Origin of the sequence: Tropicimonas aquimaris, assembly GCF_042676185.1 — a bacterium.
Classification (GTDB): domain Bacteria; phylum Pseudomonadota; class Alphaproteobacteria; order Rhodobacterales; family Rhodobacteraceae; genus Tropicimonas; species Tropicimonas aquimaris.
Window position 1 is genome coordinate 1 of sequence record NZ_JBHTJT010000008.1, and the last position, 55,643, is coordinate 55,643.

Here is a 55,643-nt window from a genome sequence, read left to right on the forward strand (position 1 = left end):
CTCCTGTCGGAAATGTGCCCGAAAACTCGCATTCGGTTCGGATCAGCTTTGCGGGTCAGGACCCGAGGTCGCTCAACTTGCCGACGACGGCTTCACTTGGTCTGCGAAATCAGGGGCTCAGAAGTCCCCGCTACCGGAACAGCGCGGGTAGCCAGAGCGACAGCGCCGGGATGAACGTGACGAGCATCAGCGTGAAGACCGCCGCGATATAGAACGGCCCGATGGAGCGCATGACCTCCCAAATCGAGATCTTGCCCACGGCGCAGCCGACAAAGAGCACCGTTCCGACCGGAGGCGTGCAGAGGCCGATGCCGAGGTTCAGGATCAGGATGATGCCGAAATGGACCGGGTCGACCCCGAAGGCCATCGCCACGGGCAGGAAGATCGGCGTCGTGATGACGATCAGCGGCGACATGTCCATGAAGGTGCCCAGCATCAGCAGCGTGACGTTGATCAGCAGCAGCACGACGATCGGGTTGTCGGAGATGCTCTGCATGAACTCCACGAGTTCGGCGGGGATCTTCAGATAGGCTAGAAGCCAGCCGAAGCCGGCCGCGCAGCCGATCACCAGCAGCACCATCGCGGTCGTCCGGACCGCGCCGAGTGTCGCGCCGACAAAGGCCTCCCAACTCAGCGTGCGATAGGCGATGAAGGTCGCGAACAGCGCGTAGACGACGGCGATGCAGGAGGATTCCGACGCGGTGAAGATGCCGGAACGGACGCCGCCGAAGATGATGGCCACGAGGATCAGGCCGGGCAGGGCGTTGATGAAGAGCCGGCCCACCATGGCCCAGCCTTCGAAGGGCTCGGTCGGGTAGTCGCGGCGGCGCGCCATGATCCAGGCCGCGATCATCAGCGAACTGGCGAGGATGAACCCCGGAATGATGCCGGCGGTGAAGAGATCCGCGATGGAGAGTTTGCCGCCCGCGGCGATCGAATAGATGATCAGGTTGTGCGAGGGCGGCAGCATGAGCGCGATCATCGACGAGGTAACGGTGACAGCCACGGCATAATCGACGTCGTAGCCACGCTTCTCCATCTGGCCGATCATGATGCCGCCGATGGCCGAGGTGTCGGCCGCCGCGGAACCGGAAATCCCGCCGAACATGACGGAGGTCAGGATGTTCACCTGGCCGAGGCCACCCTTGAAGTGGCCCACCATCGCGCCCGCGAGCGCCACGAGCCTTCGGGCGATGTCGCCGCGAACCATGAGTTCGCCGGCATAGATGAAGAAGGGGATCGCCATCAGGGCAAAGACCGAGACGCCCGAGTTCAGCCGCTGGAAGATCACCACAGGGGGCAGGTCGAGATAGACCACGGTCGCGAAGGAGGCTACGCCAAGGCAGAATGCGATGGGCGTGCCGATGAACAGCAGGAAGACGAAGGTGCCGAAGAGGATCCAGTATTCCATCAGCCTTTTTCCTCAATTCGGTTGGCCGGTACGAGGCCGTTCAGTTCGTCTTCGTCGACCGTTTCGCCAAAGCGCGCGGTGGGCATTCCCGCGGCGCGGCGTGCAAGGCGCTCGAGCGAGAAAAGGATCAGAAGGACGCCGCCGCCGACCAGAGGCAGGAAGTCGAACGCGCCCGAGATGCCGAGCGAGGGAATGGTGTTCTTGTAGGTCTTTTCGATGAGCTGGCCGCCGTACCAGATCATGCCGAAGCCGAAGGCGACGACGACCATGTCGGAGATCGAATAGAGCCAGAGCTTCACCCGCATCGGCAGGACCATCAGCAGCACGTCGAAGGAGAGGTGGTAGCCTTCGCGCACGCCCACGGCGGCGCCGAGAAAGATGAACCATCCCATGACCATGACGGAGCCCGGCTCGGTCCAGACGATGCTGTCGTTGAGGACGTAGCGCCAGAAAACCTGGGCAGCGATCATCGCAGTCATGATGACCAGCCCGATTCCGGACAAGTAGAGCGCGATGCGACCGATGAGTCCCGTGACCCTGGCCACGGAGCGCATGAAATCCTGCATTCCAATCTCCCGCAGAAGCAGAGGTGGCGGTCACTGGGACCGCCACCTCGGATCTTGTGTCACTCGACCGCCTGGATGCGGGCAACGAGGTCCTTGAGCTTCTCGTCGGTCACGTATTTCTCGTAGACCGGCGCCATGGCCTCGATGAACGGCGTCTTGTCGATATCGGTGATGATCTCGTTCCCGGCGGCGCGGACCTTTTCCTCGGACTCCGCTTCGCGCTCGGCCCAGAGCTTGCGCTGAACGGCGGTGGATTCCTTGGCGGCTTCCATCACCAGTTTCTGGTCTTCCTCGGACAGCTTGTCCCAGGTCATCTTCGACATCACCAGGACTTCGGGCACCATCAGGTGCTGATCCAGAGTGTAGTAGCCGGCAACCTCGAAGTGGCCGGAGGACTCGTAGGACGGCCAGTTGTTCTCGGCGCCGTCGATAACGCCGGTCTGGATGCCGCTGTAGACCTCGCCATAGGGCATCGGCGTGGCGTTGGCGCCGAGCGCGCCGACCATGTCGACGAAAAGGTCGGACTGCATGACGCGGAACTTCATGCCAGCGAGGTCTTCCAGCGATGTGATCGGCTTCTGGCTGTTGTAGAAGCTGCGCGAGCCGGCGTCATAGGAGGTGAGCGCGATCAGGTCGTGATCCGAGAAGGCGCCGAGTATCTCCCCGCCGATCTCGCCGTCCATCACCTTGTGCATGTGGTCGACGGATCGGAAGATGTAAGGCAGCGAGGGAATCTGGGTCTCGGGGATGATGTTGTTGAACGGCCCGAAGGAGACGCGGTTGAGGTCGATGACGCCGAATTGGGTCTGCTCGATCGTGTCCTTTTCCTCGCCAAGCTGGGCAGAGTGGAACATCTCGATGCAGATGCGGCCGTCGGTCTTCTCCTCGAGCATCTTGCCCATGGCCTTGACGCCTTCGACGGTCGGATAGCCGTCAGGATGGGTGTCGGACGCCTTGAGCGTGATCTCGCACGCAAAGGTCGCCGTTGCCATGGCGGCAGTGGCCAGCAACGTGGCGGTTACGGTATTGAGCATGGTGTGGTTCCTCCCTTTGAAACCTGGTTTGCGCTCGAGGTGCCTCGAGACGCCCATGGACGCGGTCCACTGACCTCTCGAAGCGACCGGGTTTGTCGTTCTGCTCCTGGCTGCGTCGCAGATCAGATCCACCCGAAACTGATCCTCAGACTGTTCTGAGGCCTCGAGATTCCGGGGAACGCCCCCTCCTCAAGGGCTTGGTCGTCAAGATCGCCACTGCCAGAAACCCGAGTTCGGACACGATCCTTCGGCCTGACCGAGTGAACGAACGGATCGGTTTCTGAACGAGTCATCCATCGATCGCCTCCACCCGCCATCGGAGCCAATGGATCCGGTTGCTTGCTGGCATGTTAATATGCTAGTTTGAACACATAGTCAATCTGGCATGCTAGACGGTAGATATCTTGGCGGCGCGGCTGCAAGCCTTGGCGCAAGGAGGAGAAACACCAAACGAGGAACCTCCGCAGCCGCAGGAGTGGCCAGAATTCCTCGAATGGCTTGATGAGGCTTACCCTGACAAGGTCGTTCTCACCCCGGGAGCGCGCCGGATGGTACGCTCCCCCGAGTTCGAAGACGTTTCCCAAGTTGCACGGGCTGTAACTTGGCTGGCGACGGAGCACTTCGATGTCCGGGTAAACGGCGGGGTCTCTTTGCGTGATGCAGTCCTCGAAGAGGGCATTAGAAATGCGCCTTGCGGGGGAGATGCTTACGATACCTTCTGGAAGGGCCGTCGCTGGAATGTCGATTGGCATATCAAGACCGGAGGCAACACCCGCAATCCGAAGAAGTGCCTCCGGATCTACTACTTCTGGGAGGAAGAGACGCGGCAAACGGTGATTGACCACCTGCCATCACACCGGAGGACGAGCGCGTCGTGAAGAATGCAGCAACTATCGATAGGCGGACCGACGAAGCTAGCCGCGCCGCCCGTACCCTTGCCCAGCCCTTGTTCGATCCCTGGCGTGATGAAACCGGCCTCATGGGGCTCATTTTCTTGCATGCGTAGCGGTCCGGTGGATAGGGTCCCAGCGGGCGAGAGTTTGGGCTGAGAATGGCTCCTGGGGCTGTTTTTGAGCTTCACAGCTGGCCGACTGATATGGAACTATGCCGTTTCTGATGATCCCGTCTCAGGGATCTTTCCGAAATACGTGATGACCTTCAGTTGGTCTGAAGGATCAAGATAATCCGCCTAACTAGCTGAACTCCAGACAGGAGATAATCATGTTCCGCCGTACCCGCCAGCAGGCCGAGGACTATCTGAACGAGATGGGGCGCCGGTCAGATGCAAACTCTCTACCGCCGCAGCAGCAGCCGCTGGGAGTATCGTTCCGGCGCGAACGGCAGCCCGGAGACAGCGTATCCAACCCGGCCCTTCGGCAATTATCGCCAGAGCAGTGTCGACGTCTGGTCGAGTTGGCCCGTACCGGCCAGCTAGGTCCGCTGTATGCGCGAGACGGTTCGCTGCGGCCTGAGATACTGCAACGTCTGCGTCAAGAGACTGAGGAGTAGCTGGCGGGAAGGCATTGATCAGCCCCTCGAGGTTGTGTCGCTCCCGCCAGTAAGCTTCTTGATGCGCCGGTCGAGGCGCGCTTCGGTTGCGGCGAAGGTCTCGCCGTCCTCAGAATAGACGCCGTCCACCTGCTTACCGCCCATCGTGATTAAGGCCATGAAGTGGCCCTCGATCGATGAGCCGTCCCGCTGCTGAAAGTAGGTCGTGAAGATGATGACCTCCGGCTCCAGTCCAACCCCGGCCTCGCGCTCGGCCCGCTCCAGCCTCCTCTTGATGCTCATCGCCTGGCCTCAAGTTCTTGCATCCTAGCCTCCAGTTCGGTGGTCTCCAACGTCTTCCTGACGCCCTCCACGAGGGTCATCACCGCGGCGCCTTCGAGAGGGGTGAGTTCCCCCTCTGATACGGAGCGCACGACCGCACGGGCGGCCTCTGCGGCGTCCCTTGCGGACTTCATGGGCGGCAGGTCGAAGGAGACCGGGGCATCCTTCCTGGGGGGCGCAATGCGCTCCAGGCACAGCCTCAACGCCGCGGTGTCGCCGCCCAGGGCCAACTCGACCGCTTTTCGGGTTAGTGCCTCGCTCTCATCGTCCAGGAGCCCCTGCACAGCCTTCGTGGCTCGGTTCCGAGCGCCGCTCGGCTTGCCGGGGTTGCCGGGGGCGAAAGTGCCGTCGGGGTTCCGGCCACCCGTTTTAGCGGCTGCTTTTCGGGTCATTCCTTGTGTTCCCATCTTCGAGAGTTGCCGTTCCAGTGCCGCCCGTTCGGGCTGTTGCGGTCCTGCTCCGACGGTCGGCGGTAGGCGTCCAGCGAGACGACGCGGCCTGTGAGGTTCATCGGGCCGCCGGTGACGGGCGTTCCGTGTGGACGCGCTTCGGTCTGCTCTGAGGGAGTGGGAGCCTGCGTTGTCGGATCTGTCGTCCGGAATTCGGCTTCGTGAGCCATGCGACGTGCGACTTGTGCGACAACGGCGACACCAGACGGGGTGCCGGGGGGCGGTGTCGCACATGTCGCACGTGTCGCCCCCTTGCCACCTGCCGTTCGGAGTTCTGCCAGTATGGCGTAGGCATCAAACTTCATGGCCTGTCCTCACGATACGCCACGCCTCTTTCCGGGATGCTCCGCGGACTTCGGTTCCTTGAGGCAGCGGCACGAGCCAGCCATGCCGCTCGAGGATGTCGATGGACGAGCGGGCGGCCGGACTTTCCCGCAGCGCCCTGATGGGGGCCAGCCTGAGCACATCGCGGACCAATATATCGGGATGTGGCCAGCTCTCCAGGAGCCACTTGCGCAACGCCTCGGCCCTCTGGATTTCCGCCGAGACGGTTGCCGCGTTGGCTAGCCGGGAGGCTTCCGAAAGGTAGAACTTCGCCAGGGTTATCGCGTCCGCCATCGTCTCGGCCGTCACCTCTTTGGCATACAGATCATCCCAGGCTGTCAGCACGCCGGCGATACGGGCAGCCTGTTCGGCAGACTTGGACGCGTATCCTGTGACATGGGCAAACTCCCCGCCGGGCGCCTGCGCCGCCTCCACGTGATCGGCATAGCGTTCCAGCATCGCGCGTGCCTCTTCCGAGAGGGCGATGATGAGAGGCTCCAGTTCCCGCGTCTCCGGGTCCATCGGCAAGGGCGCATTGAGTATCTCGTTTAGTCTCGCCTCGAAGGACGACACGGCGACCGGGTCGTATTGCACGGCCGATTGCATGCGGGTACCGATCGTGCTGGGCGGCTCGCAGATCAGGAAGCGGGGCAGAAAGCCCGTGTCCTGCGCCATTGGGTCGGCCATGAAATCTCGAGCAACGCCCGGCTGTACCATCAGGTGGACGGACAGCCTCCTGCCGAACAAGGTATAGGAGCCGTCGCCCTGTCGGGTCCGTTGGATGGGATCGCCCTGCCAAAGCTTGTTGAGCGCCGCGAGCGTCTTCTGACGGTTGTCCCTGCCCATTGCGAAGCCCCCCAGGAATTGCCCGCCCTCATCCGAGAAGATCCCGAGTGTCGGCATTCCCTCCGCAAACTTGCGGGTCAAGCCCTCATAGGTCGGTTCCGTCACGGTGCGGTCGGTCGATGGCGGGGCCTCCGGTTCTTTGCCCAACGCTCGCAGGTCAGCTTCCGCCTCCGTGCGTTTCTCACCCTTGCCTTTCTTCGCTTCGATCAGGATCTGATCGTGCTCGCCCTTCCAGAGCGCATACTTGTTTTTCCAGGCCGCCATGTCATCGCACCGGGCCTTGGCCTGCTCGTTCTCGAACGCTCGCAGGCCCGCCATCAATGGCGCATCGCAGGAGGACTTCCGCTCTCCGGATTGCGCGATGGTGAGCGCGTAGAGCGACATCGGCCGAGGTCCGCCCAGTGTCTCCACGTCCGCAAACCCCTGCACGGCCAGGGCGGCAATGGAGAGGGCTGACGCGGCAGGAATGGCGACCGGGGCGAGGGTCATTCCCCGCACCGCCTGCACGGCCTCTCTGAGCGGGCCCAACGCCGTCACCGGGTAGGGCTCCCCCGGAGGGATTTCGCGCAGGAGGAGGTGTGGTCCCTCCGACTTGAACGGGATCGCCTGTGGACTGCTCATACAGAAACTTCCTTCGCGCGGATCACGTCGTTCCAGTCGCGGCCCTCCGGCGCCGGCAGGAGGCTTACTGACCAGCCCAGCGCGTGAGCTCTCGACGCCAGTTCCTGCCCAGCCGCTCGGCCGGCAGCATCGCCGTCGCTTGCGACGGTCAGCCGACCGGGGATTTCCGGCAGGTTCAGCGCCTTCATGCCACCGGCCGACAAGGCCGCCCAGATGGTGGCCGGGCCGCGGAGTGGGCCGCAAGCGAGGCTGAGCGCGGTCTCAATGCCCTCGGCCACTACCAGCGGACCATCGCCTTCAGTGAGCCGTACAGCACCGCCCTTGACGCTCCCGAGCATGGCCTTGTTAGGCGTAACGTCCGCCTTCCGGGGGCCCTCGAGATAGGTCCGGTGGATGGCGAACCGCTGCGAACCTTCGACCATCGCGACCATCGCCGAGAACCTCTTGCCGCCAGCGTGCCAGCAGTCAGGGTGAAATCGCAGGGTGTCCGGCAGTTCGAAGGTGATGCCGCGACTACGGAGATAAGCTTCGGCCGGTGTGCCGCTGATCGGCCCCGCCTCCTGCCAGCAGCGATAGGCCTGGTCTGCCCGTTTCACTGCTTCAGCCTCGACCTCAGCCCGATGTTGGCGGATGTCTTCCGGGCTGGGAGGCCGGAAGGCGCCGGTGCCGTCCACAAGACCCATGCCATTCAATGCGGCGAGGATCTCAGAGAACGAGCAGCCTTTGAAGCACCAGAGCAACAGCGAGCCGGTCACGCCGTTTCGAATAGAAAGGGCCGGGTTCTCGCTGTTGGTGTCGCCGCAGGCCGGGCAGCAGGCGCGGCCATAGCTACCGCGCCATCGGCCACCCAGCGTGCGGGCGATGGCAGGAGCGTCACTCATTTCGCCCTCTCCCCATCGATTTCAGCCCCACAGGCATCGTTTTCTTTAGTCCCCGTATCTCCCCCGGGAGCCATACTCGCGGCGTTGGGGGCGAAAACATCCGCCCCAGTGCGCGCCAAAGTGAAGCCCCGCGGTACGGCCCCCATGCGGAGCGGCCAGAGCGGGCAATCAGTTTGGACGCATTTTCGAACTTCGGAGTAATCGCCGCAGCAGCAATCGAGGCATTTGGCCCGGATTGCCTTCATCCCGACCAAAAGCGGGCGACCGGTCCATTCGTTAGGGCCGATCTCGCGTGGATCTCTGCCGATCATTTCGCCGTCGTCGCATGCGAACGGGGAAGCTTGCAGGAACGGGTTCATCTGCGTGCCTCCCTGATGCACCAGGCGACAAGTGCTTCGACTTGGTGATACGTTGGGCGAAGCCGGCAGGTCTGGAAGTCACACCGGGGCGGGACATGGACCGGGAGCGAGCTCATGCCTTGCCCTCCGCGCGCTGCTCGAGGGCGGCGTCGATATCGGCCTCTTTCCAGTAGAGTTTGCCACCGAGCTTGATCGGCCTCGGCAAGCGACCGGCCTCAAGATCCAAATAGATGGCGGAGCGAGAACGCCCGCCGAGTTTGGTACGAAGGTCTGCAAACGAAATGTACCGCATTATTTCCACCCTCAGTCTGCGGATGGCTTGGAGACCATCCAGTATCGCCTAAGATGGTTCCGAAGTATGCGGATACTCCTGTCCTTGTCGTTCAGGAAGAATTCAGAAGCAATTCTTCGCAAACTTTCGAGCGCCAGAACTGGTCCATCTCGAGGATGCTTTTGCCCCGGGAGACAGAGCTCTCCAGCGCTCTCTGCGAGGTGGTTTCAGGCCATTGTAGCGCTGTCTTCGCCAGTTCGATCAGCTGTCGGTTGGTTGCCCTAAGCCCGCGTCGGTTCGATGCCCTAAGGAGCTTGGTGATACGGTCTTGCTTGATGTCGTGGCCCAACTCCCCGGCCTCATAGGACGCCAAGATGTGTCCGTGATACCAACAGGCGAGCGCACGTTGGGCGTCCTTGCCTTCGAAGGGATGTTTTGGCGGCTGACCTGGGCCCCGTTTGAATTGGCGTTTGAACCAGCGGAGAGCCGGCCCCTCCACCTCGGGGTATTCACTTAGGTATCCACGAATGATCAGCCGTTCCATCACCGGGGTATTCCCAAGATCCAAGTCGTTTGGAAGTCCAAGACACTCTCTCAACATACGATGTCGGGTTTCTTTCTTGCTTGCGTAAACGAGGACCTCGGCCACTCGACGAATGCCGTCGTCGCTCATCCAGACACCATCTTAACGACCTGACCCGTTCCGCCTGTCACATGGGCGCCCCATCGCTCCATGAGGGCGCGGCGCTGCTCGAGCAGGTCGCTCCTTTGGTAGGACCGCTCGACCTTATTGCCCACGGTATGGCCTAACGCGGTCTCACAGACCTCGTAGGGGCCTGCCCGACTGTCCTCCGCCCATGTCCTAAAACTGCTGCGAAATCCGTGCGGCCGGAAATCCAGATCCCGATCCCGCATAAACTTCGACATCGTCATGTCGCTCATCGGCCCCTTGCGACCAGGGAACAACAGGCCGCCACGCGCGAACGGCGTCGCCAACTTCGCGACCCTGAACGCCTCGGCAGACAGCGGAACCCGGAAGACGTCGGTCTTCCCCTCGCGACCCTTCATGTGCTCCGCCGGAATAGTCCAGACGCGGGTCTCGAGGTCGAAGTCATCGAGAGCGGCCAAACGGACTGGGGTCGATCGGGCGGCCGTGAGGATCAGCAGGCGAAGGGCCAACTCCGTGATGCCGTCACCCAGGCTGGCATAGAAGTCAGGCACCTCCTGCCACGGCATCGCGGGGATGCTCGTCACCTTGTGGCGCTGGGCGCCGAGAAGGGCGCGGGCCTTGATGGTCGCTTGCAGGTCCACGTCGAGGCCTAGGGCCGCCGCGTGCCTGAGAACAATACCCAGCCGGTCCAACGCTTTCGCGGCCGTCGACGCCTTCTGGTGCCAGATGGGTGCCAGCGTGTCCCTGATATCCAGTTGGTCGAGCTGCGAGACCGGAACACCGCCGAGCTTCGGTAGCACATGAAGCTCGAGCGGCGAAAACCACCGCCCCGCGGTGCCGTCGCCTCTGAGCTCAGCCTTCCGGCTCTCAAAAGCGTCAGCCGCCACGTCACGTAGCAGATGCAGGTTGCGTTGAGCTTCGCGGGCGAGCCTCTGGCGCTCCTTGATAGGGTCAACGCCCCTGGCGGCGAGCGCGCGCCACTTGGCGGCTTCTTCCCTTGCCTGCTTTAGAGGCACGTTCTGGAGGCTTCCCAAGCCCATCTCGCGCCGCCGGCCGTGCACGGTGACCCGTAACACCCACTTTCCTCCGCCATCGTCCTGTTTGTAGAGCCAGAGCCCGCCCCCGTCACAGAATTTGCCCTTTCGGGCGTGTCTGACTTCCGAAGCCGATAATTTGTTGAGCGAGCGCATTCGGATCGGTCCCCCTAACGGTCCCCCTCAATATGCTGTATAGATTTGGACAGTTCAAGGCAGGGTGGAACATGATAAGCATAGAAAAATAGGTATATGACCACAGGTTTGGACAAGATTGGGCGACTATATATAGTAGTTATGTGCTTCTCGACCGCACCAGATCCCCCAGGGGCCGCCGTCCGGCGCCCCGGAATGGCACCCTTCCCAGTTCAAGATGTGCATGTGGAACGGCTGTCGTCCTGTCCGGTTCGGGTCGTTTGCCTCGCGCAGATCTCGCCCGTTCGCGATGCCATTCTGTGCCGATAATCAGGGGGATTGCAGGCGGGACGCGTGACGGTCAGGAGCCAACTGATACACCTCGCGCCCCGCTGCATCGCCGGTATAGCGCCAAATTCGTCACTGTTGCGTAAACGGGCGGACAGCGTTCGGTGGCGGCGGGCTGGATCGCAACGCCGGATGCTTGCGCCTTCGCCCGGTGCCTGCCACGCTCGCCGAATGAAGGAACCCGCGATCCGAAACCGCCTGATGGAACGACTGCAGAGCCTCGACGAGGAGGATGCCGCCTCGGCCGGGGCGCGTTCGGTCGTGGAACTCGACCAGGCCGCCACGGGCCGCCTGTCCCGGATGGACGCGCTGCAACACCAGGCGATGGCGCAGGCACAGGCCCGCCGGCGCGCGGCTGAGCGGGTACGGATCCGTGCGGCGCTCGCGCGCCTCGACGAAGGGGAATACGGCTATTGCACCGATTGCGGCGAGCTGATCCCGGCGGAGCGGCTGGAACTGGACCCGGCCCTTGCCCGGTGCGCGGAATGCACACGCGGCGCCTGACCCCTTGCCGGGCCATGCCCCGGCGCTACCTCCGCCCCAACCGGAGGTGACGATGCCCTTTCTCGTACTTTTGCTGACCACTGGACTGGTCTTTCTCGCGCTCGATGCGGTGATGCTGAGCACGGTGATGCGCCCGCTCTTCGAACGCCATCTGGGCGAGGGGCTGCTCGACGGGTTGCGGCTCGGGCCCGCGATCCTGTTCTACCTGCTCTACATGGGGGGCGTGATGTACTTTGTGTCGCTCCCTGCGTTGCGGGCGGATGCGCCTACCCAGGCGCTGATCAACGGCGCGATCCTCGGCCTCGTCGCCTATGGCACCTATGAGTTGACCAGCTATGCGGTGATGCGGGACTGGCATGTCTCCATGGCGGCGGTGGACATGTGCTGGGGCGCGGTGCTCACCGGGGTCTCGGCCTGGTGCGGGGTTATGGCGGCTCGCGCCATCGCCTGACGCTTGCCGTTCACGGGTCGCCATGCGAAGCGAGGGGGCGACTGGAGCGAACCCGGAGTAGAGCGATGATCCTTTTCGGCATTCCCACCTGCGACACCTGCCGCAAGGCGCGCAAGGCGCTCGAGGCGGCGGGCCATGCGGTGACCTTCCGCGATATCCGGCAGGAGCCGCTGACATCCGATGAGTGGGAGCCGCTCATCACGGCCTTCGGCGATGGCCTGATCAACCGGCGCTCGACCACCTGGCGGGTGCTTTCGGAGGCGGAAAGGGCACGCGGCATCTCCGATCTTCTGGCCGCCCATCCGACGCTGATGAAGCGCCCGGTGGTGCAGGAGGGGGACCGGCTGACGCTGGGTTGGCACGTGGCGGCGCGCGCGGAGTGGAACGTCTAGGGCGGCCGTTCAACAGCGTAGGCTAGGCCGGCGTTTCCAGAAGCTCATGGCGGGCGGCGCGCTGCATCTCGTCCACCAGGTCAGGGTTGTCGGCCTCCCACTGCTTGAAGGCGAGATAGGCGTCGACGTTCTGCCGCGTGCTGGACATCGGATCGCTGTTTCCTGCCTCGGGATCGTCCATGAACTGGGCCTTCACGACTTCGAACACCCCACTGCAGGCGACTGCCTCGTCCGAGGATAGGACCCGCACTTCGGCTGCTGCATTGCACGTGTAAAGAACTGCCAGGATCGCGAGAAATTCGGTCATGGTAACGCCTCCAAGAATGCATGGAGACAGTGGACGCAGAACCTTGTCAGTCGCGCACGGGGAAGCGGAGCGCCACTGCGTCACTGCCTCCCATCAAGATGCGTGCCCTCCGGCAACGCTTGAACAAGTATACCACGAATCGAGCGATCGTTCATCCCGATCCGGTGGCCGCCCGGCGCTTGTGCAGCGGGGCCGGGGATTTGAGCGACGCGAGATCGCGGTTGTCCGATAATCAGGCGTAGCTCGCCCGGTCGAATACCTGGCGTTCGGCTTTCCGGCGGAGCAGGGCGGCGATATCCGGGTTGGCGGCTTCCCAGGCCTGGAAGCGCAGCGCGCCCTTTCGAAGCCGGAGCTGGCGGTCGCACGCCGGCACCTTTGCCAGCGCATCCCGTTCGGCCGGGCTCAGGAATCGGCCCAGCACGATCTCTCGTTCGGGTTGAGCCATCATCGCCGCCTCGTCTGGAAGGGCGCCGCTGACGGCAAACCGGGCGAGGGCTCTGTAGAACGAGAGAATGGCGACGAGATCGGACATGATGCGTGCGTACCTGCAAGTTGTGCAAGGAGACGCGTCGTCATGGCAGGATGCAGCTGACGGTGCCGCGCCTCCCCCCAATTGGCGTTGTTCCGGAAATGATAGCACGGAGCAGCACAAGGGAAACCTTCGATGCTGCAATGCGGAAATGCGTGTGCCGCAAATGACAGCCACGCGACCATAGGTGCGTGGCTGTCGGAAAATGATAATTTTTACAATGCTTTGAGGTCTGTTGCTGAAGACCGCCCGTCACGACCTTCGCGCAGCTCGTATTCGATCTTCATGTTGTCGGCGAGGCCCGTCATTCCAGCGCGCTCAACCGCGCTGATGTGAACGAAAATGTCCTTTCCGCCGTCATCGGGGGCAATGAACCCGTAACCCTTGGTGGTGTTAAACCATTTCACGGTGCCGGTCGGCATATCCCGCGTCTCCTTCGTCTCAACTTGATCCGCCCGCGAGATTGCGGCGGCGTGGTCACGCAGCCGGACTTTCTCTTGGGGGCAGGGCCAGCGAGTCGTAGTGGCGTCGTCACGCCTAGAGGGTGCCTAACTTGTGAAATAAAACAACCCTCTTTGAAAGATCATTGTTTGTGGGGCTGTCCGATGCCGATCAAACGGTCAATCGACAGCGGACCTGCCCCGCGCAGCACCAGCGTGATCAGAAGCAGCATCCAGAATGCCCGCTGGTCCATGATCAGCGAATCCGAGGCGCGGTCGAACCAGGCGCCGATGGTTGTGGCGTCGGCGTGGTGTCCGTGAATGTCCGTCAGGCTCTGGACGATGACGAAACCGATCATGCCGAGCGCGGCGAGGCGGGTGAACAGCCCGATCACGATGAGCAGGGGCAGCAGGAACTCGGCCCAGGTGCCGGCGAGGATCACCAGTTTCTCGAAGATCGAGAACTGGCTCGGGTCGTAGAGAACGGCCTCGGCCTTTTGCGGGAAGATCTGGGCATAGGCGCCGGTGGAGGGCACGAAGATGCCCAAGATCCCATCGCCGAGCTTGGTCATCGCGGACGCCCAGAAATACATCAGTAGCACGGCGGCAAAGGCGAACCGCGCCAGGGTCGGGATGGCCCAGCCGGCGAGGGCGGATTCGGTGGCGGAGAACACCCGGTCGTGGATCGCGACGATACGGTTGAATACGGCGCGCTTCTGCGAGGTTGCGGTGTCTGTCGTGGTGGCGGTCATCGGGTCAGTCCTCCTCGATGGCGATAAGGGCGCCGCCCGAGATCAGGGCGCCAAGGGTCGGCGTCAGGTCGAAACCGGCGTCGATTTCGGACGCGCGAGACAGTGCCTCGCCCAGGCTGCCACCGGCGGCGATGGTGGAAACGAAGGTGCCTGCTGCGGGGGGCAGCGCGGCGATTTCGGGGTCGAACTGCGGCCGGGTGATCAGGGCCGTTTCCGGTACAGGGCGCGGCTTGGGGCCGTCTTCCATGTTGAAGCGCCAGATCGACACGATCGGCCAGTCGGACTCGACAAGCTGCAGCGCGGGCGAAAGGCGGAACCGGGCTTCCGCCAGCGCGTCGGGCGGCAGCGCCTGCAGTTCCGCGGGCGGCAGCGACAGAGTGTCGGCCGCATGATAGGCGCGGCGCAGCGCAAGTTCGAGCCTCGCCACGTCGGGCAGGTAGCCGAGTGAGCGCACCGGTTCGAACTGCTCGAGGAAGCCGGGCAGGGCCTCGCCGTAGAGCGCGATCAGCGGAGAGACGGGCGGATGCGCCCGGACGAAATGCCCGGCAAGGATGCGAAAGTTGTTCTCTCCCAGCAGCTTGCGGATCACCGGGAAGGCCTCGCCGAGGGCGTTCGACAGGCTGACGACCACGTTGTTGCGGTAAACGTCGAAGCGTTTGCCCGCCGCGCGGCCCTCCGGGTCGACCAGCCCCTCCGGGACTGGGCGGATCGGATCGAGGACCGCGGCGCGAAAATCTGTCTGGCTCACGGTCATGACAACAGCGCCTGCCGCGCCGGGGTGAGAATGGCGGCGGCGCGCTCGGCCTCGGCGGCCAGTACCGGCCACTCGGGCACGTCGGTGTCCCATTCGATCAGGCTCGGGCGCGGGCCCATGGCGGCGATGGTCTCGGCATAGAGGGTCCAGACGGGGTCCACGACCTCGGCGCCGTGGCTGTCGATCAGCAAGGGCGCGCCATGCTCGTCCTCCTGTTCGTCGTGTCCGCCCAGGTGCACCTCGCCCACGTGCTCCAGCGGGAACTCGGCGATATAGTCGCGCGGGTCGGTCTTCTGGTTGGTCGCGGAAACGAAGACGTTGTTGACGTCGAGCAACAGGCCGCAGCCGGTGCGGCGGGCAATCTCCCGCAGGAAATCGGTCTCCGACATCTCGCTCTCGACAAAAGCGAGATAGGTCGAGGGGTTCTCCAGCAGCATCCTCCGGCCGAGCGCCTCTTGCACCTGGTCGATATGGGAGGTGACGCGGTCCAGGGTGGTCTCGGTATATGGCAGGGGAAGCAGGTCGTTCAGGAAGGCCGTGTCGTGCGTCGACCAGGCCAGGTGTTCGGAAAAGCTCGCGGGGTTCAGCCAACCCACCAGGTGGGCAAGGCGGGTGAGGTGGTCCCTGTCGAGCGGCGCCTCCCCGCCGATCGAAAGCCCGACGCCGTGCACCGAGATCGGGAAGCGTTCGGCCAGGTGACGCAGCTGCGCCAGCGGGCGGCCACCGTCGCCCATGTAATTCTCGGCGTGGACCTCCAGCCAGCGGACCGGGCCCGGATCCGCCATGATCGCTGCGAAATGCTGCGGCTTGTAACCGACCCCGGGCGCAAGTGGCAGGGTCTCGTGGGCGGTGGTGTCGAGCATGTCAGGTCTCCGGAGCGGTCATGGGCAGGGGGCGTGCCCGGCGGTTCGCGCGCCGGGCACCTGGCAGGGCGGCTTACGCCGGCAGGTCGCGGTCGAGGGCTTCGAGCGAGCCCATACGGCCGTCAGGCAGTTCCATGCTCTCGCAGGTGCCGGCGTCGACGAGCGTCCAGGCGTTGCCCTGGTAATCGACCGTCGAGGTGCCGGCGCAGGTGGTGCCGGGGCCGGCCGCGCAGTCGTTCTGACCGGCGAGCGAAACGCCGAAGCACTTCTCCTTGCCGGCTTCCTGCGCGGTGGCGTGGCCGGCGCTGATGCTGACGAGCGCGGCGGTCATGGCAGAAACGAGAACGGTCTTGTTGGTCGATTTCATATGACTGTATCCTTCGGTTGATCGGCGCCGTCTTGGCGTCCGTGCATACCTGTTCGTCGCTCCGGGCATGGATGTTACGGACCTCACGAACAGGTTACTGAAATCGCCAAAATCGCCGCCCGGCTGTAACGTTTCGCCGTTTTGCGCGAATGGAGGATCAATGACGGATCGCAACGACCGGTGGGGAGATCTCCTTCGGAGGGCGAACAGGGGCGAGGCAAAGGCCTACGCGCAGTTCCTCACCGAAGTCACACCGGCGATACGAACGATCGTTCTCGGGCGTTCCGGAAGGGATGCGGGGAGCGAGGACATCGTGCAGGAGGTGCTGCTGGCGGTTCACGCCAAGCGGCATACTTGGCGAGAGACCGACCCGGTGGCGCCGTGGCTCTATGCCATTGCGCGATACAAGACCGCCGACGCATTCCGCCGCATGAAGCGCGGTGGAAACCAGGTCCCGATCGAGGATCTGGCCGAGCAGTTGCCGGACGATGCGCAGGTCGACCCGACCGCCGCGCGCGACCTTGGACGCCTGCTGGACGGAATAGATGATCGCTCCGCGCAGATCGTGCGCGCCGTCGGTCTGGAAGGACAAAGTGCCGGCGACGTCGCCGGTGGGCTCGGAATGAGCGAAGGGGCTGTGCGCGTTGCCTATCACCGCGCGCTGAACCGGCTACGCCGACTGGCCGCAGGAGACGAGAAAGAGGGCGAGACGAAGAAATGAAGACCGAAGACCTGATAGCCTCGCTGGCCGCGGAGCCTCTGCCGCCCGCCGGACCGTCGCTCGAACGGCGGGCCGCCGGTGGCCTGGCGGCGGGCGCGTTCGTGACGCTGGCGCTCTTTGCCGTCGTCCTGGGCCCTCGGGCCGGGCTGGGCGTTGCCCTGTCGGATCCGGTGACATTGGCCAAGACGGTGCTGCCGCTCCTTCTGGGTGTATTGAGCCTCGGACTGGTGCTGCGTGCGTCGCGCCCGGCCGCGCCGTCGGGGGCCGCTTCCAAGGTCATCTGGGCGGTGCCGGCGACCGTGGCGGCGCTCTTCGCCTGGTCGTTTGCCACGACTGCTGCGGGACAGCGGCTGGCCGACTTCGTCGGGCATTCGATCCATGTCTGCCTACCGTCGATCACGGTGCTGTCGCTCCCGATCCTCGCAGGGCTGCTGACGGGCCTGCGCAAGGGCGCGCCGGTGAACCCGGTTCGCTGCGGCGCCCTGGCGGGTCTGGCGTCGGCCGGCCTCGCAACGGCGATCTATTCGCTGTTCTGCACCGAGGACACGCCGCTCTTCTACGGTATCTGGTACAGTCTCGGCATCCTGATCGTCGCCGGGCTCGGCGCCATCCTCGGGAACCGGTTTCTGCGCTGGTGATCGGTCTCTTCCAAAAGCAAACGGGCGCCCAGGGGCGCCCGTTGCTGTTTCTGAATGCCGTCGACCCGGTCAGCGCAGATCGGGGGGCAGGGCCTCGTCGGCGAGCTGTGCGACGAGTTCGTCGAGCGGCACGGTCGCCGTCTGTTTCTCGCCCAGCCGTCGCACGGTGACGGTGCGGTTCTCCACCTCGCGCTGCCCGATGGCGAGGATCACCGGCACCTTGCCCACAGAGTGCTCCCGCACCTTGTAGTTGATCTTCTCGTTGCGGATATCGGCCTCGGCGCGCAACCCGGCGTCCTGCAGGGTCTTCGTCGCCTCCAGCACGAACTCATCCGCATCCGAGACGATCGAGGCCACCACGACCTGCCGCGGCGCAAGCCACATCGGCATCCGGCCGGCGTAGTTCTCGATCAGGATGCCGATGAACCGTTCGAAGGAGCCGAGGATCGCGCGGTGCAGCATGACCGGGCGGTGCTTCTCGCCATCGGCGCCGATGTAGCTCGCATCCAGCCGTTCCGGCAGGTTGAAGTCGGCCTGGAAGGTGCCGCACTGCCATTCGCGGCCGATCGCATCGGTCAGCTTGAAGTCGAGTTTGGGTCCGTAGAAGGCGCCTTCGCCCGGGTCGATCTCGAAGTCGTTGCGGACGTTGAGGATCGCCTTCTCTAGCGCCGCCTCGGCCTTGTCCCAGACCTCGTCAGAGCCCACCCGCACCTCGGGGCGTGTGCTGAGCTTTATGTCGAACTTCGAGAAGCCGGTGTCGCGGTAGATGTCCGACAGCAGGTCGATGAAGCTCGCGCATTCGGCTTCGATCTGGTCCTCGGTGCAGAAGATATGCGCGTCATCCTGGGTGAAGCCGCGCACCCGCATCAGCCCGTGCAGCGCACCATGCGCCTCGTAGCGGTGACAGGAGCCGAACTCGGCCAGCCGCAGCGGCAGGTCGCGGTAGGACTTGATGCCCTGGTTGAACACCTGCACGTGGCAGGGGCAGTTCATCGGCTTCAGCGCGTTCATCCGCTTTTCGTTGGCATGTTCTTCATCGATCTCGGTGATGAACATGTTCTCGCGGTACTTGTCCCAGTGACCCGAGGCTTCCCAGAGCTTGCGGTCGACAACCTGCGGCGTCTTGATCTCGCGATAGCCCGCGCGGTCGAGCTTGCGCCGCATGTAGTCTTCCATCTCGCGATAGATGGTCCAGCCGTTGGGATGCCAGAACACCATGCCCGGCGCTTCCTCCTGGAAGTGGAACAGCTCCATCTCGCGGCCCAGCCGCCGGTGGTCGCGCTTCTCGGCCTCCTCGAGGAATGTCAGGTAATCCTTGAGCTGCTGGCGGTTCTGGAACGCCACGCCGTAGATCCGCTGCAGCATCGGGCGGTCGCTGTCGCCGCGCCAGTAGGCGCCGGCCACCTTCATCAGCTTGAAGGCGTCGGCGGGCACCTGGCCCGTGTGCTGGAGATGCGGGCCGCGGCAGAGATCCTGCCAATGACCGTGCCAGTACATGCGGATCGGCTCGTTGCCCGGAATGGCCTCGATCAGCTCCACCTTGTAAGGCTCGTTGTTGGCCTCGTAATACTTCACTGCGCGGTCGCGCTCCCAGACCTCGGTGGTCACCGGATCGCGGCGGTTGATGATCTCCTTCATCTTGGCCTCGATGGCGCCGAGGTCCTCCGGCGTGAAGGGCTCCTCGCGGTCGAAATCGTAATACCAGCCATCCTTGATTACCGGGCCGATGGTGACCTTCACCTCGGGCCAGATCTCCTGGACGGCGCGCGCCATGATATGGGCGAGGTCGTGCCGGATCAGCTCCAGGGCAGGGGCCTCGTCCTTCATCGTGTTGATGGCGATGGTGGCGTCGCCCTCGACCGGCCACGCGAGATCCCAGTGCTGGCCGTCCACGGTTGCGGAGATCGCCTTCTTGGCCAGCGAGGGGGAAATGGCGGCGGCAACTTCGGCGGGCGTCACGCCCTGCGGGAAGTCTCGGCTCGCGCCATCGGGGAATGTGAGGGAAATATCGGCCATGTCGGCTCTCCTCGTCGGTTTGGCGCCCACGGAACGCCCGGTTGCAGGATATATGTGCGAGAGGGTGCATCGCGCCGACAGCCGCCGAAGTCAATGCCGCCGACGTGGAAAGCGAGGATTTTGAAGGAGAAGGGGGGGCAGGGTCTTCGGGACCTGGTCCGGCTTAGCCTTTCAGGAAGGCGCGGCGCGCCTCCGGTTCCATGCTGAGCCGCATTTCGGCCTGCGCGATCTCCGCCATCAGGGTGGTCTTCTGCGCCGCGTCCGTCTCGGCGGCATAGCGTTCCTGCAAGGCGATAAGTTCTTTCTTTAGCGTGATTTCCCGGGGCAGCGCCCCGGCTTCCGCCATGATCCGATGGCCCACGGCGGTGCCTGTGTCGACATGCGCCGCCTCGGGCCGTTCGGTCACGGGCGCGCCCTCGCCCGAAAGGTTCTTGAGCGAGCCGTCCGCCTCTGCCTTGCGCGTCCGGTGTTCGACGATGCGGTCCCACCGGTGCACGGCCTCACTCCACCTCGATCTCGGACCAGCCCTCGCCTGGATTGAACAGCTCGATCGCGGCCGCGACGGCGAGCGTGTCCTCGCCGAGATCCGCCTCGTAGATCCGGCCGTTTTCGCCGACCATGAAGGTCATGACTCCGGTTACGCCATATTCTGCCGGGACGGCCAGCAGAGCGTGGCCCGCCACCTGGTTGCCGTTGACGACATAGCTCATCTCGCCGCCGGGCGCGTCCGGACCCTGGCCGCTCAGCAGTTGGAAGACGTAGCCAATATAGGGCTCGGGCTCGATTTCCTCTCCGCCCTCTTCATACCCCTCGAAACTCGCCCGCGCGGCAAGATCGCCGATCGGGCTGTCGTCGCCGGGCCAGTAGAGCCCGTCATGCGTGCCTTCGGTGGAGATGACGTGGGCGGCAAATTCCATCACGCCGTCGCCGTCGTGGTCGACCAGACGGTAGGCGGCCTGGATCTCCACATAGGCTTCGAGCGCGTCGATCACGTCGAGTTCGTTCAGGCCGATCTCGCGCGCTGCGATCTCGTCGAGGCCGGAGGCGACATCGAAGGACCATCCTTCCGCGCCGCGTTCCAGCTCGAACGGGAAGGGCCAGTCGTCGGCACCGAGGACGATCTCGACACGGTCGTCCGCCAACGGCACGAAGCGATAGCCCTCGCCATAGGCCGCCAGAAGCTCGGCCCAGTCCTCCGCCCGCTCGACGTCGTCGTCTGGGCGCATCAGCTCGGTCACGTCGGGGCCGATGGCGTCGACCACCTCGGCGGTCCCGCCCGAGGACAGCGCCGCGAGCAGGGTCTCCAGCGCGTCCTGCGGGGTCTGGTAGACGGGGGCTTCCTGCGCCGAGGCAAAGCTTGCCGCGGCGATCAGGGCCGGGGCGAGAATGGAAACATGACGCGTCATCGTCTCACCTGCGCTTGATTTTCTTTGAGCCCCCACGGGAGGAGGCCTTGCGGACCTTGCTGCCGGAGGCCTTTTTCTTGATCGAGCCACTGGAGGGTTTCTTCGCCACGGTCTTCGGCGCCTTTCGCTGGACGGCCGCCGCGGGCTTCTTCGCTGGCGCCGCGGCCTTTTTCGCCGGTGCGGCGGCCTTCTTGACCTCGGGGCGCGAGCCGCCGCTGGGGCGGGAGATCTGCTTGGGCTTGCTGCCACCGGATTTCTTCATCAGCTCCTTGCCCGCGATTGCGCCTGTGGCACCTGCGGCGCCGGCCGCCGCAGCGCCGAGCCCTCCACCGTCGGCCGCCTCGCGCCGGGCGCCCGCATTCTCGGGCCGCGTGATGTCGCGTGCGCCGGTGCTCGACGAAAGCTTCTTGCGCAGTTCGTCGCCCTGGCTTTTGCCGCCACCGGACTTGCGTTCGATCGGCAGGGTCGTGGCGCCCTTTTCGTCACGCCGCGCGGCGATCTTGTCCTGGGCCTGGGATTTCCGGTCGGGGTCTGGCTTCCAGCCGTCGATCTTGATCTTGTCGCGATCGATGTCGACCCTGTTGCCGTCGAGCTTGATGTCGCCGGCGTTGATCTTGTCCCGGTCTATGTTGATCTTGTCCCGGTCGATGTTGATCTTGTCCCGGTCGATGTTGACCTTGTCTCGGTCAATGTCGAGCCGGTTGCCGATGTTCACGTTGCCGTCGACGTCGATATCGATATCGGGCTCGCGATAGATCGGTCCGCCACCCCAACCGGCGCAGTTGCGGCAGCCCCAGTAATCGTCCCAATCGTCATCGTCGTCGAAGATCTCGTCGATCAGCGCCACCGTTCCGAAAGCGACCGCGCCGGTCAGAAGTGCGTCGCCGACCCCATATCGATTGGTGTCATAGACGACGTTTTGATCGTATTGCGGCACATAGACCGTCTGCGGATTGGCGGGTTGTATCACGACCGTTTCGGCTGGCGCATCGCTGGTAGAGAGCGTCGCGTCCATCTCCTCCAGCGTGACCGATTGCTGGTCGTTATCCAGGAGGGCGCCGGTCTGGATCGCCTGCTGCCGGAGCACCTGCACCGCGTTCATCACGTCGTCGCTCTGGGCCAGCATCGCGTTGCCCACGGATTCGGTCCAGTCGAGGTGCTCGGCCATCTCGCCCACGACCGTCGGGAAGGCGGTTGCCAGCACCTCGACGCTTGGGTCGAATTCCTCCTGCGCGATCTTCGCCTCGAGCGCCTCGGGATCGAGCCCCTCGTTCTTTTCCAGCAGGATCTGCGCCTTGGCTACGTCCAGCGGGTAAGTCGAGGCGACAAGTACCTGGATCAGCAGCGTGTCGGGATAGAGCGCGACCGGCGCAACCAGCGTCTGAAGCTCGGCATCGGTCAAAAGGCTGGCGGTTTCGGCAGCCGGTTCTGCCGGGGCCTCGGTCTGGGCCATGATAGGGCCGCAAAGCAGCGCCAGAAGAGCCAGGGAATGGGGTAGTGAGCGACGCGTCATCGCGGCCTCCTCGTGGCGTCAACTGTTCAACGCTAGGGGAGGGCGTGCCACCGGTCAACGATTCCGGTAAGATGCGACCGGGTTATCCACCCGGCCGCTGATTTGGCATGGAGTGTTCAGCCGATCTCGGCCAGTCGCTCCAGAGCCTCTTGGAGGCGGTCCTGCTCCGATGTGCGCTCGGCGAGGTTGTCGCGGACTTCCTCGACCACGTCGTCCGGGGCGCTCTCGACGAACTTCGGGTTGCCGAGCCGCTTGGAAAGCCCGCCGATCTCCTTGTCCAGCTTGGCGATGGATTTCTCCAGCCGCGCCTTCTCCTCGGCCACGTCGATGATGTCGGCCACCGGCAGGCCGAAGGTGGCGCCGGGGACGGGAACTGTGATGCAGCCCTTCGGCATGGAGGCGTAGCCTTGCAGGCTCGCGATCCGCGCGATCCGGGTGATCAGCGCCTCGTTGTTCTCCCATGCCGCCTGCGCCGCGGCGTCGAGCCTGGTGTGGACCATCGGCACCTGCAGCCCGGCCGGCACCCGCACCTGCGCACGGGCCGAGCGAACGCCTTCGATCAGGGTGATGACCCAGTTCATCTCGGCGTCGGCCTCCGGATCCACCAGATCGGCGGCGGTGTAGGTCGGCCAGTCGCCATGGACCAGCATTTTCGACCCGCAGCCGAGGGTCTGCCACAACGCCTCGGTGATGAAGGGCATCATCGGGTGCAGCATCACGAAGCACTGCTCCAGCACCCACCGCATGGTGGCGCGGGTCTCGGCCTTCAGCGCCTCGTCATCGCCCTGGAGCAGCGGCTTGGCAAACTCGACATACCAGTCGCAGACCTTGCCCCAGACAAAGGCATAGAGCGCGTTGGCGGCGTCGTTGAAGAGATATCCCTCGAGCGCCGTATCGACCGCCTCGCGCACCTTGGCCGTCTCGCCGATGATCCAGCGGTTGACCGTCGCGGCCGGTTTGCCGGCCGGGTCGATCGGAGCCACGGTGGGCTCGAACACGCCGTTCATCTCGGCGAAGCGGGCCGCGTTCCACAGCTTCGTGCCAAAGTTCCGGTATCCGGCGATCCGTTGCATGTCGAGCTTCAGCACGCCGCCGAGGCTCGCCATCGCGGCATTGGTAAAGCGCAGGGCGTCGGCGCCGTATTCGTCGATGATCTCGAGCGGGTCGACCACGTTGCCGGTCGACTTGGACATCTTCTTGCCCTTGGCGTCGCGGACGAGGCCATGCAGGTAGACCGTGTGGAACGGGATCTCGTTCACCACGGCAAGCTGCATCATCATCATCCGGGCGACCCAGAAGAACAGGATGTCCTGCCCCGTCACCAGGACGTCGGTCGGAAAGTACTTCTCCAGTTCCGGCGTCCGTTCGGGCCAGCCCAGCGTGCCGATCGGCCAGAGGCCAGAGGAGAACCAGGTGTCGAGCACGTCCGGGTCGCGCCAGATCGGATAGACCAGATGGGTCGGATCCTGGCTCAGATTATAGTCTGCCAGGCTCGCGGCCAGACGGTCCATCGCCTCGGCCCGGTCCGCGACCTCGACGATCCGCGCGGCATGGAGCGGCGCGGGCAGGGCACTCAGGTCCTTGCGGAACTTCTCGCAGACAGCGTCCAGTTCGGCGGCGCAGTGATAGGTCGGCTGGGCGTGGTTGAAAGCACCTTCCTCGAGCAGGCGGAAGATCTCCACCTCGTCGAGCGCCGCGTCGCCCTCGTCGTCACGGAAACCGGTCGGCCAGATGTCGAGCCCGTACCACACCGGCACCTGGTGGCCCCACCAGAGCTGGCGGGAGATGCACCAGGGCTCGATGTTCTCGAGCCAGTGGTAGTAGGTCTTCTCGCCGCTTTCCGGCAGGATCACCGTGCGCCCGTCGCGCACCGCATCGAGCGCCGGCCCGACGATCTTCGCCGCATCGACGAACCACTGGTCGGTCAGCATCGGCTCGATGACGACCTTGGAGCGGTCGCCGAAGGGCTGCATGATCGGCTTGGACTCGACCAGCGGCTCGAACTCGGCGCCGCTCTCCGGATCGGCCGGGTCGTATTCCACCCGGCGCACCATGACGGCGAGCCCTTCTTCGGTGATCTGGGCGACGACCCGCTTGCGGGCCTCGAACCTGTCCAGCCCGCGCATATCGTCGGGCACCAGGTTCAGCGCGTCGACCTCGGATTCGGTGAAGGCGTCGCCCTCGGCGATGGCCTGGGCGCGGGCGGCAGCGTCGGCATAATCGGGGCCGTCGGAGCGCATGTGGCCCTTGGTGTCCATCAGCCGGTACATTGGGATGCCGCCGCGGGAGGCCACGGCGTAATCGTTGAAATCATGCGCGCCGGTGATCTTTACCGCGCCGGAGCCGAAATCCGGGTCCGGGTACTCGTCGGTGATGATCGGGATCAGGCGGCGGTGCTCCTTCGGACCGACGGGGATCTCGCAGAGCTTGCCGACGATCGGCGCATAGCGGGTGTCGGAGGGATGCACCGCGACCGCACCGTCGCCCAGCATGGTCTCTGGCCGCGTGGTGGCGATGGAGATGTAGTCGCGTTCTTCCTCGAGGATGACCTTCCCGTCCTCGTCCTTCTCGACGTAAGTGTAGGTCTCGCCGCCCGCCAGTGGGTACTTGAAGTGCCACATGTGGCCGGCGACCTCGATATTCTCGACCTCGAGATCGGAGATCGCGGTCTCGAAATGCGGGTCCCAGTTGACCAGCCGCTTGCCGCGGTAGATCAGGCCCTTCTGGTACATGTCGATGAAGACCTTGATCACCGCCTCGTGGAAATCGGGCGAGTTCTCGTGCCCGGTGCGCGGGTCGCCTGGCGCGCCGGCCATGGTAAAGGCGTTGCGTGACCAGTCGCAGGAGGCGCCCAGCCGCTTGAGCTGGTTGATGATCGTGCCGCCGGACTGGCCCTTCCACTCCCAGACCTTCTGCAGGAATGCCTCGCGGCCCATCTCGCGGCGGCTGGCGTTGGACTTGTCCTTGGCGAGTTCGCGTTCGACGACCATCTGGGTCGCGATGCCGGCATGGTCCTGACCGGGCTGCCAGAGCGTGTCGAAGCCGCGCATCCGGTGCCAGCGGATCAGGATGTCCTGCAACGTGTTGTTGAAGGCGTGGCCCATGTGCAGGGAGCCCGTCACGTTGGGCGGCGGGATCATGATGCAGAAGGTCTCGGTCCGCTTGGCATTCGCACCGGCCTTGAAGGCGCCGGAGCTCTCCCAGGCGTCGTAGATCCGCGGTTCCGCCTCGGCGGCGTCGAAGGTCTTTTCCATCGGCATGTGTCTGGTCCTCGGATGGGTCGCAGGACCCTCTAGCGAATGCGCGGCCCAAGGAAAAGCCCGCGCTCCAAATTGCCGCGATGACGCGGCGGATCTTGGGGGCCAGATTGGCGCAGGCCCCTCTTCCTGGTTCAAATACCCATGCCGGAGGCGCCGCGCGCCGACTGGCGCGCGGTCTCTTCATTCGGCCCCGTAGCCGGTCATCTCCAGGTAGCCGCGGCCGGGGTGGCTGCCGGTGATCCGCACCGGCCCTTCCCAGTAGGGAAAGGAGGTCGCCATCCATGCCTGCGGATTGAGGGCGTCGAGTTCGACCCAGAGTTCCCTTTGGGGCAACTCGACCTTCCAGCGCGTCGGAATGGCGGCGCCGTTCACCTCGGTCTCTGCGAGCGGCGTGAGCCGCAGCGCCCCGTCGCCGAGCGCCGTGGCGCTCCCGTCGGCGGCAATCCAGGTGGCCGAGGTGAAGGGCGGGCCTTCCCGGTCGCGTAGGCGGAAGCCCATCAGCTTGTCGCCGCTGTCGAAATGAAGCGAGACCCAGTCCCAGCCGTCCTGCGTGGGGGCCAGCGGCTGCGAGGACCATTCCCGGTCGAGCCAGCCTTCGCCGGTCACGGCAACCTGGCCGTCGGGAAGGTAAAGCGTGCCGGTGACCTGGTAGTAGGGCTGGGAATAATAGTGGCTGGCCTGGCCTTCGGGGGATTTCACCGAGTAGCCGCGCTCGCCGTGAAAGATCAGCGGGCCGTCGGCGTCGAGCTCGAGGCGATAGGTGAAGTCCGACCCGCTCGCGCTCAGGGCCAGCGTGTCGTACTCGTCGGAACCGTCCCCCGTGCTGGCAATCCGCCAGTCGTCGATCCAGGCCTCGAAGGGCGCCGCCACCACACCCGCCTGACCGATGCCGCCCCGTGCCAGCCGTTCCGCGCTGAAATGCGCCTCGGGCGTGGTCAATCCGGCGTGCCCCATCCAGATCTGAGGACTTTGCCAGCCCTCGACCGGGACGCCCGCTTCCGGCGCCACGGCGGAGCGGAACAAGGTCCACTGGATGCCGTAGTCGCGGCCGTCTTCCCCGGAAAGGTTGGCGGTCAGATACCACCATTCGATGCGGTAATCCGGATGCGGGCCGTGGTCGGCGGGGAAGGCGAGCGCGGTCTCGCGCGAGGGCAGCGCGAACCCTTCGGCATCGGTGCCCAGCCCCGCGAAGCCCTGGGCGCCGGCTTGTATGGCGAGAGAGGCGGTGAGCGTCGCGAGGGCGGCAAGCGCCGACCGCCTCCGGCGGGGGTATTTGTGCCAAGAAGAGAGGTCAGCGTTCATCGGCGAAGACCTTGAGGAACTGAGAGGGCGCGGTTCGGGCGAGCCTGCGTGTGGGCAGGGCGGCCGCCAGCGCGGCAGCGGCGAGGGAGAGGGCGAAGAGCGCGGCCCATTGGCCGGGGAACAGGAACATTGGCAGGCGCCAGCCGAAGGCTTCGACATTGACCACCGCCAGCAGGCACCAGGCCAGCGCCAACCCCACCGGCAAGGCGGCGAGGAAGGTCAGGGTGGCGAGCGCGAGGGTGCGCAGGATCTCCAGCCGCGCGAGCCGGCGGCGGGTCAGGCCCAGCGCCCAGACCGGGGCGAGCTGCGGCAGGCGCATGGTCGACAGCGTGAGCAGGGCGGTCAGGATCGCGAAGCCCGCGACCGAGAGGGTCAGCACATTCAGGGCGCCGGTCACGGTGAAGGTGCGCTCGAAGATCTGCAGCGAGGTAGCCTTGAGTCGCGCCTGGTCGATCAGGTTGGCTTCGGGCAGGCCGTAGTCCTCGAGGAGGGCCGTGCGCAGGGAGTCCGGATCGGAGGTGACGATGCCGTGGCGAAGCTTGGACACATCTGGGTGATGGGCGAGAAGGGCGTCGCGCGCGACGACGGCCTGCCCGATCGGGTTGCCGTAGTCGGAGTAGACGCCGCTGATCGGCAATTCCCAGTCAGTCCCGAGGGCAAGCGGCGCGCCGAGCCGCAGGTTCTCGCGGCGGGCGAGCTGTTCGTTGATCAGTACGCCGCGCCCCTCCATCACCGCGTCCCAGGTATCGGGCGTGGAGCGCAGGAGCGGCCAGTGGTCGCGATAGACCGCGTGGTCGATGATGCCATAGAGCTCGCCGGGGGCGCCGGCGAGGGTCAGGTCGACGGGCCAGATCGGCAACACCGCATCGGCGCGGGGTGCGAGCCAGGCACGCAGTGCCTCGCCGTCGGCCTCGCTGCGGGCGGTGACGTAGAGATCCGAGACAAGTCGCTGGTCGAGCCATCCGGTGAACGTGAGCCGGAAGGAGGAGACCATTGTGGAGACGCCGATATTGGTCGCCAGCGCGAGGAGCAGCGACATCAGGGCGAGCGACAGGCCGGGCATCTGCTGCCGCGTGTCGGCCCAGAACCATTGCGCGAGCGGGCCGCGGGCGAGCCTTGCGCCGAGGCCGAGCGCCGCGGCAAGCAGGCGCGGCAGGATCAGCGCGGCCCCGAGCAGCAGTCCGCCAAGCAGGGCGAAGCCGGCGACCAGGCCGTCTGCGAGGAGGGCCGTCAGGATGCCGGCGGCCAGGAGGGCGAGGCCCGCGAACGCCTGGCGTCGCAGGACGCGGGCGGAGACGGTTGCCCAAGCACGGGGCTGTGCCGAGGCCAGCAGCGGCATGCGGTGCACGGTCAGCAGTCCATGCGCCGCCGCTACCAGCGCACCGGTCTCCGCAATGGCGAGGCCGGCGAGCGCCCAGCCGGAGTCGAAGCTCAGCACGCCGCGGACATCGGCGCCGTAGAGACCGCGCAAGGTGGCCGCGACGTCGGGCAGCAGGGCGCCGGCGATCAGGTAGCCCAACAGGAGGCCGAGGCTGCCGGCGAGCAGCGCCAGGAGGAGAACTTCGGCGAGCAGGAGCGTCAGCAGGCTGCGTGCGGGCAGGCCGAGGGCGCGCAGGGTTCGGAACATCGGGCGGCGCTGTTCGAAGGCGAGCCCGATCGCGCCGTGGACGATGAAAAGGCCAACCGCGAAGGACAGCAGGCCGAAGGCGGTCAGGTTGAGGTGGAAACTGTCGGTCAGCCGCGCGATGTCTCCCTGTTCCTGCGGTGGGCTGAGCGTGAGGCCGGAGGCAAGCTGATCAAGAGGGCGTTGGTTGGCGGGCTGATCCGGCAGGACAAGGAGCCGGTTGATCTGCCCGGGTTTGCCCAACAGGGTCTCGGCCGTGCCGATATCGGTGAACAGGCTGCCGGGAGGGATGGCGGGATCCGGGATCAGCCGGGGTAGCCCCTCGGCTTCCTTCAGCAGGCGCGCGGTTTCCGGGGCGACGAAGCCGACGCCGGGCGGGCGCAGCAGGTCGAGCGGGGTGGTGCCGGTGCCGGCGCTGAGGTCGGTGGGCAGGAGGCCGGGCGGGGCGGTAAGCAGTTCGAGGCCGGTGACTTGCAGAGGTATATCGCCGCGCTGCAGGCGGCCTTCGACGACTGGAGAGACCAGCCAGCCGCCGCGCCTGAGCGCGACATAGGCGGCAACGGAGAGTAGGCCATCCGGGTGCGTGAGGCTCGAATAGCTGCCGATGCCGAGCGTGGAGGCGGCCTGGTCATAGCTCCGGCGCGCCTCGCCGTTGATCGCCTGCACGGCAGACCAGAGCGCCGTGGCGAGCGCCAGCCCCGCCAGAAGCGTGAAGAGCTGGAGCGGCTGACGGCGCCAGTGCGACAGCAGTGCCGCGAGGGCTGCGCGCCTCATGCCACCCGCCCGCGGCTCAGGTGCAGTCGGCGGCCCAACCCGGAGGCAAGCCGCTCGGAATGGGTGACCACGAGCAGGCTGGCACGGGTCTCGGCGACGAGTTCCAGGATCAGCTCGAAGACCTGCCCGGCCGTGCGCTCGTCGAGGTTGCCGGTCGGCTCGTCGGCGAGGAGCGCGCTCGGACGTGGCGCGAGCGCGCGGCCGATGGCGACACGTTGCTGCTGGCCGCCAGAGAGTTGTTCCGGGTAGCGGTCTGTCAGGTCAGCCAGGCCCAGTCGGTGTGCCAGTTCTGCCGACCACGTCGGGTCATGGCGCCCGGCGAGGCGGGCCTGGAAATCGAGGTTGCCGGCGACTGTGAGCGATGGGATGAGGTTGAACTGCTGGAAGACGAGGCCAATGCGGTTCCTGCGGATGGCGGCGCGGCCCGCGTCGCCCAACCCTGTCACCTCGGTGCCGTCGAGCCGGATCGAACCGGCGTCGGGAAGGTCCAGCGTTGCGAGCAGGTGCAGCAGCGTGCTCTTTCCGGAGCCGGACTCGCCGGTGAGGGCAAGGGTCTCGCCCGGTGCAAGGGTGAGCGACACGTCCTCCAGAACCGGCTGGGGTCCGTCGGTGGTATGATAGGACTTGCTCAGGCGGGCGGCCTCGATCAGCATCGTCGATCCTTCTCGCTCTTCCACCCAGAGGTAGCCCGGTGCGGGCGGCAGGGAAAGGGAAGCGACAGCCGCGCAGCGGATCGGTCGCGTTTGGCCGGGGCGGCTCCCGCCGACGGGTCGGCGCGCTGTCGCGCTTGCCCGCCGTTGGGCGTGGCAGGCCTGCGGCCTGCCAGTCCCGGCACGGCTGCCGTGGTTCGTGGGCGGTCCCGCCGCGCGGGAGGCGCGGCTCGGCCCAACGTCGAGCGCCGGCTTTTGGCGGGCGAGGAGGTGGCGGGAGCGCCACCGTTTCGGCCGCGCGGCTGCGGATCGGGTTGCTCGGTCGGCGTCAGCCCCGGGTGCCGGCGAAACTGCTTTCCCATTCCTCGCGCTGCTCGTCGGTGATCTTTGCAAAGAGCGTATCCGGCACGGCAAAGCCATGACCCGGTGCGAGCACTTCCAGCGCAGAGCCCATGCTTTCGGGCCAATCCGTGACGTCCGTCTGCATCGACTCCAGGAGCTTCGCGGAGGCGTCGGGGATGAAGGGAGCCGAGACCACGGCATAGACGCGGATCAGGTTCAGCGCCAGCCGCACGTCGGCCGCGGCGCGTTCCGGGTCGGTCTTGAAGCTCGTCCAGGGGGCGGCCGTCTGCAGGAACTCGTTGCCCGCGACCCAGATCGCGCGCAGTTCGGCGGCGGCCTTGCGCACCTCGATTGCTTCCATGTGCCCATTGTAGGCCGCAAGACGCGCGTCGAGATCGGCGATCAGCTTTGCCCCCTCCGGCGTCACCTCGCCGCCGGCAGGGATCTCCTCGCCGAACTTGGAGCGGCAGAACTTGGTCACCCGGCTCACAAAATTGCCCAGAACGTCGGCCAGGTCCTTGTTCACGCCGACCTGGAATTTCTCCCAGGTGAATTCGCTGTCCGAGGTCTCGGGGGCGTTCGACAGCAGCCACCAGCGCCAGTAATCGGCCGGCAGGATCTCCAGCGCCTGGTCCTGGAAGATGCCGCGCCCCTGGCTGGTCGAGAACTGTCCGCCGTCGTAGTTCAGGTAGTTGAACGACTTGATATAGTCGACGAGCTTCCAAGGATCGCGGCTGCCGATCAGCGTCGAGGGGAAGGAGAGCGTGTGGAAGGGCACGTTGTCCTTGCCCATGAACTGCACGTAACGGACGTCCTCGGCGCCCGCGTCGGTGCGCCACCAGCGCCACCAGTCTTCCTCGTCCTTGCCCTGGGCCTCGGCCCATTCCGCGGCGCAGGCGATATATTCGATCGGCGCGTCGAACCAGACGTAGAAGACCTTGCCTTCCATGCCGGGCCAGTCCTCCTCGCCCTTGCGGACGGCGATGCCCCAGTTGAGGTCGCGGGTGATGCCGCGGTCCTGCAGACCGTCGCCGTCGTGCAGCCATTTTTTGGCGATGGACGTGGTTAGCACCGGCCAGTTGGACTTGCTGTCGATCCAGGCGTCGAGTTCGTCCTTCAGCTTCGATTGGCGCAGGTAGAGGTGCTTGGTCTCGCGCACCTCGAGGTCGGTCGAGCCGGAGATCGCGGAGCGCGGCTCAAGCAGGTCGGTCGGGTCGAGCTGCTTGGTGCAGTTCTCGCACTGGTCGCCGCGGGCCTTGTCGTAGCCGCAGTTGGGGCAGGTGCCCTCGATGTAGCGGTCAGGCAGGAAGCGGCCATCGGCGGGCGAGTAGACCATCTTCTCGGAAACCTCCGAGATGAAGCCGTTCTCTGCCAGCCGACCGGCGAAATACTGTGTCAGCCGATGGTTCTGCGGACTCGAGGAGCGGCCGAAGTGATCGAAGCTCAGGCGGAACCCGGCGGCAAGCTTGGCCTGGGTGCGGTGCATTTGCGCGCAATAGGCATCGACCGGCATCGCGGCCTTGGCGGCGGCAAGCTCTGCCGGCGTGCCGTGCTCGTCCGTGGCGCAGAGAAACAGAACCTCGTGACCGCGGGCCCGGCAGTAGCGGGCATAGAGATCAGCGGGCAGCTGGCTTCCCACGAGGTTGCCCAGATGCTTGATGCCGTTGATGTAGGGTAGCGCTGAAGTGATTAGAATTCGCGACATGCCTGGCCTGCTCCGTTACCGACGGAGGTCGCTTTAGCCGATGCATCGGCGAAGCGCCACCGCCCAGTTCGGCGGAGGCGTCTCAGTCGCAATCGCAGGGCGCGCCTCCCAGCTCCGGCAGCATGTGCAGGATCGCGATCACGCCCTCGGCGTTCAGATCCACGCTGCCTTGGATCACGAAACCGAGCTGACCGTCGCCGAAATCCCGGAAACCGCCCTGCGCGATATGAGCGTCGAGGGCCTTCAGCGCATCGGGCATGTCAAGGCACATGTCCCTGTCTGCCAGTTCGGCATTGAGATCCTCGCGCACGGTCTGTGACACTCTCTCGGTCAGGTTCAGAAGGTTCATGACGCCGCCGATCAGCCCGCTCGGGTCGATGGTCAGGTCCTCCAGGCTGGCATGGAGGCAATTGTTGCGGATCTGACCGTTCAGCAGCGCGTCGACCTGGGTGATGTTGCTGAGGGTGCGGCGTCGGGTGTCGAAATCCCCCTCGGCATCGCAGTGGTAGCGGATGAGCTGCACCCGTCCGAGCAGCCGGATGTGGTCGCCTTCGGACCGGGCCTTGTCGAGCTGTAGAGCGATGCGCTGCTCGCAGGTATCCTGGACGACACCGGAGAGAAGCGCCGGCAAGTTCACCTGGATCGCCCGGAGGTTACCCGCCACCTTGACCGCGATCTTCGCCCGGCTGGCGGGTTCGAGATAGACCTCCATGAAGATCGGCATCCGGTGGCCGTTGATCTCGACCCTCTCGGTAAAGGTCATAGGCTGGGCCGCCCCTGCCGGGGCAACCGATGCTGCAAGCAACGCCGCTGCCAGGAAGTGCTTCATCGCGGCCCTCCGTCCGGTGTCAGGATGGGAAGGCCGCGCCGCCCGGTCAAGGTTCCTGTCTGTCGCGGGTCGGTGCCGGGGGCGGGCGGTTGTCGCGGCTCTTGCGCAGCAGCCGGCCGATGGTGAAGGAGGTGCGCGGCGTGTAGACATACGGGGTCCGCCGGACCTTGGTACGGCCCACGCGCATCCGCGCGATGCTGAAGACGAGCAGCACCGCATGCGCCGCCGCGATCATGCCGAAAAGCGCGGAGGGACCGAAAGCCTCGATCAGGCTGGAGGCAAAGAGCGGCGCGCCGATTGCGCCCACGGCGAAGAAGAACATCAGAGCCGCCGAGAGCTCCACCCGCTCGGAGCTGCGGGCGAAATCGTGGGCATGGGCGGCGGCGACGGAATAGACAGGGAAGGTCGTTATGCCGAAGACGAGCGCATTGGCAAAGATCGCGACGTTGCCGGCTGCGCCGAGCGTGACCGTCGCGAGACAACTCGCAATCGCGGCGACAGAAAGCGCCACCAGCACGTGGCGGCGGTCGAACCGGTCGGCGAGCCAGCCCACCGGGATCTGCGCCAGCGCCCCGCCCAGCACCCAGGCAGCGAGGAACCAGGCGATCTGCGCCGGTTCCAGTCCGACCTCCTGGCCATAGATCGGCCCGACCATGCGGAACGAGGCCGAGGAGACGGCGGCGACGATCACCGCCGCGGCGGCGAGCGGCGACATGCGGACCGCGAGCAGGGGCCGCAGCCGGGGCGCCGAGGGCGTGTGGGGTTGCGGCATGGTCGACAGCGTGATCGGGAACAGAGCCGCGCAGCACAGGATCGCGAGGATGTTGTAGGAGACATAGCTCGCCGGTTCGAGCACGCCGATCATCAGCTGCGCCCCGATAGCCGCGACAAGGTCGACCACCCGGTAATTCGCCATCACGCGGCCGCGGTTTGCGTTGTCGGCGCGGGCCTGCAGCCAGGATTCGATCACCGTGTAGCAGCCGGCGACGCAGAGGCCGGTGGCCAGCCGCAGCAGCGTCCAGGCCAGCGGCGTCTGCCAAATCGGGTGCGCCAGCAGGCCAATGGCGCCGGCAGCGGCAAAGGCCGCGAAGGTGCGGGAATGGCCGACCGAGCCCATCAGGCGCGGCGCCCACCAGCAGCCGACGAAGAAGCCCGCGAAATGCGCCGAGCCGAGAAGGCCGATCTCGGCGCGCGAAAAGCCCAGCTCGAGGCCCGAGAGCGCGTCCAGCGGGCCGACGCCGCCCGAGGAAAGCTGGAGCAGCAGCACCGACAGCAGAAGCGCGGCAAGGGAGATCAGGAGGCGCATGGGAAGGGCTCGTATTTCACCCTGCCGGGGTGGATTGGCGGGCTGCGCCGGTCTGGCCTGTTTGCGACACGGAAGTCAAGAAACCCGCCCGCCTCCGGCCGGAAAAATGCAATCGGCGGCCACGGGGGCCGCCGAAAGCTGGTGTGATCTGTCACGCGCTCAGACGAAGCGGTTGATGTAGTTTTCCAGCCGCTCCTGGCGGCCCGAGCGGGGCTCGGGGTCGATGCCTTCGGTCAGTACGCGCTCTGTGATGCTCTCGAGCGTGCCGTTCTCCAGCATGTCGCGGTTCTTGGGCGCATCCCAGCCGGCGTAGCGTTCGGCGCGCGCTTTCTCCAGCCCGCCGTCCTCCAGCATCGCCGCCGCGGCCTTGAGACCGCGGGCGCAGACGTCCATCGCCCCCACGTGCCCGGCGATCAGATCCACCGGGTCGAGCGACTGACGCCGCAGCTTGGCGTCGAAATTGGTGCCGCCGGTGGTGAAGCCGCCCGCCTTCAGGATCTCGTAATAGGCCAGCGCGACCTCGGGGACGCTGTTCGGGAACTGGTCGGTGTCCCAGCCGGACTGGTAGTCGTTCCGGTTCATGTCGATCGAGCCGAGGATGCCGAAGGCGGCCGCCATCGCCAGCTCGTGCTCGAAGGAATGGCCGGCCAGGATCGCATGTCCCTGCTCGATGTTCATCTTCACCTCTCCCTCGAGGCCGAACTCCTTGAGGAATGAATAGACGGTGTTCACGTCGTAGTCGTACTGGTGCTTGGAGGGCTCCTGCGGCTTGGGCTCGATCAGGATCGCGCCGTCGAAGCCGATCTTGTGCTTGTAGTCCACCACCATCTGCAGGAAGCGCTTGGCCTGCTGGCGCTCGCGCACGAGGTCGGTGTTGAGCAGGGTCTCGTAGCCCTCGCGTCCGCCCCAGAGAACGTAGTTCTGGCCGCCGAGCTTCTTCGTAGCGTCGATGCAGTTCTTCACCGTCGCAGCGCTCCAGGCGAAGACGTCCGGGTCGGGGTTGGTCGCCGCACCGGCCATGAAGCGGCGGTGGGTGAACATGTTGGCCGTGCCCCAGAGCAGCTTCGTGCCGGTGGCCTCCATCTTCTCGCCGAAATAGTCGACGATCTCTTCGAGGTTCCGCTGGCTCTCGGCAAAGCTCGCGCCTTCGGGGCGCACGTCGGCATCGTGGAAGCAGAAGAACGGCTGGCCGAGCAGGGCGAACATCTCGAAGGCCACATCAGCCTTGGCCCTGGCCATCTCCATCGAATCCTGCGGATACCACGGGCGATCGAAGGTCCGCCCACCGAAAGGATCACCGCCCTCCCAGGCGAAGCTGTGCCAATAGGCGACGGCGAAGCGGAGTTGGTCCTCCATCCGCTTGCCCATGACGATCTCGTCGGGATTGTAATGGCGATAGGCCAGGTCGGTCTCGGCACTGGGATCGTATCTGATCTGCTCGATGCCGTCGAAGAAGTTAGTCATGAGAGACCTCTGAGGGCTGAATAGGTGTCGCGGTAGCGCGTCTGCGCTTCGGCGAAGGCGGTCGTCAGGTCCTTCTCGGGCTCGAAGACCTTGGAGATTTTCGGGACGGACGCGATCTCGGCTCCCGCGCCGGTCGCGGCCATCATCGCCAGGCGTGCGGCCCCGAAGGCGCCGCCGAAATCGCCGGCGACGGGGACCTGCACGGGCATGTTGAGCGCGGTCGCGATGGCCCGGAGCCAGTAGTCGGAGCGCGAGCCGCCGCCCACCGCGATCAGCCGGTCGAACCGCGTGCCGGTGGAGGCCAGCGCGTCGTAGCAGTCGCGGATCGCGAAGGTCACGCCCTCGAGCACCGCGGCGGTGCCGGCGGCGCGGTCGGTCGCGTGCTCCAGCCCGGTCAGGCTGCCGCGGATCTGCGCATCGTTGTGCGGCGTCCGCTCGCCGCCGAGATAGGGCAGGAACATCGTCCGGCCGGGTGCACGGAGGCTGGCGCCGAGGTCGCCGGTCAGCGTGGCGGCGTCAGACCCCACTAGCCCCGCGTACCAGTTGAGCGCATCCGTTGCGGCGAGGATCACGCCCATCTGGTGCCAGGTACCGGGCAGGGCATGGCAGAAGGTGTGCACCGCCGTGGCCGGATCGGGCCGATAGGCATCGGAAGCGGCAAAGAGCACGCCGGAGGTGCCGAGCGAGATGAAGGCGTCGCCCGCCTTGACCACGCCGACGCCCACGGCCGAGGCCGCGTTGTCGCCGCCGCCGCCGGCAACCACCACGCCGGCCGGCAGGCCCCAGCGATCCGCCAGTTCCTTGCGGAGCGTGCCGGAGACCTCGGAGCCCTCGACCAGCCGCGGCATGTGCTCCCGCGTCAGGTCCGAGCTGTTGAGCAGGACGTCCGACCAGTCCCGCTTGCCGGTGTCGAGCCAGCTGGTGCCGGCCGCGTCGGACATCTCGGAGACGGTCTCGCCGGTGAGCCAGAGCCGGAGGTAATCCTTGGGAAGAAGGATTTTCGCAACCTTCGCAAAGATATCCGGCTCGTTCTTCTGCACCCACATCAGCTTGGGCGCGGTGAAGCCGGGGAAGACGATGTTACCGGTGATTTCCCGCCAGGCCGGCGAGGCGTCGAGCGCGGCGGCCTCCTGGTAGGAGCGGGTGTCGTTCCAGAGCATGCAGGGGCGCAGCACGTTCTGGGAGGCGTCCAGCAGGGTCGCCCCGTGCATCTGGCCACTGAGTCCGATCCCCTTCACGCCCGCGAGCGAGGAGGCGGCCGCGAGGCCGTCCATCGCGGCCGAGGCGGCCGCCAGCCAGTCGGCTGCCGACTGCTCCGACCATCCGGGATGCGGCCGCGACACCGTGAGCGGTGCCGTGGCCTCGGCGATGACCTTCTGGTCGTCGTCGATCAGGAGCGCCTTGAGACCGGAGGTCCCGAGGTCCAGACCGATATACATCACGCCATTCCTTTTTCAGGTTGCTTGCCGAGAATGATCATCCCGAGGATGTCGTCCTCCGTGACTTCGTCGACCTTGACGGTGCCCACCAGCCGGCCGTTCTTCATCACCGAGGCGCGGTCGCAGAGCGCCTTCACCTGGTGGATGTCGTGGTCGATCAGGAAGATGCCGAGGCCCTGCGCCTTCAGCTCGTCGATCAGCTTGGCCACCATCGCGGTTTCCTCGACGCCGAGCGCCGCGGTGGGCTCGTCCATGATGAGGATCTTGGCGTTGAAATAGACCGCCCGGCTGATCGCGACGGACTGTCGCTGGCCGCCCGAAAGGCCGGCCACCGGGGTGTGGAAGCGCTGGAAGTTGGGGTTGAGCCGCGCCATGATCTTGCGCGTCTCGGCCTCCATCAGCGCGTCGTTCACCAGCCCTGCGGAGGTGACCAGTTCCCGCCCGAGAAACAGGTTGGAGGCGGCATCGAGGTTGTCGGCCAGCGCGAGCGTCTGGTAAATCGTCTCGATGTTGTACTGCCGGGCATCCCTCGGCGAGTTGATATGCGCCTCCTCGCCGTTGACGAAGATCTGCCCGCCGTCGCGCTTGTAGGCGCCCGAGAGCATCTTCATCAGCACCGACTTGCCGGCGCCGTTGTGGCCAAGCACGCCCACGACCTCGCCCGGGTAGAGGTTGATCGTGACGTCGTCGACGGCGTGGATCCCGCCGAAGGACTTGCGCATGTTGCGCATCTCGACGAGCGGGGTGCCGCGGTCCTGGGTATCAAGTGGCATGGGTCAGTCTCCCGTCCGCTTGCGGTAGAGGATGTCGACATAGACGGCGAAGACGAGCACGATGCCGACGACGATGTTCTGGTAGGGCGCCTCGACGCCGACCATCGCCATCCCCGATTGCAGCGACTGCATGATCAGCGCGCCGAGGATGGCGCCATAGATCGTGCCGATGCCGCCCGAGAGCGCCGTGCCGCCGATGACCGCGGCCGCGATCACACGCAGCTCGTCCAGCGTGCCGATGTCGTTGGAGTGGAAGTTCAGGCGGGCCGAGGCCACGACGGCCGAAAGCGCGCAGAGGAAGCCGACGATCGCAAACACCTTCACGGTGAGAAAGCGGATGTTGATGCCGGCGAGCTCCGTCGCCTCCGGGTTGCCGCCGGTCGCGAAGATGTAGCGCCCAAGACGGGTGCGCTGCGCGACGACGGTCATCACGATGGCCACGACGATCAGGATCAGCACCGAGTAGGGCACGCCGTAGACGGCCTTGTAGCCTTCGGGCATGGTCTCGCCTCGAGCATCGAAGACCCGGCGCAGCCGACCGATCGGTACTTCGTAAGAGTTCAGGATCCAGACAAAGCCGAGGATCGCGCCGACGGCGATCGCACCGATCACCGCCTCGGCCCAGATGGGCTTCACGGGGAAGTCATGGCGCACCTTGTTCCGGCGCGCGTTGATCATCAGGTAGACCGTGAAGGCCGCGGCGAGCGCGCCCAGGATCCAAGAGCCGGTCGCGCCCATCGTGCCTTCGATGCCGCCCAGCGTGACGTAGGTCTCGTCGAGCGGGCCGATGGTCTGGCCGCGCGACAGGTGCCAGGCGACGTTACGCCAGACGAAGAGGCCGCCCAAAGTGACGATGAAGGCCGGGATCGTCAGGTAGCCGATCAGCCAGCCGTGGAAGGCGCCGATGGCGGTGCCGACGACGAGGCCCACCAGGATCGCGATCGGCGCGATCATCGGCGAGCCGAGCGGCAGGCCGACCAGGTTCGGCAGCCAGGCCGTCTGCGTCATCGCCATGAAGGCGGAGCAAGTGGCGAGCAGGGCGCCGACGCTCAGGTCGATGTGGCGGGTGACGATGACAAAGACCATGCCGGTCGCCATGATGGCAACGGAGACCGTCTGGATCGTCAGGTTGAAAATGTTGCGGGGGGTCAGGAACCGGCCGCCCGTCCAGACATCGAACACGATGCAGATCACGACAAAGGCCCCGATCATGCCGAGCAAGCGGGTGTCGATCTCCATGGTGTCGAGGATGTTCCGGCGGGTCTTTTGCGGCAGGTCGCGGGTGTCCGTGCTATCGGCCATTTGGGCGCTCTCCGGGGTGCGCGTTCCGAGGGCCCCCGCCGCATTCGGCGGGGGCTTGGTGCTTTCAGCGGATGTGCTGTGCGTCAGTTACAGGGCGCGGGGCCACTCTCGACGCCCTGGCAGAGCGCCTCGACCGAAATCCAGCCGGCGTCGGTGACGGCGGTCAGGTTGTCCTTGGTCACCGGAACCGGCTCCAGGAATTTCGCGGTCATCGTGGTGCCGGCGGGCGAGGTCCATTCCATGGCGCCGTCGATATCGGCCATCGCCGTTCCACCGGCCAGCGCAACGGCGATCTCGCCGGCGGCCTTGCCGAGGTCACGGGCGTCCTTCCAGACCGAAACCGTCTGGGTGCCCTTGGCGACGCGGTTCAGCGCGGCATGATCGCCGTCCTGGCCGGATACCGGGATGCCGTCCATGCCCTGCGCGGTGAGCGCGGCCACGGCGCCGCCGGCGGTGCCGTCGTTGGAAGCGACCACGGCGTCAACCTTGTTGTCCTGCGCGGTCAGGATCTGCTCCATGTTTCGCTGCGCGTTCGCCGGCAGCCAACCGTCGGTATAGGCTTCGCCGACGATGGTGATGTCACCGGCGTCGATCGCCGCCTGCAGCACTTCCTGCTGACCGCCGCGGAGGAAGTCCGCGTTCGGATCGGTGGGCGAGCCCTTGATCATCACGTAGTTGCCCTTGGGCGCGGCCTCGAGCACGGCGCGGGCCTGCATCCGGCCGACCTCGACGTTGTCGAAGGTCAGGTAGAAAGCGCGCGGGTCTTCGATCAGGCGGTCATAGGCGATGACCGGAATGCCTTCGTCCGCGGCCATTTGCACCGCCGGGATCACTGCTTCGGTGTCCTGCGCCAGCACGATCAGCGCATCGACGCCTTGCGCCATCAGCGCTTCGACGTCGGAGAGCTGCTTGGACGAGGACGACTGGGCGTCCGCGGAGACGTATTTCGCGCCGCCGGCCTCGAGGGCCGCGACCATCGCCGCCTCGTCGGTCTTCCAACGTTCTTCCTGGAAGTTCGACCAGCTGACGCCCACGGTCAGATCCTGAGCGAGCGCTGTTGTGGTGAACGCGGTCGTCAGTGCGGCTGCCGCAATGAAAAGGTTACGCATGAATTCCTCCCGATTTTACCCTGCGTGAAGGGCAGGGGTGACCTTGGGGTTCCCCTGAGGGTGACCATCGCGCCATTTATTTCATTTGTCAAAATAAAAATCGACAAGATTGCGGGGGTATGGTTCATTGAGGATCGAAAACTGTGTCCAATCGGCACGATCGCCCTCTATTTCTGCGCTGCAGAATTGTAATTATTTGGAAGGCTGAACGAATGGTGGGTCTGAAGACTTCGGATTCGGTGTCGCGACTTCTGCCGCCTTCAGGTTGCGGTCCGATCCTTTCGACGCGTGAAACGACCGTTCTGCCGTTGCGCCAACAGGTCTTCGACTGCATCCGCTCGCAGGGTCAGCTGTCGCGGATCGACGTGGCGAAGCGGCTCGAGGTCAGCCCGGCGAGCGTGTCCACCCAGGTCGCCGACCTTCTGGGCGCGGGGCTTCTGCAGGAGGTCGAGGTGCCGCGTGATCCGAGCAGCCGGGGGCGGCCGCCGGTGGCACTGGAGGTACGCCCCGAGGCAGGCTACGTCGCCGGCATCAAACTCAGTGATCTGGTCCATACCGGGGTCATCGTCGATTTCTCCGGCCGCCCGGTCGCAGAGGCGAGCCTTCCGCGCACCAGCCTGCTAACCGATCTCGACCTTCTGGTCGAGGAAGCCGACGCGCTGCTTGTCCGTCTGCTGAGCGAGGCTGGCATGAAGCGGAGCGACATCGCGGCCCTCGGGGTCGGCGTTCCGGGGATGGTCGACCACGCACGGGGCGTTGCCCTATGGTCGCCGATCATCCGCGGCATCGATCTGCCGCTCGCCTCGCTGATGTCGGACCATCTCGGCCTGCCGGTCTATGTGGACAACGACGCCAACCTGCTCACCCTCGCGGAACTTTGGTACGGGGCGGGAAGGGCGTTGCCGGACTTTGCCGTCGTCACCCTCGAATACGGCGTGGGGATGGGGCTGGTGATGGATCACCGTCTCTACCGCGGTGCGCATTCAGTGGGGATGGAGATCGGCCACACCAAGGTGCAGCTCGACGGAGCGCTATGCCGCTGTGGTCAGCGTGGATGTCTCGAGGCCTATGTTTCCGACTATGCGCTGGTGCGGGAGGCGTCGGTGGCGCTCGACCTGCACCGCACCGCGTCCGGCAGCGCCCAGGTCATGCTGGAAAGCCTTTACGACCAGGCCAAGGCTGGCAACGAGGCCGCGCGCACGATCTTTCGCCGCGCCGGGCGTTTCCTCGCCGCCGGGCTTGCCAACGTGATCAACCTTTTCGATCCGTCGCTGGTGATCCTGTCGGGCGCACGGATGAAATACGACTACCTTTATGCCGAGGACGTGCTCACGGAGGTGCGGGAGATGACGGTGAACAAGGGGCGCACCCTGCCAAGGATCGAGATCAACGCCTGGGGCGACCTCGTCTGGGCACGTGGCGCGGCGACGCTGGCGCTCGAGGCACAAACTGCGGCCCGCTGCGCCGGGGAAACCGCGGCATGACGCGCCTGGCGCTCGGGCTGCTTCCGCTTCTCGCCGGTTTGCCAGCCTTCGGGGGCGAGGTCCGCTTCGAAGATGCACGCGCTGCGCTGCCGGTCGAACATGTCTATTCCGGTGGCTGGGAGCATTTCGTCGGCGGCGGGCTCGCCACCTTCGACTGCAATGGCGACACCCTGCCGGACATGTTCGTGGCAGGCGGCGAGGCCCCGGCGCGCCTATTCGTGAATCGGACGGAAGGCGCCGGCGCGCCGCTGTCCTTTGCGCTCGGGCAGGGCATTCCGGAGCTTTCCGGCGTGACTGGCGCCTATCCTCTGGACATCGACGACGACGGATTGCTGGACCTTGCCGTGCTGCGGGTGGGGCCCAATGTATTGCTGCACGGGCAAGGCCACTGTCGTTTCGAGGATGCCACGGAGAGGTTCGGGCTGGAGGCGGGGGATCGCTGGACCACTGCCTTCTCCGCGACCTGGGAGCCGGGTGCATCCCGTCCGACACTGGCTTTCGGCAACTATGTCGACCGCACCGACCCCGAGGGTCCCTTCGAGGCCTGCGACGTGAACGAGTTGCACCGACCCGAGGGCCTGCGCTACGGCCCGCCAGTCCTGCTGGAACCGGGCTTCTGTGCGCTGTCGATGCTGTTCTCGGACTGGACGCGTGCCGGCCGGCAGGACCTCCGGGTCTCAAACGACCGTCATTATTATGTGCGCGGCGGCGCAGAGCAGATGTGGCGGATGGGCGAGGCGCCGGCACTGCTCGGAGCGGAGGATGGCTGGAAGAAATTCTCGATCTGGGGCATGGGAATCGCCAGCCGTGACCTGAACGGCGATGGTCGGCCCGACCTGGTTCTTACCTCCATGGCGGATCAGCTGACGCTGCTGTCTGACGGGGTGTCGGACTATGTGCAGGCGCCCTACGAGATCGGCACATTCGCGCAACGCCCGCACCTCGGCGACGACGGCCGGCCTTCCACCGGCTGGACGGCGCAGTTCGGCGATGTCGACAACGATGGCCGGGACGACCTGTTCATCGCCAAGGGCAACGTGGACCAGATGCCGAGCAACGCGATCAACGACCCGAACAACCTGCTGGTGCAACAGCCCGACGGCACCTTCGTCGAACGCTCGGTCGAGGCCGGGGTGGCGACGACGGAGCGGTCGCGAGGGGCGGCGCTGGCCGATTTCGACGGGGACGGCCGACTGGATCTCGCTGTTGTGAACCGCCGCGCGCCGATGGAACTCTACCGGAACGTCACCGAGAGCGCCGGCAACTGGCTGGCGGTGCAGCCGCGGCAGGCGGGGAGCAATGGCTTCGCCGTCGGCGCCTGGCTGGAGCTGCGCGATGCGGAGGGGCGGATCACGGCAAGGGAGATCACGGTCGGCGGCTACCACGCAAGCGGCCGCGCGCTGCCGGAACACTTCGGGCTCGGCGCGGCAGAGGCAGTTGAGCTGCGAGTCATCTGGCCCGACGGTGCAATGAGCGATTGGGTCGAGGTGGCGGCGAACCAGGCGGTAGAGGTCTGCCGCGCCGCGGAGCGCGGACTTGAGGTCCGCCTCCTGAGCAGGTCCGCTCCGCACTGAGAGGCAACCGGGGGCTCCCGCCCGTCGTCGGCGCCGCGGCGCCTCCTCCCGTTGGGCCGGGCCGCGCGCAAGCGCGCGGCAATGCGATCATTCGACCTGTATTTTTCTGATTGCATTCCAAAGGCGCCGGCACGCGTAGCGTGCCCGGCCCAACGGGAGGAGGCGCATCCTTGATGCGACGACGACGGGCGGGAGTGCTCCGGGGCTACCTGTCGACCGGCAGGCCGCTGGGCACGCTCTCCGGTACGCCGAACCGGCCGGAGAGGCTGGCATCGTCCGTCAGGCTCTCAAGGAAGGCAACGAGCGCCGCCAGATCCGCGTCACCGATGTCGCGCGCCTCATTCCCCGCGGCCGCAGAAATGCGCGCCGCCTCAGCCGGGTCGTCAAGGGCCGCCCAGACGGGTTTGCCTTCGAAGTCGTGCAGGATCGGCTGGCTTCGGTCGAAGCTTGAGAGGCCGGCACTCGGGTCGACGTGATGGGCGAGGAAGGCCGCGAGGTCGCGGTGCGATCCGGTATGTCCGTAGGGAGCGGTCGCCGCGACGTTTCGCAGGCTCGGTGTGAGAAAGGCGTAGAGGTCCTCTTCGTGCCCGGTCACCCGAAACCGGCCCTCGTCCCGCGAGTGGCTCTCGAAACGCTCCGCCTTGCCCGGCCCGAACTGGGGCACGCCCATCGCGTGAAACCCGTGGTCGGTGAAGAAGGGACCGGAGTGGCAGGTGCTGCACCCGGCCTCCCCGAAAAACAGTTCCATCCCGCGCTGCGCGTCGCCTGTGAGCGGCGCCTCGCCGCGGAGGTGGCGGTCGAACGGGCTGTCGTCGGCGCGCCATTCGAGGGCGATGAATTCGGCGATGGCGTCGGAAATGTCGGTGAAGCTCACTGGTTTGCCGGCGGACACCTCCGGAAGGGCGGTTTCGAAGGCGGCTTGGTATTCGGGAATGCCGCGGACCCGCGCGGCGATCAGGTCCCAGGCGCCGCCCTCGCCGGTCAGCCGCCCGGAGCGCACGGCCTTGGAGATTTCGTTCTCGCCGTAATGGCCGGCCATCTCGTCGGGACTCAGCACCGGGAACATGGTCTGGGCGGAGAGCACGCCTGAAAAGCCCTGGACCATCTCCTGGGCGAGCGGCGTGCGCAGGCCGTTGGGCTGCGCCGGGTCGGCCTGGATGCGGCCGTCGTGGAACAGCGTGGTGAATTCCCTCGCGCCGAGGTTGAACAATGCCGGCGCGTTCCGGGGCACGCGCTGCTCGGGCATGTTGTCGGGGTCGGGGCGGCGCTCCGGGCCGAGGCCGATGCCGCCCTCGCCGATCGTCAGGGACACGCCGTCGGAGGTTCCGAAGCGTGGATGGTGGCAGGTGCCGCAGGCGATGTTGCGATTGCCGCTCAGGATCGGATCCCAGAACAGCAGGTGTCCGACCTCGGCCAGCGCCATGTCGACTGGCTCATACAAGTCGTCGGTGATGGGTGGTGGCAGGTCGAGCGCCCGGCCCGTGGCCGGGGCAAGACCGAGCAGCAGGACAAGGGCTGCGGCATGTGTCGGTTGTCTCACGGTTCCTCCTCCCGCTGGCCGCCTAGCCGGCGTTCTGCCGGGTGTCGACGGGGGGCGGTGCGGTGCTGAGCCGTGCCACCAGTTCGACCGGCAGGACCAGCCGCGGCACCGGTCCACGCTGGCGATCCTGCGGCGGGATTCGCATCCGTTCAAGCAGCATCCGCGCCGCGGCGCGACCGATCTCCACCCGGGGCTGGTGGATCGTCGTGAGCGGCGGGATGAAATGCGCGGTGATCTCGAGGTCGTCGAACCCGACCACCGACACATCCTCCGGCACCCGCACGCGCCGGCGGTGCAATTCGCCGATGAACCCCATCGCCATCTCGTCGCTGGCGCAATGCACCGCCGTCGGGCGGTCGGGCGTCTCGCACCAGCGCCGCGCGGCATCGGCGCCGGATTGCAGAGAGAAATCTCCCGCGTAAAACCAGTCGTCCCGGCAGGGGAGGCCGGCCGCCTGAAGCGCCTCTCGCGTGCCTTGCCGGCGGGTGAGGGTCAGCACGTTGTCCGGCGGGCCGCAGACATGGCCGATGCGCCGGTGACCGAGCTCGATCAGGTGGCTGACCGCGCGTTCCGAGGCGGCGCGGTTGTCGATCGTCACCTTCGGCCGTTCGATCTCGTCGATCCATTCGCAGGCAAAGACCATCGGTGCACGCACCTCCGGCGTGCCTCGGTTCAGCAGCAGCTCGCGATTGAGCATGCCATCCAGCACGATCAGCCCGTCGGTCTGGTTGTGACTGAAGTATTCCGGGAAGCGGTGGTCGTCGGGCGAGGTCGGTGTGGTGTCGCTGATCAGCACGTTGTAGCCGGCGGCCGACATGACCTCGGCGATCCCCGACAGGATCTTGGCGAAGAACGGGTTGCCGAGGTTGGGGAGCAGCACCGCGATCGCGCCGGTCTCGCGTCGCCGCAGGTTTCGAGCCATGACGTTGAGCCGGTAGCCGGTTTCCGAAATCGCCCGATACACGGTTTCGCGCGTCTTTTCGCTCACAACCTCCGGCGAGGAGAGGGTCCGGCTGACGGTCGCCGTGGAAACGCCGGCTGCGATGGCCACGTCTCGAATGGATGGGGCGCGCTTTGTCATTGCTGTGTCTCGTTCTGCCGGCCTGCCGGTGTTTTCGGGTGCCGACGCTTTTGCCGAGATTAGCATCTCGATGGTACTTGTAAACGATTACATCAACCGTATGATGCCGATGTAATGGATTACATAAGGGATTCGCGGGGCCGAGGAGGAGCCGTGCGAATGCTGTCTGTCTCGTCGCTCGAGGAGGAATACGATGAAGACGATCAAGGGGCCCGCCCTGTTCCTGGCGCAGTTTGCCGGTGACGAGGCGCCGTTCAATTCCTGGAACAGCATCACCAATTGGGCCGCCGATTGCGGCTATGTCGGTGTTCAGGTGCCAAGCTGGGACGGCCGGCTGATCGACCTCGCCAAGGCGGCGGAGAGCAAGGATTACTGCGACGAGTTCAAGGGCGTGGCCGAGGCCAACGGCGTGCAGGTGACGGAGCTTTCCACCCACCTGCAGGGGCAGCTCGTGGCCGTGCACCCGGCCTATGACGCCGCCTTCGACGGCTTTGCGGCGCCGGAGGTGCGCGGCAATCCGAAGGCGCGGCAGGAATGGGCCGTGGACCAGGTGAAAAAGGCGCTGACCGCGTCGAAGAACCTCGGCATCACGGCGCACGCGACCTTCTCCGGAGCGCTGGCCTGGCCCTATATCTACCCGTGGCCGCAGCGGCCGGCCGGGCTGATCGAGACGGCCTTCGACGAGCTGGCGCGGCGCTGGAAGCCGCTCCTCGATCATGCCGAGTCATGTGGCGTGAACGTATGCTACGAGATCCATCCCGGCGAGGATCTGCACGACGGGGTCACCTTCGAGATGTTCCTCGAACGGGTGAACAACCACCCGCGGGCGATGATGCTCTACGATCCTAGCCACTACGTGCTGCAATGCCTTGATTACCTAGACAATATCGACATCTACAAGGACCGGATCGGGATGTTCCACGTCAAGGACGCGGAGTTCAATCCGACCGGCCGGCAGGGTGTCTATTCCGGCTATCAGAGCTGGGTGGACCGGGCCGGGCGGTTCCGGTCGCTTGGTGACGGACAGTGCGATTTCGGGGCGATCTTCTCCAAGATGGCGGCCAACGATTTCGACGGCTGGGCCGTGGTCGAATGGGAATGCTGCCTCAAGCACCCCGAGGACGGGGCCCGCGAGGGGGCGCAGTTCGTCCGGGACCATATCATCCGTGTGACCGAGAAGGCCTTCGACGATTTCGCGGACAGCGGCGCCGACGAGGCCGCCAACCGCAAGATGCTCGGAATCGGAGGCTGACATGGCGGATCGCATCAGGCTTGGCATGGTCGGCGGCGGCAAGGACGCCTTCATCGGTGCCGTCCACCGTATCGCTGCGCGGATCGACGGGGAATACGAACTGGTCGCCGGGGCGCTCAGCTCCACGCCGGAAAAGGCGCAGGCAAGTGGCGCGGCGCTCGGGCTGGCACCCGACCGGACCTATGGCGATTTCCGCGAGATGGCGATCCGGGAGAACCGGATCAAGGGCGGGATCGAGGCGGTGGCGATCGTCACGCCCAACCACATGCACTACCCGATCGCGCGGGAATTCCTGAAGCGCGGCATCCACGTGATCTGCGACAAGCCGCTGACCTCGACCCTGCCGGACGCGCGCAAGCTTGCCAAGCTGGCCCACGAGAGCGACGCGCTGTTCGTGCTGACCCACAATTACACCGGCTACCCGATGGTGCGGCAGGCCCGCGAGATGGTGGCGCGGGGCGAGCTGGGCAAGATTCGGGTGGTGCAGGTGGAATATCCGCAGGACTGGCTGACCGAGGCGGTCGAGCAGACCGGCACCAACAAGCAGTCCGAATGGCGGACCGATCCGGAGCGTTCCGGGGCGGGGGGCTCCACCGGCGATATCGGCACCCATGCCTTCAACCTCGCGGGCTTCGTGACCGGGCTGGAGCTGGAGGCGCTCTCGGCCGACCTGCAGAGCTTCGTTCCGGGGCGGCGGGTCGACGACAACGGCCACGTCATGCTGCGCTACAAGGGCGGCGCGCGCGGGATGCTCTGGTGCAGCCAGGTGGCGCCGGGCAACGAGAACGCGCTGCGGCTCCGGGTCTATGGCGAAAAGGGCGGGCTGGAATGGGCCCAGGAGGATCCGAACTACCTCTGGTACACGCCCTTCGGCGAGCCCAAGCGGCTGCTGACTCGCGCAGGTAGCGGCGCGCGCGATGTCGCGGCCCGAGTGTCGCGGACGCCGGGTGGGCACCCGGAAGGCTATCTTGAAGGCTTCGCCAACATCTACGCCGAGGCGGCTCGGGCGATCCGGGCGAAACAGGCCGGCGCAGAGATCCCGGGAGACGTGGTGTTCCCGACGGTCGATGACGGGCTGGCCGGGGTCGCCTTTGTCGACGCCTGCGTCCGCTCTTCGGCCCGCGACGCGGCCTGGGTCAAGCTGGCGTGAGGGAAACCATGCAAGCGACGACCCTTCAATCGGGCCAGCCGGAGCCGCCGCCGGGACAGACGGCGGTCCCGGCGCTGGCGCTGCGCAACGTGCAGCGCTCCTTCGGGCCGATCCGGATCCTGCATGACATCGGCATCGAGCTGCATGCCGGCGAGGTCCACGCGCTGATCGGCGAGAATGGCGCCGGCAAGTCCACGACGATGAAGATAATGTCGGGCTATCTGGCCCCCTCGGCGGGCGAGATCCTGCTCGACGGCGTGCCGGTGAGCTTTGCCCGGTCGCGGGAAGCCGAAGCCTGCGGCGTGACGCTGATCCACCAGGAGTTCAACCTCGCGCAGCTCCTCTCGGTCGAGCAGAACATCTTTCTCGGCCACGAGTTGAAGCGCGGCTGGCTGCTGGATCACGCGACGATGCGGGCGCAGACCCGCGATCTGCTGGCGCGGCTGGAGACGCCGCTCGACCCGAGGGCGCAGGTCTCGTCGATCTCGGTGCCGGAAAAGCAGATGGTGGAGATCGCCAAGGCACTGACCCGGCAGGCCCGGGTGTTGATCATGGACGAGCCCACGGCGGCGCTGACCACGCGCGAGACCAACATTCTATTCGCCCAGATCGAGCGGCTGAAGGCCGAAGGGGTGGCGATCCTCTATACTTCGCACAAGCTCGACGAAGTGGCGCGGATCGCTGACCGGGTGACGGTGATGCGCGACGGGCGCATCGTGCGCACCGCGCTGCGGGGCGAGATGAACGTGGACCAGATGGCCGAGGCGATGGTCGGGCGCGAGCTGAGCGACATGTTCCCGGCCAAACGCCCCTCGGACGGCCAGGAAGCTGTGCTCGAGGTGCGCGACTTCAGCGTCGGCACCACTGTACACGACGTGTCCTTCACGCTCCGGCGCGGCGAGATCCTGGGCTTTGCCGGGCTTGTGGGTTCGGGGCGGACCGAGCTGATGGAAGGTTTGATCGGTGTGCGCGCCTCCACGGGCACGGTTGCGATCAATGGGTCACCCGTACACCTGCATTCGGTCGAGGCGGCGATGGCGGCCGGGCTGGTCTATCTGCCGGAGGACCGCAAGGAACACGGTCTGATCCTGACCCAGGACATGCGGCGCAACCTGACGCTGCTGGCGCTGAAGAAGTTCTCCAACTTGCTGGTCGACAAGCGGGCGGAGGAGGCGGCGCTCGACCGGTCGATCAAGGAGTTCGACATTCGCGCGCCGGAGCGCAGCGTGCTGGTGGGCAACCTCTCGGGCGGCAACCAGCAGAAGCTGCTGCTGGCCAAGATCATGCTGGCCGATCCGCAGATCGTCATCATCGACGAGCCGACCCGCGGCATCGACGTCGGCACCAAACAGCAGTTCTACGGCTTCATCCACAATCTCGCCGCGGCCGGGCATTCGGTGATCGTGATCTCTTCGGAGATGACCGAGGTGATCGGCCTGTGCGACCGCGTTGCGGTGATGCGGCGCGGCCGGATCGCAGGCGAGGTTCAGGGCGTGGACGTGAACGAGGATACTATCGTCCGCCTCGCGATGGGACTGGAAAAGAAGGGCAACAGCAATGGCTGAGCAAACCACGAATGCCCCGGGAAAGGCAGGGTTCAAGTTCGATCTTCAGGCGCTCGGGCCGATCCTGGCGCTGGTTGTGCTGGTGGTGATCGGCACGCTTCTGAACCCCGACTTTCTTGGCCAGCAGAACATCACCAACGTGCTGTCGCGCTCGGCCTTCATCGGAATCATGGCGGTCGGCATGACCTTCGTGATCACCGCGGGCGGGCTCGACCTGTCCGTCGGGTCGATGACGGCCTTTATCGCAGGCATCATGATCATGATCATGAACGCGCTGATCCCGTCCCTCGGCACAAGCTGGGGGGTGATCCTGATCGGTATGGGCGTAGGGCTGGTCCTGGGCGCGCTAGCAGGGGCGGTCAACGGGTTCCTGATCACCCGGATGGGGATAGAGGCCTTTATCGTGACGCTGGGCTCGATGGTGATCTTCCGCAGCCTCGTGACCTGGCTGGCGGACGGCGGCACGATTTCGCTGAACTTCGCGCTCGGCAGTCTCTACGAGCCGGTCTACTACGGCGGGCTCTTCGGCATCCGCTGGCCGATCATCGTCTTTGCTGTGGTGGCGATCCTCGGTGAGATCGCCATGCGCCACACCGCCTATGGTCGGCACTGCGCCGCCATCGGCTCGAACGAGCAGGTGGCGCTCTACTCGGCGGTCCATGTCAAGCGCGTGCGGATGCTGACCTATGTGGTGCTCGGCACGCTCGTCGGGCTCGCCTCGGTGCTCTACGTGCCGCGCCTCGGCTCGGCCTCGAACTCCACCGGCCTGCTCTGGGAGTTGGAGACCATCGCGGCCGTCATCATCGGCGGCACGCTTCTGTCGGGCGGCTTTGGCCGGGTCTGGGGCACCGTCGTGGGCGTGCTGATCCTCGGGCTGATCGACAACATTCTCAATCTCACGGACCTCGTGAGCCCCTATCTCAACGGGGCGATCCAGGGCGTGATCATCATTCTGGCCGTTGTGTTGCAACGCGCCAGGAAGTCATCCCGCTGATGGGAGACGCGCTCCGGGGAGGAGCGCAGAACTGGGAAACCTAGGGAGGAAGAGTATGATTATGAAACACCTTTTCGGCGCAACCGCGGTCGCCATGGTGCTTGGCGCCTCCGGTGCCTTCGCGCAGGAAACCACGGTGATCGGGGTCTCGATCCCGGCGGCGACGCATGGCTGGGCCGGCGGTATGAACTTCCATGCGCAGGAAGCCATCGACCGGCTCGAAGCGACCTATCCCGAGCTCGATTTCGTGCTCGCCACAGCCTCCGATCCGGCCAAGCAGGTCAACGACATAGAGGACATGATGGCCACCCGCAACATCGACGCGCTGGTGGTGCTACCCTTCGAATCCGAGCCCCTGACCGCTCCGGTGAAGCGCGTGAAGGACAGCGGCGCCTGGGTGACGGTGATCGACCGTGGCCTGTCGGAAGCCGGCATCGAGGATCTCTATGTCGCCGGCGACAACCCCGGCTTCGGCACCACCTCGGGAGAGTTCTTCAAGTCGATGATGCCGGACGGCGGCAAGATCGTTGTACTGCGCGGCATCCCGACGACCATCGACAACGAGCGCGTAGAGGGCTTCCAGGCGGCGATCGAAGGCTCGGGCATCGAGATCCTCGGCATGGAGCACGGCAACTGGAACCGCGACGACGCCTTCACCGTGATGCAGGACTTCCTCAGCAAGTATCCCGAGATCGATGCGGTCTGGGCCTCGGATGACGATATGGCCATCGGCGTTCTGGCGGCAATCAAGGAAGCCGGCCGGATGGACGAGATGTGGGTGCTCGGCGGCGCCGGCATGAAGGAAATGATTGCCCGCGTCCGCGACGGCGATCCCTATGTGAAGGCCAACGTGACCTATCCGCCCTCGATGAGCGGCACGGCGATCGAGCTCACGGCGCTGAACTTTGTCTCCAACGCGCCGGTCTCGGGCAAGTTCGTGATCGGCTCGGTGCTGGTGACCCAGGAAAACGCCGAGAAGTTCTACTTCCCGGACAGCCCGTTCTGATCCGGTCACACAGGAAAACAGCAGAGCGCCCGGCATTTCTGCCGGGCGCTTATTTGTCACTCGCTCGCGGCGCTCGTGGGCGCATGGAGCCGGTGTCGATGAACCGCTGGTGCCAGGACAGCGCCTCGCTCGGCAGTGAAGGCGTCTGTAGGCCATAGGAGTCCCGCATGGCCCGTGCGAAGTAATCTTCGAGCATCGGGCGGTAATCGGGGTGCGCGCAGTTCTTGATGATCGTCTGGGCGCGTTTCTTTGGCGCCAGGCCCCGCAGGTCGGCAAGGCCCTGCTCGGTCACCAGGACCTGCACGTCCTGGGTGATGTGGTCGACGTGGCTGGCCTGCGGCACGATGGTCGAGATCTTGCCGCCCTTGGCGACCGATGGGGAGACAAAGATCGAGATGAAGGAGTTCCGCGCGAAATCGCCCGACCCGCCGATGCCGTTCATGATGCGCGAGCCCATCACCAGCGACGAGTTCACGTTGCCGTAGATGTCGGCCTCGATCATGCCGTTCATCGAGATGCAGCCAAGGCGGCGGATCACCTCGGGGTGGTTCGAGATCTCCGTCGGGCGGAGGATCACCTTGTCACGGTAGAAATCGAGGTTCTCCCGGAACCTGACGGCGGCCTCGGGGCTGAGCGAGAAGGCGGTGGAGGAGGCGGTCAGGAGCTGGCCGGAATCCAGCAGGTCCATCATCCCGTCCTGCAGCACCTCGGTATAGGCCTTCAGGTCGTGGAAAGGTGTGTCCTTCAGCCCGTCGAGTACCGCGTTGGCCACGTTGCCGACGCCCGATTGGAGGGGCAGCAGCCGGTTCGTGAGCCGGCCCATCTTCACCTCGTGCTGGAGGAACTCCATCAGGTGCGCGGCGATGGTGCGGGAGGTGTCGTCGATCGGCGAGAACGGCGCGTTGCGGTCCGGCAGGTCGGTCACGATAACGCCGGCGACCTTGTGCGGGTCGCAGCGGAAGGTCGGCTGGCCGATGCGCGCGTCGGCGGAGACCATCGGGATCGGCACGCGGTTGGGGGGCAGGGCGGTGCCGTAGTAGATGTCGTGCATTCCGAGCAGTCGCTCGTCATGCCAGCTGTTGACCTCGAGGATCACCTTTTCCGCACAGTCGATCCAGGTCTTGTTGTTGCCTACAGAGGTCGCGGGGATGAGCGAGCCATCCTCGTTGACGCCGGTCACCTCGATGACCGCGACGTCGAGCTTGCCGAAGAACCCTTCCCAGACCATCGGGGCGACGTGGCTGAGGTGCATGTCGAGATAGTCGATCTCGCCGCGGTTGATCTTTTCCCGGCCTACCGGATCGGAGTTGTAGGGCAGACGGTATTCGATGGCATCCGACTTCGACAGGGCGCCGTCCAGCTCGGGGCCGGTCGATGCGCCGGTCCAGAGGTTGATCTTGAACTTCTCGCCGGCGTCATGGGCCGCTTCGATACGTTCGGCCAGCGCCGGTGGCAGTGCCTTGGGGTAGCCGGACCCGGTGAATCCGCTCATCCCGACGGTGTTGCCCGACTGGATGAGCGAAGCCGCGTCTTCCGCGGTCATGATTTTCGAGCGCAGGAAGGCGTTCTTGATACGGTCCGACGATGTCACGATTGATTCCTCCGGGTTTTCCCGGCTCGGGGCCGGGGGATGTCCAGCGGCGCGGGTCATTGCCCCGCGCCTCCTCAACGACAAACCTCATCGAAAGCTACCGCTGCGTCCGCATGCCGGTGGTTTAGTGAGGCTTGCCAGATTGATAGGCAGAAACCCCACCCCTCAGCAATGTGACGAGGCGCCACTTGACCGCCCAAAACGGGATACCCGCTAGGCCCTGGTGGCATGGCAGGCCGAAGCCCTCCCTGGCGCGGCTTGCCGGGCCGCGGCGGCTTTGCGTTGACAGCGCGGCGAATACGCGGGACAGGCTGGGCTCAGAGGGGGAGTGCCTTTACGGCATCGGGGCGCATGCGTCTCCTGAACCGGCTGGCCCCGCCAAACCTTGCCCCGATCCGGAAGGATACCCGTTGCAATTTCTCAAGCGCCTCGCGCTCGTCGTCATCGGCCCGGCGCTGTTCCTGTTCATCTGCGCGGCGCCCTATGTCTGCGACCGCCGGCGCGGTTTCCGGGGCTGGTACTGGCGGCTCGTGCCGCGCTCCTGCGGCTGGCTCCTCTGGTTCCTCAGCATACGGGTTGAGATCAGCCCCGAGGCGCGACAGCGCCTGGAGGCGGATATCAACAGCCTCTTTGCGGTGAACCACCGCAGTCACCTCGACGGGTTCGCGCTTCTGGCGAACGTGCCTGCCTCGAAGTGGGTGACCTTCGGCGCCAAGAAGGAACTGTTCGACAATCGCCTGATCGGGCGCGGGTTCCGCGCGGCCGGCCTCGTGGAGATCGACCGCAAGAGCGGCAGCCAGGCATTGCAGGTGCTGACGCGGGCCGTGGAGGCGATGCCGGCCCGCCGTTCGCTGATCCTGTTCCCCGAGGGCACGCGGGCGCGGGGCGAGGCGCTCGGCGAGTTCAAGGCGGGCATTTTGATGGTCGCGCGCGCAACCGGGCGCAGCATTCGCCCGGTCGTCATCGCGGGCTCGGATGCACTGCTTCCGCGTGGCGCTCTCATGCCGCGGGCGGGGACGATCCGGATCGAGGTGATGGAGAGCTTTCACCCGGACACGGGTGCGAGCGTGGACGCCGATGTCGATCGCCTGCGCGCCGGGATGGTGGCCACCTACGACGCGATGCAGGGCTGAGCCTGTCGTCTAGAAGGCGCGGAAGGTCATGGTCGTCAGAGTGCGCTGCACGTTCTCGACGCTGGCCACGTTCTCGTTGATGTAATGGCCCACGTCCTCGCCCTCCGGGATGTAGAGCTTCAGCAGCAGGTCGTATTCGCCGGAGGTGGAGTAGAGCTCCGAGTGGATCTCGCGCAGGGCGATGGCATCGGCCACCTGGTAGGTGGTGCCGGGGGCGCAGCGGATCTGGACGAAAACGCAATGGCTCATGGCGAGGCTCCTTCCGGTGGTGCCCGCCAACCATCGCGGATTTGCCGCCAAGCGCAAGCGGCAAGTGGGGCGGCATGGGAGGCGCGTGTTTTGTCGCGGGCCTCGCAGCGCCTTTGAAGTTCCGCGAAAAAGTGTCTAACTCCGTCGCACCGACGGGCAGAGAACATGGAGGAGCGCCGATGGCCACCGAGGATCACCCCAACACCCCCGAGCTTGCCCGCGCGCGTCCGGCGCCGCTGGTCTGGGAGGACCCGTTCCTCCTGGACGATCAGCTGAGCGAAGAGGAGCGGATGATCCGGGACGCGGCCCATGCCTATTGCCAGGACGGGCTCGCGCGCCGGGTGCTCGAGGCCAACCGGCACGAGGTCTTCGACCGCGAGATCATGACAGAACTCGGCGCGCTCGGCCTGCTGGGCGCGACGATTCCCGAGGAATATGGCGGTGCGGGCGTGAACTACACCTCCTACGGGCTGGTGGCCCGCGAGGTGGAGCGGGTCGATTCCGGCTACCGCTCGGCGATGTCGGTGCAATCCTCGCTCGTGATGCACCCGATCTTTGCCTATGGCACAGAGGAGCAGCGCACGCGCTTCCTGCCGAAACTCGCGACCGGTGAACTGGTCGGCTGTTTCGGCCTGACCGAGCCCGACCACGGCTCCGACCCCGGCGGCATGGTCACGCGCGCCAAGCCCGTCGACGGCGGCTACCTCGTCTCC

General features: G+C 65.7%; 53 protein-coding genes (1 of these 53 running past the window's edge). 16 read left to right on the plus strand and 37 right to left on the minus strand.

From position 1 onward, the window contains the following. Positions 1-130: 130 nt before the first annotated feature. Genes ACFQ2S_RS06445 through ACFQ2S_RS06455 form a run of 3 tightly spaced genes read right to left on the minus strand, consistent with a single transcriptional unit; the run spans position 131 to position 3,011 of the window. Positions 131-1,411: a TRAP transporter large permease gene (locus tag ACFQ2S_RS06445; protein WP_386073641.1), complete on the minus strand. Its 1,281-nt coding sequence runs from the start codon at positions 1,409-1,411 to the stop codon at positions 131-133. Continuing rightward, positions 1,411-1,977: a TRAP transporter small permease gene (locus ACFQ2S_RS06450; protein ID WP_089235547.1), complete on the minus strand. Its 567-nt coding sequence runs from the start codon at positions 1,975-1,977 to the stop codon at positions 1,411-1,413. Before ACFQ2S_RS06450 ends, ACFQ2S_RS06445 begins: the two co-directional genes overlap by 1 nt. A 59-nt stretch (positions 1,978-2,036) precedes the next feature. Beyond that, a complete protein-coding gene (locus tag ACFQ2S_RS06455; RefSeq protein ID WP_386073642.1) occupies positions 2,037-3,011 on the minus strand; it encodes a TRAP transporter substrate-binding protein in 975 nt (324 codons plus the stop codon). 404 nt (positions 3,012-3,415) lie between these two features. Between ACFQ2S_RS06455 and ACFQ2S_RS06460 the strand changes: the two genes are divergently transcribed. Then, positions 3,416-3,889 carry a hypothetical protein gene (locus ACFQ2S_RS06460; protein ID WP_386073643.1) on the plus strand — a complete coding sequence of 158 codons (474 nt, stop codon included), beginning with the start codon at positions 3,416-3,418 and terminating at the stop codon, positions 3,887-3,889. A 343-nt stretch (positions 3,890-4,232) separates the two neighbouring features. Then, the gene (locus ACFQ2S_RS06465) at positions 4,233-4,520 is read left to right on the plus strand and encodes a hypothetical protein (RefSeq protein ID WP_386073644.1); all 288 of its coding nucleotides are present in this window, start codon (positions 4,233-4,235) and stop codon (positions 4,518-4,520) included. 18 nt (positions 4,521-4,538) lie between these two features. Here ACFQ2S_RS06465 and ACFQ2S_RS06470 read toward each other — a convergent pair whose 3' ends face one another. The 7 genes from ACFQ2S_RS06470 to ACFQ2S_RS06500 all read right to left on the minus strand — a co-directional run bounded on the left by ACFQ2S_RS06470 (position 4,539) and on the right by ACFQ2S_RS06500 (position 10,452). Next, positions 4,539-4,802 carry a hypothetical protein gene (locus ACFQ2S_RS06470; protein WP_386073645.1) on the minus strand — a complete coding sequence of 88 codons (264 nt, stop codon included), beginning with the start codon at positions 4,800-4,802 and terminating at the stop codon, positions 4,539-4,541. Next, positions 4,799-5,233 carry a hypothetical protein gene (locus ACFQ2S_RS06475; RefSeq protein ID WP_386073646.1) on the minus strand — a complete coding sequence of 145 codons (435 nt, stop codon included), beginning with the start codon at positions 5,231-5,233 and terminating at the stop codon, positions 4,799-4,801. The genes ACFQ2S_RS06470 and ACFQ2S_RS06475 overlap by 4 nt, the downstream gene beginning before the upstream one ends. A gap of 351 nt (positions 5,234-5,584) precedes the next feature. Further along, entirely contained in the window at positions 5,585-7,081 is a 1,497-nt protein-coding gene (locus tag ACFQ2S_RS06480) for a YfjI family protein (RefSeq protein WP_386073647.1), read from the minus strand. Beyond that, a complete protein-coding gene (locus ACFQ2S_RS06485) occupies positions 7,078-7,962 on the minus strand; it encodes a DUF7146 domain-containing protein (protein ID WP_386073648.1) in 885 nt (294 codons plus the stop codon). Before ACFQ2S_RS06485 ends, ACFQ2S_RS06480 begins: the two co-directional genes overlap by 4 nt. 471 nt (positions 7,963-8,433) lie before the next feature. Further along, positions 8,434-8,613, minus strand: a complete 180-nt coding sequence (locus ACFQ2S_RS06490; RefSeq protein ID WP_386073649.1) for a helix-turn-helix transcriptional regulator — start codon at positions 8,611-8,613, stop codon at positions 8,434-8,436. 91 nt (positions 8,614-8,704) lie between these two features. Further along, positions 8,705-9,265: a hypothetical protein gene (locus ACFQ2S_RS06495; protein ID WP_386073650.1), complete on the minus strand. Its 561-nt coding sequence runs from the start codon at positions 9,263-9,265 to the stop codon at positions 8,705-8,707. After that, entirely contained in the window at positions 9,262-10,452 is a 1,191-nt protein-coding gene (locus ACFQ2S_RS06500) for a tyrosine-type recombinase/integrase (RefSeq protein WP_386073651.1), read from the minus strand. Before ACFQ2S_RS06500 ends, ACFQ2S_RS06495 begins: the two co-directional genes overlap by 4 nt. Before the next feature lie 528 nt (positions 10,453-10,980). Between ACFQ2S_RS06500 and ACFQ2S_RS06505 the strand changes: the two genes are divergently transcribed. The 3 genes from ACFQ2S_RS06505 to ACFQ2S_RS06515 all read left to right on the plus strand — a co-directional run bounded on the left by ACFQ2S_RS06505 (position 10,981) and on the right by ACFQ2S_RS06515 (position 12,126). After that, positions 10,981-11,283, plus strand: a complete 303-nt coding sequence (locus tag ACFQ2S_RS06505; RefSeq protein ID WP_386073652.1) for a TraR/DksA family transcriptional regulator — start codon at positions 10,981-10,983, stop codon at positions 11,281-11,283. Positions 11,284-11,335: 52 nt separating this feature from the next. Beyond that, positions 11,336-11,734, plus strand: a complete 399-nt coding sequence (locus ACFQ2S_RS06510) for a DUF2177 family protein (protein ID WP_386073653.1) — start codon at positions 11,336-11,338, stop codon at positions 11,732-11,734. Between the two features lie 65 nt (positions 11,735-11,799). Continuing rightward, positions 11,800-12,126, plus strand: coding sequence for an arsenate reductase family protein (locus ACFQ2S_RS06515; RefSeq protein WP_386073654.1), 327 nt, complete (start codon positions 11,800-11,802; stop codon positions 12,124-12,126). A 22-nt stretch (positions 12,127-12,148) separates the two neighbouring features. On the opposite strand, the gene ACFQ2S_RS06520 is transcribed toward ACFQ2S_RS06515, so the two are convergent. The 7 genes from ACFQ2S_RS06520 to ACFQ2S_RS06550 form a co-directional block, all read right to left on the minus strand. Then, positions 12,149-12,433 carry a hypothetical protein gene (locus ACFQ2S_RS06520; protein WP_386073655.1) on the minus strand — a complete coding sequence of 95 codons (285 nt, stop codon included), beginning with the start codon at positions 12,431-12,433 and terminating at the stop codon, positions 12,149-12,151. A 232-nt stretch (positions 12,434-12,665) separates the two neighbouring features. Further along, a complete protein-coding gene (locus ACFQ2S_RS06525; protein WP_386073656.1) occupies positions 12,666-12,965 on the minus strand; it encodes a hypothetical protein in 300 nt (99 codons plus the stop codon). Positions 12,966-13,177: 212 nt separating this feature from the next. Then, on the minus strand, positions 13,178-13,384 hold the full coding sequence (locus ACFQ2S_RS06530) for a cold-shock protein (protein WP_089232610.1): 207 nt from the start codon (positions 13,382-13,384) through the stop codon (positions 13,178-13,180). Positions 13,385-13,545: 161 nt separating this feature from the next. Further along, the gene (locus ACFQ2S_RS06535; RefSeq protein ID WP_386073657.1) at positions 13,546-14,154 is read right to left on the minus strand and encodes a DoxX family protein; all 609 of its coding nucleotides are present in this window, start codon (positions 14,152-14,154) and stop codon (positions 13,546-13,548) included. Positions 14,155-14,158: 4 nt separating this feature from the next. Then, positions 14,159-14,908, minus strand: coding sequence for an HvfC/BufC N-terminal domain-containing protein (locus tag ACFQ2S_RS06540; protein ID WP_386073658.1), 750 nt, complete (start codon positions 14,906-14,908; stop codon positions 14,159-14,161). Then, on the minus strand, positions 14,905-15,771 hold the full coding sequence (bufB, locus tag ACFQ2S_RS06545; protein WP_386073659.1) for an MNIO family bufferin maturase: 867 nt from the start codon (positions 15,769-15,771) through the stop codon (positions 14,905-14,907). Before bufB ends, ACFQ2S_RS06540 begins: the two co-directional genes overlap by 4 nt. Before the next feature lie 73 nt (positions 15,772-15,844). Further along, positions 15,845-16,138 carry a BufA1 family periplasmic bufferin-type metallophore gene (locus ACFQ2S_RS06550; RefSeq protein WP_089232415.1) on the minus strand — a complete coding sequence of 98 codons (294 nt, stop codon included), beginning with the start codon at positions 16,136-16,138 and terminating at the stop codon, positions 15,845-15,847. A 160-nt stretch (positions 16,139-16,298) separates the two neighbouring features. On the opposite strand from ACFQ2S_RS06550, the gene ACFQ2S_RS06555 reads away from it, so the two are divergent. Continuing rightward, the gene (locus ACFQ2S_RS06555; protein WP_386073660.1) at positions 16,299-16,859 is read left to right on the plus strand and encodes a sigma-70 family RNA polymerase sigma factor; all 561 of its coding nucleotides are present in this window, start codon (positions 16,299-16,301) and stop codon (positions 16,857-16,859) included. Beyond that, complete coding sequence (locus tag ACFQ2S_RS06560) at positions 16,856-17,497, plus strand: NrsF family protein (RefSeq protein WP_386073661.1); 642 nt, start codon at positions 16,856-16,858, stop codon at positions 17,495-17,497. Before ACFQ2S_RS06555 ends, ACFQ2S_RS06560 begins: the two co-directional genes overlap by 4 nt. A gap of 69 nt (positions 17,498-17,566) precedes the next feature. On the opposite strand, the gene thrS is transcribed toward ACFQ2S_RS06560, so the two are convergent. The 16 genes from thrS to xylF form a co-directional block, all read right to left on the minus strand. After that, positions 17,567-19,513, minus strand: coding sequence for a threonine--tRNA ligase (gene thrS / locus ACFQ2S_RS06565; RefSeq protein ID WP_386073662.1), 1,947 nt, complete (start codon positions 19,511-19,513; stop codon positions 17,567-17,569). 163 nt (positions 19,514-19,676) lie between these two features. After that, on the minus strand, positions 19,677-20,009 hold the full coding sequence (locus tag ACFQ2S_RS06570) for a DnaJ family domain-containing protein (protein WP_386073663.1): 333 nt from the start codon (positions 20,007-20,009) through the stop codon (positions 19,677-19,679). A gap of 4 nt (positions 20,010-20,013) precedes the next feature. Next, positions 20,014-20,919: a DUF2950 family protein gene (locus ACFQ2S_RS06575; protein ID WP_386073664.1), complete on the minus strand. Its 906-nt coding sequence runs from the start codon at positions 20,917-20,919 to the stop codon at positions 20,014-20,016. Positions 20,920-20,923: 4 nt separating this feature from the next. Next, entirely contained in the window at positions 20,924-22,432 is a 1,509-nt protein-coding gene (locus tag ACFQ2S_RS06580; RefSeq protein WP_386073665.1) for a DUF3300 domain-containing protein, read from the minus strand. 116 nt (positions 22,433-22,548) lie between these two features. Beyond that, complete coding sequence (locus ACFQ2S_RS06585) at positions 22,549-25,692, minus strand: valine--tRNA ligase (RefSeq protein WP_386073666.1); 3,144 nt, start codon at positions 25,690-25,692, stop codon at positions 22,549-22,551. A 180-nt stretch (positions 25,693-25,872) separates the two neighbouring features. Further along, entirely contained in the window at positions 25,873-26,994 is a 1,122-nt protein-coding gene (locus ACFQ2S_RS06590) for a lipocalin-like domain-containing protein (protein ID WP_386073667.1), read from the minus strand. Further along, the gene (locus tag ACFQ2S_RS06595; RefSeq protein ID WP_386073668.1) at positions 26,984-29,392 is read right to left on the minus strand and encodes an ABC transporter permease; all 2,409 of its coding nucleotides are present in this window, start codon (positions 29,390-29,392) and stop codon (positions 26,984-26,986) included. The genes ACFQ2S_RS06590 and ACFQ2S_RS06595 overlap by 11 nt, the downstream gene beginning before the upstream one ends. Continuing rightward, positions 29,389-30,045 carry an ABC transporter ATP-binding protein gene (locus ACFQ2S_RS06600; protein ID WP_386074299.1) on the minus strand — a complete coding sequence of 219 codons (657 nt, stop codon included), beginning with the start codon at positions 30,043-30,045 and terminating at the stop codon, positions 29,389-29,391. Before ACFQ2S_RS06600 ends, ACFQ2S_RS06595 begins: the two co-directional genes overlap by 4 nt. A gap of 325 nt (positions 30,046-30,370) precedes the next feature. Beyond that, positions 30,371-32,089: a methionine--tRNA ligase gene (gene metG / locus ACFQ2S_RS06605; protein ID WP_386073669.1), complete on the minus strand. Its 1,719-nt coding sequence runs from the start codon at positions 32,087-32,089 to the stop codon at positions 30,371-30,373. Positions 32,090-32,171: 82 nt separating this feature from the next. After that, positions 32,172-32,918, minus strand: a complete 747-nt coding sequence (locus tag ACFQ2S_RS06610; RefSeq protein WP_386073670.1) for a hypothetical protein — start codon at positions 32,916-32,918, stop codon at positions 32,172-32,174. Between the two features lie 46 nt (positions 32,919-32,964). Beyond that, positions 32,965-34,224 (minus strand): MFS transporter, encoded by a 1,260-nt coding sequence (locus ACFQ2S_RS06615; RefSeq protein ID WP_386073671.1) that lies wholly within the window; start codon positions 34,222-34,224, stop codon positions 32,965-32,967. Between the two features lie 159 nt (positions 34,225-34,383). Further along, positions 34,384-35,688, minus strand: a complete 1,305-nt coding sequence (gene xylA / locus ACFQ2S_RS06620) for a xylose isomerase (protein ID WP_386073672.1) — start codon at positions 35,686-35,688, stop codon at positions 34,384-34,386. Further along, entirely contained in the window at positions 35,685-37,127 is a 1,443-nt protein-coding gene (gene xylB, locus ACFQ2S_RS06625; protein WP_386073673.1) for a xylulokinase, read from the minus strand. The genes xylA and xylB overlap by 4 nt, the downstream gene beginning before the upstream one ends. Next, the gene (locus ACFQ2S_RS06630) at positions 37,127-37,900 is read right to left on the minus strand and encodes an ATP-binding cassette domain-containing protein (protein WP_089232386.1); all 774 of its coding nucleotides are present in this window, start codon (positions 37,898-37,900) and stop codon (positions 37,127-37,129) included. Before ACFQ2S_RS06630 ends, xylB begins: the two co-directional genes overlap by 1 nt. Positions 37,901-37,903: 3 nt before the next feature. After that, entirely contained in the window at positions 37,904-39,202 is a 1,299-nt protein-coding gene (locus ACFQ2S_RS06635; protein ID WP_386073674.1) for a sugar ABC transporter permease, read from the minus strand. Between the two features lie 83 nt (positions 39,203-39,285). Beyond that, positions 39,286-40,311, minus strand: coding sequence for a D-xylose ABC transporter substrate-binding protein (xylF, locus tag ACFQ2S_RS06640; protein ID WP_386073675.1), 1,026 nt, complete (start codon positions 40,309-40,311; stop codon positions 39,286-39,288). Between the two features lie 212 nt (positions 40,312-40,523). Here xylF and ACFQ2S_RS06645 point away from each other — a divergent pair, with 212 nt between their 5' ends. Beyond that, positions 40,524-41,795, plus strand: a complete 1,272-nt coding sequence (locus tag ACFQ2S_RS06645; protein WP_386073676.1) for an ROK family transcriptional regulator — start codon at positions 40,524-40,526, stop codon at positions 41,793-41,795. After that, positions 41,792-43,369, plus strand: a complete 1,578-nt coding sequence (locus ACFQ2S_RS06650) for a CRTAC1 family protein (RefSeq protein WP_386073677.1) — start codon at positions 41,792-41,794, stop codon at positions 43,367-43,369. The genes ACFQ2S_RS06645 and ACFQ2S_RS06650 overlap by 4 nt, the downstream gene beginning before the upstream one ends. A 205-nt stretch (positions 43,370-43,574) precedes the next feature. Here the strand turns inward: ACFQ2S_RS06650 and ACFQ2S_RS06655 are convergent, their stop codons facing one another. After that, complete coding sequence (locus ACFQ2S_RS06655; protein ID WP_386073678.1) at positions 43,575-44,909, minus strand: cytochrome-c peroxidase; 1,335 nt, start codon at positions 44,907-44,909, stop codon at positions 43,575-43,577. A gap of 22 nt (positions 44,910-44,931) precedes the next feature. After that, positions 44,932-45,990, minus strand: a complete 1,059-nt coding sequence (locus ACFQ2S_RS06660; protein WP_386073679.1) for a LacI family DNA-binding transcriptional regulator — start codon at positions 45,988-45,990, stop codon at positions 44,932-44,934. Positions 45,991-46,183: 193 nt separating this feature from the next. On the opposite strand from ACFQ2S_RS06660, the gene ACFQ2S_RS06665 reads away from it, so the two are divergent. Genes ACFQ2S_RS06665 through ACFQ2S_RS06685 form a run of 5 tightly spaced genes read left to right on the plus strand, consistent with a single transcriptional unit; the run spans position 46,184 to position 51,957 of the window. Then, positions 46,184-47,242 carry a sugar phosphate isomerase/epimerase family protein gene (locus ACFQ2S_RS06665; RefSeq protein ID WP_386073680.1) on the plus strand — a complete coding sequence of 353 codons (1,059 nt, stop codon included), beginning with the start codon at positions 46,184-46,186 and terminating at the stop codon, positions 47,240-47,242. 1 nt (position 47,243) lies between these two features. Further along, positions 47,244-48,392: a Gfo/Idh/MocA family protein gene (locus ACFQ2S_RS06670; RefSeq protein ID WP_386073681.1), complete on the plus strand. Its 1,149-nt coding sequence runs from the start codon at positions 47,244-47,246 to the stop codon at positions 48,390-48,392. Between the two features lie 8 nt (positions 48,393-48,400). Further along, positions 48,401-49,957 carry a sugar ABC transporter ATP-binding protein gene (locus ACFQ2S_RS06675; protein WP_386073682.1) on the plus strand — a complete coding sequence of 519 codons (1,557 nt, stop codon included), beginning with the start codon at positions 48,401-48,403 and terminating at the stop codon, positions 49,955-49,957. Continuing rightward, entirely contained in the window at positions 49,950-50,951 is a 1,002-nt protein-coding gene (locus ACFQ2S_RS06680) for an ABC transporter permease (RefSeq protein ID WP_386073683.1), read from the plus strand. Before ACFQ2S_RS06675 ends, ACFQ2S_RS06680 begins: the two co-directional genes overlap by 8 nt. A 55-nt stretch (positions 50,952-51,006) precedes the next feature. Then, positions 51,007-51,957, plus strand: a complete 951-nt coding sequence (locus tag ACFQ2S_RS06685) for an ABC transporter substrate-binding protein (RefSeq protein WP_386073684.1) — start codon at positions 51,007-51,009, stop codon at positions 51,955-51,957. Between the two features lie 49 nt (positions 51,958-52,006). Here ACFQ2S_RS06685 and ACFQ2S_RS06690 read toward each other — a convergent pair whose 3' ends face one another. Continuing rightward, the gene (locus ACFQ2S_RS06690; RefSeq protein WP_386073685.1) at positions 52,007-53,548 is read right to left on the minus strand and encodes an acetyl-CoA hydrolase/transferase family protein; all 1,542 of its coding nucleotides are present in this window, start codon (positions 53,546-53,548) and stop codon (positions 52,007-52,009) included. A gap of 410 nt (positions 53,549-53,958) precedes the next feature. On the opposite strand from ACFQ2S_RS06690, the gene ACFQ2S_RS06695 reads away from it, so the two are divergent. Then, positions 53,959-54,681, plus strand: a complete 723-nt coding sequence (locus ACFQ2S_RS06695; protein WP_386073686.1) for a lysophospholipid acyltransferase family protein — start codon at positions 53,959-53,961, stop codon at positions 54,679-54,681. Positions 54,682-54,690: 9 nt separating this feature from the next. Here the strand turns inward: ACFQ2S_RS06695 and ACFQ2S_RS06700 are convergent, their stop codons facing one another. Beyond that, on the minus strand, positions 54,691-54,930 hold the full coding sequence (locus ACFQ2S_RS06700; protein WP_386073687.1) for an Lrp/AsnC ligand binding domain-containing protein: 240 nt from the start codon (positions 54,928-54,930) through the stop codon (positions 54,691-54,693). Between the two features lie 179 nt (positions 54,931-55,109). Between ACFQ2S_RS06700 and ACFQ2S_RS06705 the strand changes: the two genes are divergently transcribed. Continuing rightward, positions 55,110-55,643: the start of an acyl-CoA dehydrogenase gene (locus tag ACFQ2S_RS06705; RefSeq protein ID WP_386073688.1), read on the plus strand. Its footprint extends 693 nt past the window's final position; 534 of the gene's 1,227 nt are visible here — the first part of the coding sequence; it begins with the start codon at positions 55,110-55,112; its stop codon lies beyond the right edge, outside the window.

Coding starts and splice junctions, on each gene's coding strand:
- ACFQ2S_RS06525 (WP_386073656.1), bottom strand. CDS start 12,965: ATGTCCGATCTCGTCGCCATTCTCTCGTTCTACAGAGCCCTCGCCCGG.
- ACFQ2S_RS06660 (WP_386073679.1), bottom strand. CDS start 45,990: ATGACAAAGCGCGCCCCATCCATTCGAGACGTGGCCATCGCAGCCGGC.
- ACFQ2S_RS06445 (WP_386073641.1), bottom strand. CDS start 1,411: ATGGAATACTGGATCCTCTTCGGCACCTTCGTCTTCCTGCTGTTCATC.
- ACFQ2S_RS06555 (WP_386073660.1), top strand. CDS start 16,299: ATGACGGATCGCAACGACCGGTGGGGAGATCTCCTTCGGAGGGCGAAC.
- xylA (WP_386073672.1), bottom strand. CDS start 35,688: ATGACTAACTTCTTCGACGGCATCGAGCAGATCAGATACGATCCCAGT.
- ACFQ2S_RS06475 (WP_386073646.1), bottom strand. CDS start 5,233: ATGACCCGAAAAGCAGCCGCTAAAACGGGTGGCCGGAACCCCGACGGC.
- ACFQ2S_RS06455 (WP_386073642.1), bottom strand. CDS start 3,011: ATGCTCAATACCGTAACCGCCACGTTGCTGGCCACTGCCGCCATGGCA.
- xylB (WP_386073673.1), bottom strand. CDS start 37,127: ATGTATATCGGTCTGGACCTCGGGACCTCCGGTCTCAAGGCGCTCCTG.
- ACFQ2S_RS06700 (WP_386073687.1), bottom strand. CDS start 54,930: ATGAGCCATTGCGTTTTCGTCCAGATCCGCTGCGCCCCCGGCACCACC.
- ACFQ2S_RS06535 (WP_386073657.1), bottom strand. CDS start 14,154: ATGACCGCCACCACGACAGACACCGCAACCTCGCAGAAGCGCGCCGTA.
- ACFQ2S_RS06600 (WP_386074299.1), bottom strand. CDS start 30,045: ATGCTGATCGAGGCCGCCCGCCTGAGCAAGTCCTATCATACCACCGAC.
- ACFQ2S_RS06520 (WP_386073655.1), bottom strand. CDS start 12,433: ATGACCGAATTTCTCGCGATCCTGGCAGTTCTTTACACGTGCAATGCA.
- ACFQ2S_RS06465 (WP_386073644.1), top strand. CDS start 4,233: ATGTTCCGCCGTACCCGCCAGCAGGCCGAGGACTATCTGAACGAGATG.
- ACFQ2S_RS06595 (WP_386073668.1), bottom strand. CDS start 29,392: ATGAGGCGCGCAGCCCTCGCGGCACTGCTGTCGCACTGGCGCCGTCAG.
- ACFQ2S_RS06450 (WP_089235547.1), bottom strand. CDS start 1,977: ATGCAGGATTTCATGCGCTCCGTGGCCAGGGTCACGGGACTCATCGGT.
- xylF (WP_386073675.1), bottom strand. CDS start 40,311: ATGCGTAACCTTTTCATTGCGGCAGCCGCACTGACGACCGCGTTCACC.
- ACFQ2S_RS06550 (WP_089232415.1), bottom strand. CDS start 16,138: ATGAAATCGACCAACAAGACCGTTCTCGTTTCTGCCATGACCGCCGCG.
- ACFQ2S_RS06480 (WP_386073647.1), bottom strand. CDS start 7,081: ATGAGCAGTCCACAGGCGATCCCGTTCAAGTCGGAGGGACCACACCTC.
- ACFQ2S_RS06665 (WP_386073680.1), top strand. CDS start 46,184: ATGAAGACGATCAAGGGGCCCGCCCTGTTCCTGGCGCAGTTTGCCGGT.
- ACFQ2S_RS06685 (WP_386073684.1), top strand. CDS start 51,007: ATGATTATGAAACACCTTTTCGGCGCAACCGCGGTCGCCATGGTGCTT.
- ACFQ2S_RS06670 (WP_386073681.1), top strand. CDS start 47,244: ATGGCGGATCGCATCAGGCTTGGCATGGTCGGCGGCGGCAAGGACGCC.
- ACFQ2S_RS06615 (WP_386073671.1), bottom strand. CDS start 34,224: ATGCGCCTCCTGATCTCCCTTGCCGCGCTTCTGCTGTCGGTGCTGCTG.
- ACFQ2S_RS06680 (WP_386073683.1), top strand. CDS start 49,950: ATGGCTGAGCAAACCACGAATGCCCCGGGAAAGGCAGGGTTCAAGTTC.
- ACFQ2S_RS06500 (WP_386073651.1), bottom strand. CDS start 10,452: ATGCGCTCGCTCAACAAATTATCGGCTTCGGAAGTCAGACACGCCCGA.
- ACFQ2S_RS06585 (WP_386073666.1), bottom strand. CDS start 25,692: ATGCCGATGGAAAAGACCTTCGACGCCGCCGAGGCGGAACCGCGGATC.
- ACFQ2S_RS06540 (WP_386073658.1), bottom strand. CDS start 14,908: ATGACCGTGAGCCAGACAGATTTTCGCGCCGCGGTCCTCGATCCGATC.
- ACFQ2S_RS06650 (WP_386073677.1), top strand. CDS start 41,792: ATGACGCGCCTGGCGCTCGGGCTGCTTCCGCTTCTCGCCGGTTTGCCA.
- ACFQ2S_RS06560 (WP_386073661.1), top strand. CDS start 16,856: ATGAAGACCGAAGACCTGATAGCCTCGCTGGCCGCGGAGCCTCTGCCG.
- ACFQ2S_RS06610 (WP_386073670.1), bottom strand. CDS start 32,918: ATGAAGCACTTCCTGGCAGCGGCGTTGCTTGCAGCATCGGTTGCCCCG.
- ACFQ2S_RS06675 (WP_386073682.1), top strand. CDS start 48,401: ATGCAAGCGACGACCCTTCAATCGGGCCAGCCGGAGCCGCCGCCGGGA.
- ACFQ2S_RS06490 (WP_386073649.1), bottom strand. CDS start 8,613: ATGCGGTACATTTCGTTTGCAGACCTTCGTACCAAACTCGGCGGGCGT.
- metG (WP_386073669.1), bottom strand. CDS start 32,089: ATGTCGCGAATTCTAATCACTTCAGCGCTACCCTACATCAACGGCATC.
- ACFQ2S_RS06645 (WP_386073676.1), top strand. CDS start 40,524: ATGGTGGGTCTGAAGACTTCGGATTCGGTGTCGCGACTTCTGCCGCCT.
- ACFQ2S_RS06510 (WP_386073653.1), top strand. CDS start 11,336: ATGCCCTTTCTCGTACTTTTGCTGACCACTGGACTGGTCTTTCTCGCG.
- ACFQ2S_RS06590 (WP_386073667.1), bottom strand. CDS start 26,994: ATGAACGCTGACCTCTCTTCTTGGCACAAATACCCCCGCCGGAGGCGG.
- ACFQ2S_RS06470 (WP_386073645.1), bottom strand. CDS start 4,802: ATGAGCATCAAGAGGAGGCTGGAGCGGGCCGAGCGCGAGGCCGGGGTT.
- ACFQ2S_RS06495 (WP_386073650.1), bottom strand. CDS start 9,265: ATGAGCGACGACGGCATTCGTCGAGTGGCCGAGGTCCTCGTTTACGCA.
- thrS (WP_386073662.1), bottom strand. CDS start 19,513: ATGGCCGATATTTCCCTCACATTCCCCGATGGCGCGAGCCGAGACTTC.
- bufB (WP_386073659.1), bottom strand. CDS start 15,771: ATGCTCGACACCACCGCCCACGAGACCCTGCCACTTGCGCCCGGGGTC.
- ACFQ2S_RS06575 (WP_386073664.1), bottom strand. CDS start 20,919: ATGACGCGTCATGTTTCCATTCTCGCCCCGGCCCTGATCGCCGCGGCA.
- ACFQ2S_RS06505 (WP_386073652.1), top strand. CDS start 10,981: ATGGAACGACTGCAGAGCCTCGACGAGGAGGATGCCGCCTCGGCCGGG.
- ACFQ2S_RS06635 (WP_386073674.1), bottom strand. CDS start 39,202: ATGGCCGATAGCACGGACACCCGCGACCTGCCGCAAAAGACCCGCCGG.
- ACFQ2S_RS06485 (WP_386073648.1), bottom strand. CDS start 7,962: ATGAGTGACGCTCCTGCCATCGCCCGCACGCTGGGTGGCCGATGGCGC.
- ACFQ2S_RS06580 (WP_386073665.1), bottom strand. CDS start 22,432: ATGACGCGTCGCTCACTACCCCATTCCCTGGCTCTTCTGGCGCTGCTT.
- ACFQ2S_RS06530 (WP_089232610.1), bottom strand. CDS start 13,384: ATGCCGACCGGCACCGTGAAATGGTTTAACACCACCAAGGGTTACGGG.
- ACFQ2S_RS06630 (WP_089232386.1), bottom strand. CDS start 37,900: ATGCCACTTGATACCCAGGACCGCGGCACCCCGCTCGTCGAGATGCGC.
- ACFQ2S_RS06515 (WP_386073654.1), top strand. CDS start 11,800: ATGATCCTTTTCGGCATTCCCACCTGCGACACCTGCCGCAAGGCGCGC.